This window comes from Bradyrhizobium septentrionale (assembly GCF_011516645.4).
Classification (GTDB): domain Bacteria; phylum Pseudomonadota; class Alphaproteobacteria; order Rhizobiales; family Xanthobacteraceae; genus Bradyrhizobium; species Bradyrhizobium septentrionale.
This window is the reverse complement of the sequence record NZ_CP088285.1, coordinates 4,087,239-4,142,494: the sequence shown is the minus strand read 5'-3', so window position 1 is coordinate 4,142,494 and position 55,256 is coordinate 4,087,239. Positions and strand designations below refer to the sequence as shown.

The 55,256-nt window shown below is 64.5% G+C and carries 57 protein-coding genes, 1 tRNA gene, 1 pseudogene and 1 riboswitch (1 of these 60 only partly in view); of the genes and pseudogenes, 28 read left to right on the top strand and 31 right to left on the bottom strand.

Annotated elements, in window-relative coordinates; genetic code table 11:
• Positions 1-476, bottom strand: the 5' portion of a protein-coding gene (locus tag HAP48_RS21445; RefSeq protein ID WP_166210281.1) for a PspA/IM30 family protein. It extends 220 nt beyond the left edge of the window; 476 of the gene's 696 nt are visible here — the first part of the coding sequence; the start codon lies at positions 474-476; its stop codon lies beyond the left edge, outside the window.
• A gap of 112 nt (positions 477-588) precedes the next feature.
• Between HAP48_RS21445 and HAP48_RS21440 the strand changes: the two genes are divergently transcribed.
• From HAP48_RS21440 to HAP48_RS21420, 5 genes are all read left to right on the top strand, one after another.
• Positions 589-1,197 carry a TetR/AcrR family transcriptional regulator gene (locus tag HAP48_RS21440; protein WP_166210284.1) on the top strand — a complete coding sequence of 203 codons (609 nt, stop codon included), beginning with the start codon at positions 589-591 and terminating at the stop codon, positions 1,195-1,197.
• A gap of 299 nt (positions 1,198-1,496) precedes the next feature.
• Entirely contained in the window at positions 1,497-1,706 is a 210-nt protein-coding gene (locus tag HAP48_RS21435) for a cold-shock protein (protein ID WP_166210287.1), read from the top strand.
• A gap of 236 nt (positions 1,707-1,942) precedes the next feature.
• A complete protein-coding gene (locus tag HAP48_RS21430; RefSeq protein ID WP_166216148.1) occupies positions 1,943-3,061 on the top strand; it encodes an acyl-CoA desaturase in 1,119 nt (372 codons plus the stop codon).
• 43 nt (positions 3,062-3,104) lie between these two features.
• Positions 3,105-3,269, top strand: coding sequence for a hypothetical protein (locus HAP48_RS21425; protein WP_166210290.1), 165 nt, complete (start codon positions 3,105-3,107; stop codon positions 3,267-3,269).
• Positions 3,270-3,357: 88 nt separating this feature from the next.
• The gene (locus HAP48_RS21420) at positions 3,358-3,594 is read left to right on the top strand and encodes a hypothetical protein (RefSeq protein WP_166210293.1); all 237 of its coding nucleotides are present in this window, start codon (positions 3,358-3,360) and stop codon (positions 3,592-3,594) included.
• 25 nt (positions 3,595-3,619) lie between these two features.
• Here HAP48_RS21420 and HAP48_RS21415 read toward each other — a convergent pair whose 3' ends face one another.
• Positions 3,620-3,991: a cupin domain-containing protein gene (locus HAP48_RS21415; RefSeq protein WP_166210296.1), complete on the bottom strand. Its 372-nt coding sequence runs from the start codon at positions 3,989-3,991 to the stop codon at positions 3,620-3,622.
• Positions 3,992-4,215: 224 nt separating this feature from the next.
• On the opposite strand from HAP48_RS21415, the gene HAP48_RS21410 reads away from it, so the two are divergent.
• Positions 4,216-4,599, top strand: coding sequence for a hypothetical protein (locus HAP48_RS21410; protein WP_224496531.1), 384 nt, complete (start codon positions 4,216-4,218; stop codon positions 4,597-4,599).
• Positions 4,600-4,748: 149 nt separating this feature from the next.
• Here the strand turns inward: HAP48_RS21410 and HAP48_RS21405 are convergent, their stop codons facing one another.
• The 4 genes from HAP48_RS21405 to HAP48_RS21390 form a co-directional block, all read right to left on the bottom strand.
• Positions 4,749-5,573, bottom strand: a complete 825-nt coding sequence (locus HAP48_RS21405; protein ID WP_166210299.1) for an amino acid kinase family protein — start codon at positions 5,571-5,573, stop codon at positions 4,749-4,751.
• A 13-nt stretch (positions 5,574-5,586) separates the two neighbouring features.
• Complete coding sequence (locus tag HAP48_RS21400; protein ID WP_166210302.1) at positions 5,587-6,399, bottom strand: amino acid kinase family protein; 813 nt, start codon at positions 6,397-6,399, stop codon at positions 5,587-5,589.
• Between the two features lie 72 nt (positions 6,400-6,471).
• On the bottom strand, positions 6,472-6,777 hold the full coding sequence (locus tag HAP48_RS21395) for a hypothetical protein (RefSeq protein ID WP_166210305.1): 306 nt from the start codon (positions 6,775-6,777) through the stop codon (positions 6,472-6,474).
• 83 nt (positions 6,778-6,860) lie between these two features.
• The gene (locus HAP48_RS21390; protein WP_166210308.1) at positions 6,861-7,835 is read right to left on the bottom strand and encodes a zinc-dependent alcohol dehydrogenase family protein; all 975 of its coding nucleotides are present in this window, start codon (positions 7,833-7,835) and stop codon (positions 6,861-6,863) included.
• Positions 7,836-7,959: 124 nt separating this feature from the next.
• Here HAP48_RS21390 and HAP48_RS21385 point away from each other — a divergent pair, with 124 nt between their 5' ends.
• Positions 7,960-8,535 (top strand): TetR/AcrR family transcriptional regulator, encoded by a 576-nt coding sequence (locus HAP48_RS21385; RefSeq protein WP_166210311.1) that lies wholly within the window; start codon positions 7,960-7,962, stop codon positions 8,533-8,535.
• Positions 8,536-8,678: 143 nt separating this feature from the next.
• A complete protein-coding gene (locus HAP48_RS21380; protein ID WP_224496530.1) occupies positions 8,679-9,035 on the top strand; it encodes a hypothetical protein in 357 nt (118 codons plus the stop codon).
• A 49-nt stretch (positions 9,036-9,084) separates the two neighbouring features.
• Here HAP48_RS21380 and HAP48_RS21375 read toward each other — a convergent pair whose 3' ends face one another.
• The 5 genes from HAP48_RS21375 to HAP48_RS21355 all read right to left on the bottom strand — a co-directional run bounded on the left by HAP48_RS21375 (position 9,085) and on the right by HAP48_RS21355 (position 14,655).
• A complete protein-coding gene (locus HAP48_RS21375) occupies positions 9,085-11,163 on the bottom strand; it encodes a 2Fe-2S iron-sulfur cluster-binding protein (protein WP_166210314.1) in 2,079 nt (692 codons plus the stop codon).
• A gap of 61 nt (positions 11,164-11,224) precedes the next feature.
• Entirely contained in the window at positions 11,225-11,842 is a 618-nt protein-coding gene (locus HAP48_RS21370; RefSeq protein ID WP_166216154.1) for a glutathione S-transferase family protein, read from the bottom strand.
• A gap of 143 nt (positions 11,843-11,985) precedes the next feature.
• Positions 11,986-12,399, bottom strand: a complete 414-nt coding sequence (locus HAP48_RS21365) for a Rieske (2Fe-2S) protein (RefSeq protein WP_166210317.1) — start codon at positions 12,397-12,399, stop codon at positions 11,986-11,988.
• A 4-nt stretch (positions 12,400-12,403) separates the two neighbouring features.
• Positions 12,404-13,516: an amidohydrolase family protein gene (locus tag HAP48_RS21360; protein ID WP_166210320.1), complete on the bottom strand. Its 1,113-nt coding sequence runs from the start codon at positions 13,514-13,516 to the stop codon at positions 12,404-12,406.
• A 74-nt stretch (positions 13,517-13,590) separates the two neighbouring features.
• Complete coding sequence (locus tag HAP48_RS21355) at positions 13,591-14,655, bottom strand: amidohydrolase family protein (protein ID WP_166210323.1); 1,065 nt, start codon at positions 14,653-14,655, stop codon at positions 13,591-13,593.
• Between the two features lie 245 nt (positions 14,656-14,900).
• Here HAP48_RS21355 and HAP48_RS21350 point away from each other — a divergent pair, with 245 nt between their 5' ends.
• Positions 14,901-15,392 carry a hypothetical protein gene (locus HAP48_RS21350; protein WP_420869885.1) on the top strand — a complete coding sequence of 164 codons (492 nt, stop codon included), beginning with the start codon at positions 14,901-14,903 and terminating at the stop codon, positions 15,390-15,392.
• Here HAP48_RS21350 and HAP48_RS21345 read toward each other — a convergent pair.
• The gene (locus HAP48_RS21345) at positions 15,389-16,102 is read right to left on the bottom strand and encodes a DJ-1/PfpI family protein (protein WP_166210326.1); all 714 of its coding nucleotides are present in this window, start codon (positions 16,100-16,102) and stop codon (positions 15,389-15,391) included. The two genes, HAP48_RS21350 and HAP48_RS21345, sit on opposite strands and share 4 nt — an antisense overlap.
• Before the next feature lie 64 nt (positions 16,103-16,166).
• Between HAP48_RS21345 and HAP48_RS21340 the strand changes: the two genes are divergently transcribed.
• Complete coding sequence (locus HAP48_RS21340) at positions 16,167-17,162, top strand: GlxA family transcriptional regulator (RefSeq protein WP_224496529.1); 996 nt, start codon at positions 16,167-16,169, stop codon at positions 17,160-17,162.
• Positions 17,163-17,511: 349 nt separating this feature from the next.
• Here HAP48_RS21340 and HAP48_RS21335 read toward each other — a convergent pair whose 3' ends face one another.
• Both HAP48_RS21335 and HAP48_RS21330 read right to left on the bottom strand, forming a co-directional pair.
• Positions 17,512-17,961, bottom strand: a complete 450-nt coding sequence (locus HAP48_RS21335) for a carboxymuconolactone decarboxylase family protein (RefSeq protein ID WP_224496528.1) — start codon at positions 17,959-17,961, stop codon at positions 17,512-17,514.
• A 205-nt stretch (positions 17,962-18,166) separates the two neighbouring features.
• Positions 18,167-19,081, bottom strand: coding sequence for a LysR family transcriptional regulator (locus tag HAP48_RS21330; RefSeq protein WP_420869905.1), 915 nt, complete (start codon positions 19,079-19,081; stop codon positions 18,167-18,169).
• Positions 19,082-19,198: 117 nt separating this feature from the next.
• On the opposite strand from HAP48_RS21330, the gene HAP48_RS21325 reads away from it, so the two are divergent.
• The 3 genes from HAP48_RS21325 (at position 19,199) to rnk (ending at position 21,029) form a co-directional block, all read left to right on the top strand.
• A complete protein-coding gene (locus HAP48_RS21325; RefSeq protein WP_166210332.1) occupies positions 19,199-19,765 on the top strand; it encodes a chromate transporter in 567 nt (188 codons plus the stop codon).
• Entirely contained in the window at positions 19,762-20,292 is a 531-nt protein-coding gene (locus HAP48_RS21320) for a chromate transporter (protein ID WP_166210335.1), read from the top strand. The genes HAP48_RS21325 and HAP48_RS21320 overlap by 4 nt, the downstream gene beginning before the upstream one ends.
• 317 nt (positions 20,293-20,609) lie before the next feature.
• Positions 20,610-21,029, top strand: coding sequence for a nucleoside diphosphate kinase regulator (gene rnk / locus HAP48_RS21315; RefSeq protein ID WP_166210339.1), 420 nt, complete (start codon positions 20,610-20,612; stop codon positions 21,027-21,029).
• A gap of 284 nt (positions 21,030-21,313) precedes the next feature.
• Here the strand turns inward: rnk and HAP48_RS21310 are convergent, their stop codons facing one another.
• Together HAP48_RS21310 and HAP48_RS21305 are read right to left on the bottom strand one after the other, a co-directional pair.
• Complete coding sequence (locus HAP48_RS21310) at positions 21,314-21,508, bottom strand: hypothetical protein (protein ID WP_166210342.1); 195 nt, start codon at positions 21,506-21,508, stop codon at positions 21,314-21,316.
• Positions 21,509-21,644: 136 nt separating this feature from the next.
• Complete coding sequence (locus HAP48_RS21305) at positions 21,645-22,709, bottom strand: ketopantoate reductase family protein (protein ID WP_166210345.1); 1,065 nt, start codon at positions 22,707-22,709, stop codon at positions 21,645-21,647.
• A gap of 539 nt (positions 22,710-23,248) precedes the next feature.
• On the opposite strand from HAP48_RS21305, the gene HAP48_RS21300 reads away from it, so the two are divergent.
• The 5 genes from HAP48_RS21300 to HAP48_RS21280 all read left to right on the top strand — a co-directional run bounded on the left by HAP48_RS21300 (position 23,249) and on the right by HAP48_RS21280 (position 28,348).
• Positions 23,249-24,487 carry a branched-chain amino acid ABC transporter substrate-binding protein gene (locus HAP48_RS21300; protein WP_166210348.1) on the top strand — a complete coding sequence of 413 codons (1,239 nt, stop codon included), beginning with the start codon at positions 23,249-23,251 and terminating at the stop codon, positions 24,485-24,487.
• Positions 24,488-24,670: 183 nt separating this feature from the next.
• Entirely contained in the window at positions 24,671-25,618 is a 948-nt protein-coding gene (locus HAP48_RS21295; RefSeq protein ID WP_166210351.1) for a branched-chain amino acid ABC transporter permease, read from the top strand.
• A complete protein-coding gene (locus HAP48_RS21290) occupies positions 25,615-26,907 on the top strand; it encodes a branched-chain amino acid ABC transporter permease (protein ID WP_166210354.1) in 1,293 nt (430 codons plus the stop codon). Before HAP48_RS21295 ends, HAP48_RS21290 begins: the two co-directional genes overlap by 4 nt.
• Positions 26,904-27,653 (top strand): ABC transporter ATP-binding protein, encoded by a 750-nt coding sequence (locus tag HAP48_RS21285; protein WP_166210357.1) that lies wholly within the window; start codon positions 26,904-26,906, stop codon positions 27,651-27,653. Before HAP48_RS21290 ends, HAP48_RS21285 begins: the two co-directional genes overlap by 4 nt.
• A complete protein-coding gene (locus tag HAP48_RS21280; protein WP_166210360.1) occupies positions 27,653-28,348 on the top strand; it encodes an ABC transporter ATP-binding protein in 696 nt (231 codons plus the stop codon). Before HAP48_RS21285 ends, HAP48_RS21280 begins: the two co-directional genes overlap by 1 nt.
• 12 nt (positions 28,349-28,360) lie before the next feature.
• On the opposite strand, the gene HAP48_RS21275 is transcribed toward HAP48_RS21280, so the two are convergent.
• The 7 genes from HAP48_RS21275 to HAP48_RS21245 all read right to left on the bottom strand — a co-directional run bounded on the left by HAP48_RS21275 (position 28,361) and on the right by HAP48_RS21245 (position 36,667).
• Positions 28,361-28,795 (bottom strand): hypothetical protein, encoded by a 435-nt coding sequence (locus HAP48_RS21275; RefSeq protein WP_166210363.1) that lies wholly within the window; start codon positions 28,793-28,795, stop codon positions 28,361-28,363.
• A gap of 68 nt (positions 28,796-28,863) precedes the next feature.
• Positions 28,864-32,406, bottom strand: coding sequence for an urea carboxylase (gene uca / locus HAP48_RS21270; protein ID WP_166210366.1), 3,543 nt, complete (start codon positions 32,404-32,406; stop codon positions 28,864-28,866).
• A gap of 3 nt (positions 32,407-32,409) precedes the next feature.
• On the bottom strand, positions 32,410-33,063 hold the full coding sequence (locus HAP48_RS21265; protein WP_166210369.1) for an urea amidolyase associated protein UAAP2: 654 nt from the start codon (positions 33,061-33,063) through the stop codon (positions 32,410-32,412).
• Positions 33,060-33,905, bottom strand: a complete 846-nt coding sequence (locus HAP48_RS21260) for an urea amidolyase associated protein UAAP1 (RefSeq protein WP_166210372.1) — start codon at positions 33,903-33,905, stop codon at positions 33,060-33,062. The genes HAP48_RS21265 and HAP48_RS21260 overlap by 4 nt, the downstream gene beginning before the upstream one ends.
• The gene (locus HAP48_RS21255; protein ID WP_166210375.1) at positions 33,902-34,735 is read right to left on the bottom strand and encodes an ABC transporter ATP-binding protein; all 834 of its coding nucleotides are present in this window, start codon (positions 34,733-34,735) and stop codon (positions 33,902-33,904) included. The genes HAP48_RS21260 and HAP48_RS21255 overlap by 4 nt, the downstream gene beginning before the upstream one ends.
• A complete protein-coding gene (locus HAP48_RS21250) occupies positions 34,732-35,550 on the bottom strand; it encodes an ABC transporter permease (RefSeq protein WP_166210378.1) in 819 nt (272 codons plus the stop codon). Before HAP48_RS21250 ends, HAP48_RS21255 begins: the two co-directional genes overlap by 4 nt.
• A gap of 43 nt (positions 35,551-35,593) precedes the next feature.
• Positions 35,594-36,667, bottom strand: coding sequence for a putative urea ABC transporter substrate-binding protein (locus tag HAP48_RS21245; RefSeq protein ID WP_166210381.1), 1,074 nt, complete (start codon positions 36,665-36,667; stop codon positions 35,594-35,596).
• Between the two features lie 78 nt (positions 36,668-36,745).
• Positions 36,746-36,856: riboswitch (guanidine-I (ykkC/yxkD leader) on the bottom strand.
• 752 nt (positions 36,857-37,608) lie between these two features.
• Between HAP48_RS21245 and HAP48_RS21240 the strand changes: the two genes are divergently transcribed.
• The 6 genes from HAP48_RS21240 (at position 37,609) to HAP48_RS21215 (ending at position 44,783) form a co-directional block, all read left to right on the top strand.
• Complete coding sequence (locus HAP48_RS21240) at positions 37,609-39,579, top strand: AMP-dependent synthetase/ligase (protein WP_166210384.1); 1,971 nt, start codon at positions 37,609-37,611, stop codon at positions 39,577-39,579.
• Positions 39,576-40,361, top strand: coding sequence for an ABC transporter ATP-binding protein (locus tag HAP48_RS21235; RefSeq protein WP_166210387.1), 786 nt, complete (start codon positions 39,576-39,578; stop codon positions 40,359-40,361). The genes HAP48_RS21240 and HAP48_RS21235 overlap by 4 nt, the downstream gene beginning before the upstream one ends.
• Before the next feature lie 9 nt (positions 40,362-40,370).
• On the top strand, positions 40,371-41,300 hold the full coding sequence (locus HAP48_RS21230; protein WP_210292668.1) for a branched-chain amino acid ABC transporter permease: 930 nt from the start codon (positions 40,371-40,373) through the stop codon (positions 41,298-41,300).
• Positions 41,301-41,315: 15 nt separating this feature from the next.
• Complete coding sequence (locus HAP48_RS21225) at positions 41,316-42,443, top strand: branched-chain amino acid ABC transporter permease (RefSeq protein ID WP_166210390.1); 1,128 nt, start codon at positions 41,316-41,318, stop codon at positions 42,441-42,443.
• Positions 42,444-42,548: 105 nt separating this feature from the next.
• A complete protein-coding gene (locus HAP48_RS21220; protein WP_166210393.1) occupies positions 42,549-43,874 on the top strand; it encodes an ABC transporter substrate-binding protein in 1,326 nt (441 codons plus the stop codon).
• Between the two features lie 69 nt (positions 43,875-43,943).
• Positions 43,944-44,783 (top strand): ABC transporter ATP-binding protein, encoded by an 840-nt coding sequence (locus tag HAP48_RS21215; RefSeq protein ID WP_166210396.1) that lies wholly within the window; start codon positions 43,944-43,946, stop codon positions 44,781-44,783.
• 55 nt (positions 44,784-44,838) lie between these two features.
• On the opposite strand, the gene HAP48_RS21210 is transcribed toward HAP48_RS21215, so the two are convergent.
• From HAP48_RS21210 to cpdR, 7 genes are all read right to left on the bottom strand, one after another.
• Positions 44,839-45,483 (bottom strand): glutathione S-transferase family protein, encoded by a 645-nt coding sequence (locus HAP48_RS21210; RefSeq protein WP_029079390.1) that lies wholly within the window; start codon positions 45,481-45,483, stop codon positions 44,839-44,841.
• A 4-nt stretch (positions 45,484-45,487) separates the two neighbouring features.
• Positions 45,488-46,231, bottom strand: a complete 744-nt coding sequence (locus HAP48_RS21205) for an SDR family NAD(P)-dependent oxidoreductase (RefSeq protein ID WP_166210400.1) — start codon at positions 46,229-46,231, stop codon at positions 45,488-45,490.
• 64 nt (positions 46,232-46,295) lie between these two features.
• Positions 46,296-47,492, bottom strand: coding sequence for a CaiB/BaiF CoA transferase family protein (locus tag HAP48_RS21200; protein ID WP_166210403.1), 1,197 nt, complete (start codon positions 47,490-47,492; stop codon positions 46,296-46,298).
• Between the two features lie 99 nt (positions 47,493-47,591).
• Positions 47,592-48,464, bottom strand: coding sequence for an AraC family transcriptional regulator (locus HAP48_RS21195; RefSeq protein ID WP_166210406.1), 873 nt, complete (start codon positions 48,462-48,464; stop codon positions 47,592-47,594).
• A 340-nt stretch (positions 48,465-48,804) separates the two neighbouring features.
• Positions 48,805-49,239, bottom strand: coding sequence for a hypothetical protein (locus HAP48_RS21190; RefSeq protein ID WP_166210409.1), 435 nt, complete (start codon positions 49,237-49,239; stop codon positions 48,805-48,807).
• A gap of 617 nt (positions 49,240-49,856) precedes the next feature.
• A tRNA-Val gene (locus tag HAP48_RS21185) sits at positions 49,857-49,931 on the bottom strand.
• A 79-nt stretch (positions 49,932-50,010) separates the two neighbouring features.
• Positions 50,011-50,370 carry a cell cycle two-component system response regulator CpdR gene (gene cpdR / locus HAP48_RS21180; RefSeq protein WP_016843340.1) on the bottom strand — a complete coding sequence of 120 codons (360 nt, stop codon included), beginning with the start codon at positions 50,368-50,370 and terminating at the stop codon, positions 50,011-50,013.
• Positions 50,371-50,675: 305 nt separating this feature from the next.
• On the opposite strand from cpdR, the gene HAP48_RS21175 reads away from it, so the two are divergent.
• The 3 genes and pseudogenes from HAP48_RS21175 to HAP48_RS21165 form a co-directional block, all read left to right on the top strand.
• The gene (locus HAP48_RS21175) at positions 50,676-51,563 is read left to right on the top strand and encodes an N-formylglutamate amidohydrolase (protein WP_166210412.1); all 888 of its coding nucleotides are present in this window, start codon (positions 50,676-50,678) and stop codon (positions 51,561-51,563) included.
• Positions 51,564-52,133: 570 nt separating this feature from the next.
• Positions 52,134-52,913: a histidinol-phosphatase gene (hisN, locus tag HAP48_RS21170; RefSeq protein WP_166210415.1), complete on the top strand. Its 780-nt coding sequence runs from the start codon at positions 52,134-52,136 to the stop codon at positions 52,911-52,913.
• 101 nt (positions 52,914-53,014) lie between these two features.
• Positions 53,015-53,386: pseudogene (locus HAP48_RS21165) on the top strand (Bug family tripartite tricarboxylate transporter substrate binding protein); the annotation flags it as partial.
• An 89-nt stretch (positions 53,387-53,475) separates the two neighbouring features.
• On the opposite strand, the gene HAP48_RS21160 reads toward HAP48_RS21165, so the two are convergent.
• Positions 53,476-54,369 carry a LysR family transcriptional regulator gene (locus HAP48_RS21160; protein ID WP_166210418.1) on the bottom strand — a complete coding sequence of 298 codons (894 nt, stop codon included), beginning with the start codon at positions 54,367-54,369 and terminating at the stop codon, positions 53,476-53,478.
• Between the two features lie 92 nt (positions 54,370-54,461).
• Between HAP48_RS21160 and HAP48_RS21155 the strand changes: the two genes are divergently transcribed.
• Entirely contained in the window at positions 54,462-55,214 is a 753-nt protein-coding gene (locus HAP48_RS21155) for a sulfite exporter TauE/SafE family protein (protein ID WP_166210421.1), read from the top strand.
• The last annotated feature ends 42 nt before the right edge of the window (positions 55,215-55,256 follow it).

The following is a 55,256-nucleotide window of genomic DNA, read 5'->3' as shown; positions in this document are numbered from 1 at the left end:
TAGGGGCGCGCCGCCTCGATGCCGCTCCGGCGCAGCGAGCGCACCGCCTCCGAGGCGCGGGCAAGGCGCCGGCCGCGATCGAGCTCGGCGATCCGCGCCTCGGCGTTGCCGACGTGACGCTTCAGCCGTGTGATCTCGGTGGCGAACAGGGTGCGCGCGGTCATCGCGGCATCGCGTTCGGCTTCGAGGTTGGCGATCGCCTGCGCGGCTTCGCGGGCGAGGTCTTCCCGGCCGCCCTCGAGCGCCGCTGACGCGCGGACCTCGAGATCGGCGATCCGGGCGTTGGTGGCGTCAAGCCGCCGGCCCTCCTGCTGGTCGCCGGCGATTGCCAGTGCCAAGGTCCGCTTCGAGCGGTCGACGGCGGCGGCCGCATCGCGCATCTGCTGGTCGAGGATGACCAGCGCGGTCCGGTCTTGCAGTTCCTCTTCGGCGACCGCAACGGTGCCGCGGAAAAGAGTCAAAACAGTTTTGAACATTTGGTCACTCCCTGTTATGAGCATCGCTCATGAATCTCTTGTACCACATACTGAGCAATGCTCAAGAATTATTTGAGCGCCGCTCAAGCGTATGGTTAACGGCGGGTAAAACATGTCCAAAGCATTGGAACGACGTGCGAAACTGCGGGAAGCGCTGATCGAGGCGGCGGAACGGGCGATTGCGGCAAAGGGTCTCGGCGGCCTGAAAACGCGCGAACTGGCCCAGGAAATCGGTGTTGCCAATGGCGGCGTCTACAATCTGGTCGAGGATGTCGACGAGTTGATCCTGCGCGTCGGCTCGCGCACGCTGGCCCGGCTCGACGCCTCGCTGTCTCTGGCCGAGATCGGCGGGTCGGCGGCGCCGCGCGAGATGCTGGTGCGCATCGCGGTCGCCTATTGCGACTTCGCCGCCGACAATCTCGAACTGTGGCGCGCGCTGTTCGAGCACCGCATGCAGCCGGGCAAGCCGGTACCGGAATGGGCCATCTCGGAGCAGATGGAATTGTTCCGCCACATCTACAAGCCGCTCGCCGCACTGTTCCCGCAGCGCTCGCCGGCGCAGCTCGGCGTCACCGCGCGCAGCCTGTTCTCCGCCGTGCACGGCATGGTCGCGCTCGGGCTGGAGCACAAGCTGATTGCAGTGCCGATCGGCGCGCTGCGCAGCGAGATCGGCACCCTGACACGCGCGATGGTCGACGGGCTGACGGCGAAGAAGGAGTAGCGCACGCGCCCGCGCGATGTTCCCGCTGCGGTCAAGCAGACGACTTGCCGCAGGGAGACGTGGATTTCTGCTGTTGCCCCAAAGGCAAGGGGGACGTAGCGATTGAGGTCAGGAAGGGGGAAGCCACTTGCGGAATGATCGAATAGTAGTCATGTACCGTTATTCGAGTTTCGGCCGAACGACTTGGCCTCGCCGCTGGTAGCGCGCCTGACTGACGACCCTCCCCCCAAAACTTCGAATGAGCCTGCTGCGCTCTCGAGTGCGGCTCCAAACACGCATCTATTGAAGGACGATCTCCCATGAATACGGGAACTGTGAAGTGGTTTAACAGCCAAAAGGGTTTCGGCTTCATTCAGCCGGACCAGGGAGGCCAGGATGTTTTCGTTCATATCAGCGCCGTTGAACGCGCCGGCATGAGCACCCTCAACGAGGGACAGAAGGTTTCCTTTGAAATCGTTGCAGACCGCCGGACCGGCAAATCTGCTGCGGACAATCTGCGCGCCGCGTAAGCTGCCGCCGCAATCGGCGCCATGCTGCTTTGACCACGGATGTACTGGCAGAGCCTCTGGTTTCGCGTCCCCGCGACTGGTCACCCGGCCGCGGGCTTCTTTTTATCACACCGCGCGCAATGCCCGCCAAGGCCAGGACTTGAGCCGTCTGCCGGCGGGGCGGCCCGCGCATTGAAGCAACCGAGGTCGCGAGCGTGTCCACCAATATCGATCCAGAGCCGCACCACGACGACATCATGTACCCGCAGGTCCTCCCGTTCCTGCTGGTCCACGCAGGGTGTCTGGCGGCGATCTGGTCGGGCGTCTCATGGCAAGCCATTACCATCTGCGTCGTTCTCTATTGGCTGCGCATGTTTGCGATCACCGGCGGATATCACCGGTACTTCTCGCATCGCGCTTACTCAACGAGCCGGGCCTTTCAATTCATCCTTGCCTTCCTCGCCCAAAGCAGCGCCCAGAAAAGCGTGCTTTGGTGGGCCGCGAAACATCGGCATCACCATCTCCATTCGGACACCGAGCAGGATGTGCATTCCCCTCTGCACACGGGCCTCGTGTACAGTCATCTCGGCTGGATTTTCTATCGACAGCACGACGCAACCGATCTGACGAAAGTCTCGGACTTTGCCGCGTATCCAGAGTTGATGTGGCTGCACAGGCTAGAGGTTTTGCCGGCGGTCGTGGTCGCAGTCCTGTGCTTCCTCATTGCCGGATGGCCGGGGCTCGTGGTCGGTTTCCTCTGGAGCACCGTGCTGGTGTATCACGCCACGTTCTGCATCAACTCCCTCGCACATGTTCACGGACGCAAGCGGTATGTGACGGGCGACGACTCCCGCAACAATTGGCTGCTGGCTCTGTTCACGATGGGCGAAGGTTGGCACAACAATCATCACGCCTACCAGAGCAGTGCGCGGCAAGGCTTCCGCTGGTGGGAGATTGACGCGACCTATTATGTTCTGGTGGCCCTGTCCTGGCTCGGTGTTGTCTGGGATCTGAAGGCGCCGCCCGCGCTGGTTCTCCGCAACGAGCAGCGCTTGGGATCACGCGTGATCAAGCGAACGGCCGAGCAGCTCGCGGGTCGCTTCAATCCCGAATACATCGCGCTGGCGATCAAATCGTCGGTCCATGAGACCGGAATGTCGGTGCGGGACGCGCTTTTCCTGTTGCAGCATCGTGCCGACCTGCATCTGCCCAGCATGCCAACGCGTGACCAGTTGCTGGCTGAAGCCCAGGCCATGTTCGCGAAGACGCCATCGCTGGACGATATCGTCGACCGTGCACATGAACTCCTGGTGGAATCGGTTTGCTTTCTTCTGGCCGTTCCGCCTCCGGTGGCCGCCGTAAGCCCGAAACCTTGAGCGGACGGTAGCATTTTGCCTCGGGCATCCCCATATTGGGTCAATGACCAACTGGCAAAAGCCGAGCAAGCGAGAACCACCCAAGACCAAGGCTGAATTGCGCGAGATGCTGACCGAGGCTGTGCGCAACACGCCGAGCCCCGACCAGGTGTCGCAGCGGCGGCCGGCAAAAGCCAAAAAGATCGCGGCCCGGACGGCTGACGACTAAGCCTCGCCCGCCACCGTCCGGATCTCCGACCCGGGATACGACCGAATTCCATAGGCGACGAGCGCGAAGATTTTCGCGAAGGAACAGCATGCGCAAATTTCCCAAGCCGACCGAACAAGAGATCAATGAGGGACCCCAAGCGGTGTCTTTTCAGATCGCGAACGGAAACGCGCGGCAGGACTGCATCTTGCAAACCACATTCCCAACCAAGATGCAGGCGCACAAGTATCTGCTCTCGAATTGGCCGACCATCGAAAAGATGGCTCGCGATGCCCTTGCGGCGGGAACCATCGAAGGCGGCCAGATCAAGCTCATGATGAGCTGAACAGCCCGCGGGAAACGCCCGAGCCTCACGGCTCCATCGTGTAGGCGCGCCCGGGTTCGAGCGCGTAGATCGTCAGAAAGCGCAGCGGCCGTTCCGGGTCGCAATTGCGAAACAGCGTGTGCGGAAGGTCGGGGCGATCCTGCAAGGTCTCGCCTGCCCGATACCGGCGCGGCACTTCGCTGCCATAGGCGGACTCGGCGACACCTTCGACGATGAAGATAATTCCCCCAACCGGATGGCGGTGCAGCGGCGCGACCCCGCCGGGCGGATAGGTCACCTCGGCAACGACCAGCTCGCGATCATCGCCGGGCAATGCAAGACGCTCGAGGGTCCTGCGCGTCACCCCGGCAAACCCGGTCTGTTGCGCGTTTGCCTGACCGTCCTTGCCATCAGCCATTGGAATCCCTTTTCGCGTCACGTGAGCCATCCCCCGATCAAGTCGCGGTGCGATGACCATGAGGGCGCCTCACCACGGCAACAAGATGTCGGAGCGACGGTTCAGCACGTCGGCTCCCGGAGCAACACAGAATGGCCGAAGGCCTTGCCACCCTCGCTCCGACGTTGCAGGATTCTTGCACCGAAGAAACCTTCAGCAGTGGGCCTTGCATGGGAATGAGCATCGTGACGACGCGGTTGCCGGGGATCGCCGCCCTGGCGCTCGGCATTGCAGCATCAAGTGTCATGCCGGCGTTTGCAGCGCAGGCCGTATCCGAATGCTCGATGTCGGTCACATTGGCGGATTGGGGCGAGAACTCGACCGGCGATATCGACGTCGCGTCAGGCCAAAGCTGCCTGATCCCGATCGGGATCCGCGGCACGGTGACCGACTCCGCGATCTCGCAAAAGCCGACCTACGGCAAGTTGAAGAAGATCAACACATTGACCTTCGAATACAGGGCGAAGGCCAAGTACAAGGGCAGCGACACCTTCGCCATCAAGGCAACGGGTCAGGGCCCGAAGGCGTCAGGCACCTCGATCATCACGCTGCGCGCGACGATCAAGTAATCGCCCGTCGCACGCTGGACCAAAGCGTTTTCGAGCGAAGTGGGCACCGGTTCGCGTGAAGAAAACGCGTCAAAAAAGAATCGAGAGCTCCGTTCCGATACAATCGGAACGGGGCTCGCACGGCGCGCGACCGCTTCGCCCGAAACGCGTCAGCCCGGCCGCACGCCGGTGCGGATGATCGACCCGACATGCTGGCCGCGCAGCGCCGCGGTGAGCCGGCCGGGAACGAGGCCGTTCACGACCTGCACGCGCTCGATATGGCGGGCGTTCTTCATCACCTCGAGCAGCGCGGGATCGAACGGCAGCGTGCCCTTCAGCTTGGCGAGATCGGCGACGCTGGTCTCGCGCAGCAGCTGCGCCTTCTTGCCGTCGGAACCGTTGGGATCATCGGTGTACACGCCGTCGACGTCCTCGACGATGGTGAGGCCGGCCGCGCCGAGCGCATCGGCGAGCAGGAATGCGCCGGTGTCGGCACGATGCAGCGGGATGCGCGAGTCCGGAAACTCGTGATGGTGATAGGGCGGAAAGCCGCTGCCCACCACCGCGCGGGCCGCGGAGAGATGGATCGCAAGCTGGCTCGCGATGGTCGGGTGCTCGATATAGGAGACGCCTTCCGGCGCGAGCAGGCAGGCCAGGATATGACCGTTCTGGCCGGCCTCGCTCGCCGCGAGCGGCGCGAGCGAGCCGACCGGCAGCCCGAGGTCGAGGCCGACGCTGTAGAGGTGGCGGGCGCGGATGCCGGCGCCGGTCAGGATCAAGAGGCGGTGCTCCGGCAACAGCGAGCGCAGCTCGTCGACGATCGGCAGGATCGCTTCATGGCCGCGATCCATGATCGAGCGGCCGCCGATCTTCACCACCTGCACCCAGGGCAGCAGGGGTATAGGGCGCCCGCCGGCAACGGGACGAGTGAGATCGCTGTCGAGCAGGGTCTGGCGCGCGAGCGGCGAGGCGACGTGCTTGGTGGTGTCATCCATGGTCGTGTCTCTCTCAGCTCGCAGTGATGATGGTGCCGACATGCTCGCCCGCGAGCGCGCGGGTGAGATTGCCGGGGACAAGGCCATTGACGACCTGCACCTGGCGGACATGGCGCGCGGCGGCGAGCAGATCGAGCACCGGGAATTCGAGGATCGAATCCTGCAATCCCTTCGCCTTCATCTCGGCCACCGAGATTTTCGGAATGAAGGTGGCGCCCTTCGAGGTCTTGGGGTTCGCGTTATAGAGGCCGTTCTCGTCCTTCACATAGATCATCGCCTTGCAGCCGAACTGCTCGGCAACCAGGAAGCATCCGGCGTCGGTGCGGTAGGGCGGGATCATGCCTTCGGGTGCGGGGCGCATCCACAAGCCATAAGGCGGCATGCCGCTGAAGATCACCGCGTTCACCTCGGCGAGATAGAGCGGCACGGCCGAAAGCCCGGCGCCGCTGACCGCGGAGATGCCGTGCTTGGCCAGCAGCTGCCCCAGCATTACGGCGTTCTGATCGGCGACCGAGGCGCCGAGTTGCGACAGCACGCCGGCCGGCAGCCGAAGCCCGGCCGCGATCGAATAGAGATGCCGGGCGCGGGTGCCCGCCCCGGTCCCGATCAGAAGCTTGTGCGCCTTGCGCGCCGCGACGATCTCGTCGACCAGCGGATAGACCGCGGCGCGGCCGCGGTCGATGACGCTCTGGCCGCCGATCTTGATCACGGTGGCATCCGGCAGGATCCGGAAGTCCGACGCCGCTTCCGCCGCGGCCAAAAGCTGCGGATCGGTCAGCGACCGCTGCATCAGGAGCCCTTCAAGCTCCGCCGTCGTGTTTGCCATGAGAAACGTTCCTTTTCCGATGCGCCTGGCACCGCTTCCGAATTGCACTGGTAGCGGTAAGCCGGCCGGGTCTCAAGATGCAATGGCAATGATGGCGCACCCCGGCGGTCGTGGCGCTGACGTGCTAAACTTAGATAATCGCATGACTATCCCCGCCTGGCGCGACGCGAGGTCAAGCAAACCGAACGGTGATGTCTTCGAGGAAATGCCGGCGGCTTTCGTGGTCCAGCGCTCGCCCGGCTTGATCGGCATCGGGAGGGTCAAGGTGCCCGTGGAAATCACCTCGCCGGCACTGAGGGGCGGGTTGTGCGGATCCTTTGCCAGCAATTCGACCTTCAGCGGACGGTCGAGCACGAACGCGCCGCCGCCGCGTTGCACCGACTTGCCATCACACTGGAGCTCAACGTCAAAGATGGCCAGTTCACGCTGCCACTCCGCCTTGCGCGGCGCGATCGCGTGCCCTAGTTGGGCGTGAAGATCACCTTGCCCTTGAACGCCGCCGCCTTGGCAATCGCTTCCGAGAATCCCTCGAGGCCGTAGGTCCCGACGACCGGCGCGCTGATCGCGCCCGATGCGACCATCGGCACCAGATGATCGTACATCGTGGCCAATGCCTTGTCCGTTGCGGTCTTGCCCCAATGTCCCAGCCAGAAGCCGCGCACCGACACTTCATTGAAGATCACGCTCAGGGCCGAACCTGAGAACGGCTGTCCGCTCATCGCGCTGTAGATGACCAGCACGCCCTTCGATGCCAGGCAGTTCATCAGGTTCAAGGCCGACGTGCCGCCGACGACGTCGAGTGCCAGCTGGATCGGCGCCCCACCAGTCTCCCTGGCGACGCACTTGGCGAGGTCGGGTCCGTCGACCAGCACGATATCGCCGCCGATTGCTTTGACCTCATCCACGACCTCCTCGCGCCGCACGACGTTGACCGTCTTGAGGCCGAGCGATTTGGCGATGCCGATCACCGCGCGCGCGGTCGCCGAGTTGGCGCCGTTCTGGATCACCCAGCCGCGCGCGACTTTGACGAAATCGGTCAGCAGCAGATAGGCGGTCGCCGGATTGACCCCGATCATGGAGAGCTGCTGAACGTCGGCGCTTTCGGGCAGCGGACGCTGCCACGACGCCGCGAATTTGACGCGTTCGGTCCAGGTCGGGACCGTGAACGGAATCAGCGTACGGTCGCCCTCCCTGAGGTTCTTCACCTGCGATCCCGCGGCGATCACCCGCCCGACGCCCTCGATGCCGAGCGTGGCCGGCGGCGACGGCAGATAGCCGTAGCGCCCCGCCATGATCATGAAATCCGAGTTGTTGATCGGCGCCGCCTCGACGGCGACCACCACCTCGCTGGGGCCGGGGCTGCCCACATCAGCCACCTCGTTGAGCTTGACCACATCAGCAGGACGTCCGAACGCAACAACCTGAACCGCTTTCATGGCACCATCTCCCGATTTCGTTATGTACTTGTAAGTACAGAATATGGGTGCGTCAATGGCCCTGATAGCCTCCACAGCAAGGTGAAGGCTTCACATCCGACGCGGGAGTACATAAAACAGCGGTATGGCAAGGCCGCGCAGCTTCGATCCGGACGACGTCCTGGAAATCGCCCGTCAGGTATTCTGGCAGAAGGGGTTTCAGGCAGCCTCGCTCGACGAGATCACGGCGGCGAGCGGCATCGCCAAGCCCAGCCTCTACGCGGCGTTCGGCGACAAGAGTGCGCTGTTCCTCAAGGTGCTCGATCGCTACCACGACGGCATTCTGGGTTGGGCCGAGCGCACGCTGGCGCAGCCGGGGCCTGCGCGCGAGGCCATCAGGCAGTGGCTCACCGGATTCATCCCCTATTGCTCAGGCGAGAAGGGACAGCGCGGCTGCCTGTCGATCAATTCCGCGACCGACGGCTCGCTCGATCAGGCCGAGGTCCGCAAGAGCATCGAGCGCTACAACAGGCGGCTCGAAGAGCTGTTGCGCACGCGGCTGCGCGCCGATCGCGCCCAGTTCAGGAAGGGCTTTGACCCTGACATCACTGCGCACACGATCATGGTGGTGCATGCCGGACTGCTGGCGCTCGCGCACCAGAGGCCGGATTCGAGGCAGGTGAAGGCCGTGATCGACCAGGTGATGGGCCTGCTCGCCTGACTTTGCCGGCCCCCGGCCTGACCTGGCTCACTCCGCGCCCTCGCATGAATGTGAATATATGACGCTCATCATCTTATTGATGTAGCGCGCCCGATGACCATGTCCGGATTGGCTACCATGGGCTTTCCGGATCTGGGGATCAGATGCACAAACCGTTTTCGCGTGCGACGCTCGTTTTGTTCACCGCTCTGCTGGCGATGCCAAGGATTGGTCCGGCTCAAGCCCATGATCACCAGCATGCCGAGCTGAACGCCTGGTATGAGAGCCTGCAAAGCGGCAAGGGACCCTGCTGCGACGGCAGTGACGCCAGGCGCGTCGACGACGCCGATTGGGACACCAAGGACGGCCACTATCGGGTGCGCCTCGAGGGCGAGTGGGTCGACGTTCCCGACGACGCCGTCGTCGCCGGGCCGAACCGTGCCGGCCGTACCATGGTCTGGCCGTATTACCTGGATGGCCACCCGCGGCCGCGCTGCTTCATGCCGGGCAGCATGGGCTGAGCATCTGCGACGGCGCTGCGCGGGCCGAGTGGTCGGCGAACGCGGCCGGTCAGAGATCGAGCTGGATCCGGTCCTCGCCCTCGGCCTCCGGCTTCGCCGGCACGGCGCAGCAGATCAGCACCTCGTCATCGGCCACCTCAGCGGTGGGCTCCTTCACATAAGTCACCGCGCCTGCCAGCAATCTGGTTCGGCAGGTTCCGCAATTGCCTTCGCGGCAACTGAACACGGGACTGAGACCGCGCTCTTCCGCCAGCTCAAGCAGCGTTCCCGATTCCGGCGTCCAGCGCGCCTCCTTCAGCGACGCAGTGAAGGCCACCGGGACCGACGTGGTCGCGGGCGGCCGGCGCGGAGGCGGCGCGGCAGTGACCACGTCGGGCTTCCGCACCAGCGACGACGGGCCGAAGGCCTCAGCATGAATCCTGGCGTCGGCAATGTTGTAGCCGCGCAGGGCGTCATAGAGTGACTGCGTGAACTGCGGCGGCCCGCACAGATAGAAGTCGTAATCGTTGAACGGCAGGACGCGCGACAGCAGCGCCATGTCGATCCGCCCCGCGGCGTCGTAGTCTCTGCCCTGCTCGGCGCCATCGACGTCACCGAGCACGCGGACGATCCGCACGGCGCCGCCGGCGGCCTCGGCCAGTTGCCGCAATTCGTCGTCGAACGCGCGATCTTGAGTCGTATGCGCGGCCTGGAACAGGAAGGTCGGCCGGACGCCGCGGGTACGCAGGCCTTCGTAGATCACGTGGCGCAGCATCGCGAGCATCGGCGTGATGCCGACGCCACCGGCGAGCAGCACCGCGGGCCGCTTCTCGCGCGCATCGATCGTGAAGCCGCCGCTCGGCGCGCGCGCCTCGATGATGTCGCCGACATGGACCTGGTCGTGGAGATGCTGCGACACCAGGCCGTCGCGCTTCACGCTGATGCGATACATGCCGTCTGACGGCGCAACCGAGAGCGTGTAGGTGCGGATGACAGGCTTGTCCGTCCCCGGGATCGAGAGGCGGATCGGCAGATGCTGTCCCGCCTGGTGCGGAAGCAACCCTGCCCCGTCGTCCGGCTGCAAGTGAAACGAGCGGATCGAGCGGCTCTCGTCGACGATGTCGGTCACCTTGAACGGACGCCATTGCCTCGCAAGCTCGGCCGCGCGGATGCGGTCGGCGACCTGCGTCCAGTCGCCGGTCATCAACGCATTCGGCGACCCGCCGTCGGCCCGGAACGCCCAGCGCAGCGGCCGCGCGCCGCGCCGGCGCACCACGCGGCGGGCGCGGAAGCTCCACAGCCGTTCGGCGCCCTGGAACGCCGCGATCTCCGGCGAGTCCAGGATCACCTCGGCGTCACCGCTCAGTTGCAGCAGGTCGCCGGTTTCGAAATCGGCAAACACCAGCCCGGCCTTGCCGTTGAGGTGGATGTTGCCGAGCGTGTTGAAGAACAGATTGCCGGCGAAATCGGGGATCGTCAGCGTGCCGTCGTCGCCAACCCGAACGAAGCCCGCTCTGCCGCCGCGATGCGAGACGTCGACCTGGCGACGGTCCTCGCGCTCGGCATAGGACGCCACGAAGAACGTGTCGGCCGCCTTGATCATGTCGCGCGCGGCCTGATCAAGCGTCGAGCTCCGCTCGATCTCTCCGGTGAACGGCTGATCCGGCTCGCGCACGAAGCGGAAATCGCGCAGCTGGATGTACTGCGGGCAATTGCCGAAGCTCTGATCGAGTTCGAAGTTGAGCACCTTGCCCGACGATGCACCAAGCAACCCGTTCGCACGGTTGCGGCGCCGCGTGTGCAGCTCGATCCCCAGCAATCCAATCGCATCGCCGTCGCGCATGCCCTCGCTGACGGGATCGCTGGGGTCGGGCCGCGCATCGATCTCGAGGCTGTGCGGCGTCGGCGAGGCGATGAAGCCGGGCCGGCCGGCGAGCAGCGAGGCCCATGCGTCGCCGCTGCGGTCCACGCTGCCGACGACGATGAAGGGAATTTGCGCGAAGAACTCGCGGTGCTGGTCGGGCATGAAGTCGCGCACCGCGCGCCGGCCGACGGCCTCCATCTTCTCGGCCACGCCGACCTTCTGCTGGATCGCCTTTTCGCCCGCGTGCCAGGCCGCGAGCTTGCTCTTGGTTCGCCTGTCGCTCATCTCACAGCCCTCCCCTTCGGGGGTTGGACGGGCGCGCCCGAAGGCACGCCCGGTCAGCACGTTACGCTGCCGTAGCCAGACCGACGCGGGTCTTGGCGAAAGGTACGAAGCCCGGCAGCGCCTCGATCCGGCGCAGGAAGGCATTGACGCGGGAATAGCCGGAGAGATCGACATTGCCCTCGGGCGCGCTCGACAGATAGCTGTAGAGCGCAACATCGGCGATCGTCGGTCCCGTGCCGACCAGCCAGTCGCGACCTGCAAGATGCACCTCGAGCCGCTTCAGCAGGACATGGGCGCGAGCGATCACGTCGTCCGGATTGTGCTTGGCGCCGAACACGGTGATGAGCCGCGCAGCAGCAGGCCCGAACGCGAGATCGCCGGCGGCGACCGCCAGCCAGCGCTGCACCGCGGCGGCGCCCTTCGCATCCGCCGGCAGCCAGTCGGTGCGGCCGAGCTTGGTCGCGAGGTAGACCAGGATCGCGTTGGAATCGGCAATGACGGTGCCGTCATCGTCCAGCACCGGCACCTGGCCGAACGGATTGAGCGCGAGGAATTCCGGCGTCTTCTGCGCGGCGGACTTGAGGTCGACCTCGACCAGCTCGTGGGGAATGCCCAGCAGGGAAATGAACAGGCGGGCGCGATGCGCGTGGCCGGAAAGAGCGAAGTGATAGAGCTTCATGATGCCGTTCCTGATGTCGTGGACGGGATCCATTCCCGACCGCGTGCTCAAGATGGCTCATTGCACGTTACATTATAATCGTCGACGATGACACTTCATTATTGCATCTTTCGCAATAAATCTCTCGGAGGCGGACTGCGCCCTTACACCTCGACGATCACGTAATTGTCCTCGATGTGCACCGGGAACGTCTCGGCCACATACGGCCCCTTCTGCAACTCCGCGCCGCTCTCGACCGCAACCGGATAGGAGCGGATCCTGAAGCGTTTCGGGTCGAACCAGGACTGGCCGTTGCGCATGGCGAATTCCCAGCCGTGCCACGGACAGCGCAGCATCTCGCCGACGCGGTCGCGCTGATAGATGCCGGGCTCGGGCGAGGTCAGCCGCGCGACGCAGGCCGCCTTCTCCAGCGGCGCGCCCTCATGCGGGCAGCGATTGAGCAGCGCGAAGAACTCGCCATTGACGTGGAACACGACGATGTCGCGGCCCTCGAGGCCGAACACCTTGTTGCCGCCGGCAGGAATCTCACTGGTACGCGCGACGATGTGGCGGGCCATGATCCTAGAACTTGTAGACCGCGCGGGCGTTGGCGTTGAAGATCTTGCGCCGCTCGGCCTCCGTCAGCGGTGTCTTGAACGCGTAGCGCGCGTCGTCATAGTCCCAGTGCGGATAGTCCGACGAGAACAGCAGACGGTCGATGCCGACCCATTCGATCAGCTGACGCAGATGCCTTGCTTCATCGGGCTCGTCGATCGGCTGGGTCGTGAACCAGAAATGCTGCTTCACATATTCGCTCGGCTTGCGCTTGAGATGCGGTACCTCGCTGCGGAAGCGCTCGAAATGCTGGTCCATCCGCCACATGGTCGCGGGAATCCAGCCGAAGCCGCCCTCGATGAACACGATCTTCAGCTTCGGGAAGCGCTCGGGAACACCTTCCAGTACAAGGCTGGTGAGGTTCGAGGCCACCGTGTGCGCGTTCGACTGATGCTCCTCGCAGTAATAGGACGGCCAGCCACCGCCGGTCGGCGCATGCCCGCCATAGCCGCCGACATGGATGCCGAGCGGCAGATCGAGCTCCTGCGCGCGTTGATAGATCGGCCAGTAGCGGCGGCGGCCGAGCGGCTCGTTGGCGCGCGGCGAGACGTTGATCTGGATGTATTCGCCCGTCCTGGCGCAGCGCTCGATTTCGGCGAGGCCGAGGTCGGAGCCATCCTGCCCGACCAGGATCGAGGCCTTCAGGCGCGGATCGCGATGCGCCCAGAACGCGAGCTGCCAGTCGTTGATGGCGCGCTGGATCGCGGCGCCGAACTCCAGATTCTGCTGCGAGAAGATGAAGAGGTCGAGCACCTGCAAGATCCCGAACTCGACATCGAAGGGATCGAGATGCTGCTTGCGCATGAATTCGAGATCGGAGCCGGGCACCCCGCCGGTCGGCGGCCAGGCATCGCGCCGCGCGATCAGCGGCGAGGAGCGCGGATAGGGCGTGGTGCCGATATAGGGCGTGCGCAGATGACTGCCATATTCCTTCAGATGCTGCTGCCAGCGTTTTGGCAGGAACTCGTTGAGGTCGCTGTGCGCATGGATGCTCGGATGAATATCACAATCGATGATCTTGAGCCGTGTCGCGGCGGTGGTCTCCTGATCGAGCATCGGGCGGTCGATGACGTCACTCATGCGATCCTCCATTTTGTTTGGCGCATGATCTTATCGGAAAACCGGTTCCCACTTTTCCGGATCATGCGCGCGAACTAGGAATCGAGCTTCAGGCGCGGAAAGGTCTCCAGCGGATTATCCTCGCACATCCGCTTGACGATACTGTCAGGCAGATATCGCGGGATCGGATCGTCGCCGTCGAACTGCCAGTGCGGATAGTCGGACGCGAACAGGAACATCTTGTCGGAGCCGATCTGGTCGATCACATCGGCAACGCCGGTCGCATCCGGCGGGCCATCGAACGGCTGCATGGTGACGCGGAAATGATCGCGGATGATCGCGGCCGGCTCGCGCTCGACCCACGGCACCTCGACACGCACGCCGCGCCAGGTCTTGTTGGCGCGCCACATGAACGCCGGCAGCCAGCTGACGCCGGACTCCATCAGCACCACAGTCAATCCCGGATACTTCCCGAACACGCCCTCATAGATCAGGCTCAGCGCCTGCGCCTGGAACGCCTGCGCTTCCGCGAGATAATATTCGTAGCGATAGGACGGCCAGCCGATCGAGCTCGGCGCGCCCCGGTAAGCGCTGCCGGCGTGGATCGCGATCGGCAATCTGTACTTCTCCGCGGCCTGATAGATCGGCCAGTAATGCCGCCGCCCGAGCAGCGTCTCGCCTTGCGAGGGCACCAGCACCGAGACGAAGCGATGATCGCCGGCCCTGCGCTCGATCTCCTCGACCGCAAGGTCCGGCGCCTGGATCGGAACCACGATCGAGGCGCGCAGCCGCGTGTCCCTGGCAAGCCACTCGGCCGCGATCCAGTCGTTGATCGCCTTGCAGAAGTCCGCCGCCATGTAGGAATCGAACACCGCCTGCGCGCCATAGACGACGTTGCAGATGGCGTGGCTGGCGCCGAGTTGGTCGAACGCGCCGCGCTGCACCATGGCGAGATCGCTGCCGGGCTTGCTTCCATCGGAAGGCCGCCAGTCGGCGCGGCCGGACAGCGGCATCGACGGCGGATAGGAATTGAGATCGAGCCCGTCGATGGCGCGGCTGACGACCTGTTCCTTCCAGTGATCGCTCAGATAAGGCAGCAGCGTGGTGCGCGTTCCTCCCACCGCGGGATGGATATCGCAGTCGATGCGCGTGGCCGCCATGGCGCTCCTCGGAATATCTTTGTCTTCATTGTTGGCGGCATCGCTGCCGCAGAGCGGACTGTGACGCCGATGGCGCGATCGCGCAAGCCGATCCGCGCGGGGCCGCCCTGCCCTGTGCGCGCACCGTGCCTCACGCGAAGTTGCAGGATGGCCAGTGAATGGCGTCACCCATTGAGGCCGCAACCCGTGCTAGCGATTCCGCGCCGCGGAAGGCGCACCGACAGGAGACCGGAATGAGGCTTGGAATGAGACTTGGAATGAGGCTTGGCCGATTGACGATCCTCGCATGTTCATTGTGGCTGGCCGCGTCCGCCGCAGCGGCCGCGCCCCCGACCACGTCCGGCTCGGTCGCGCTGGCGCTCGCGGGCGTGGTGGCGCCCTATTCGCCGCTGCCGGCCACCGAGAAGGCGGCGGTTGCAGCGTTCTTCAACGGCGACAGCAATGTCCCCGCCACGAGGAAGATCACCGTCACCGCAGACAAGGTGGTCTGCCGCGCCAGCAATGTCGACATCACCTCGCGCTCCTGCGAACTGACCTTCGGCGGCAAGACCCACACCGTGAAGGGAAGCGCAGCCTACGCGATCTTCGCGACCGTAGCGCTCGCCGGGGTGCCGGCCGACGGCGCCGCCGGTACGATCTACGAGGCGCTGTCAAAGCTGTCGTGCACGCTCGATCCCGCTGTGATCAAGGACAAGGCCGGCGGCGGCGCCGACTGCAGCTTCGAGCCGGGGAATTAGTCTGCTGCAACGACCACACCTAACCGGGCAGCCACACGGCGTGCGGTTTCTTCCCGCTGCGCCGTGATCGCGCGCGTCGCCTGGCGCGACTGCTGCAGGATCTCGGGCGGCGCGGTCTCCGGCGTGCCGCTATCGAACGGCGGCTCCGGCGCATAGGCCATATAGAGCTGGATCGCCTGCGCGGCATCGTCGCCGCGCAATTCGGCCGCCAGCCGCAACGCGCCATCGATGCCCGCGGTGACGCCGGCGGCAAAGACATAGCTTCCGTCCACCACCACGCGCTCGTTCACGGGCACGGCGCCGAAGAACGGCAGCAGATGAAACGACGCCCAATGCGTCGTCGCCCTGCGTCCCCTGAGGAGCCCGGCCGCGCCGCAGATCAGGGCCCCCGTGCAGACCGAAAAGATGCGGCATGCCCCAGCCGCCTGCGCGCGGATCCAGTCAAGAACCTCGGCGTCTTCCATCAGCGCCTCCTGACCGAATCCGCCAGGCACATGCAGCACATCGAGCGGCGGCGCGTCGGCCAGCGTGGCGTCCGGCGTCAGCCGCAATCCCTTGATGTCGCGCACCGGCTCCAAAGTCTTGCCGTAGATGCGGTAGGTCGAATTCGGAATCCGCGACAGCACCTCGAACGGGCCGGTCAAATCGATTTGATCGACGCCTTCGAACAGCAGCGATCCGATCCGGAGATGGACATCGTGAGCAATCATCGAACTTCCCTCGAACTTCCTTTGCGCTATGGACAAAGCGAATCTAGCGCGGCACGTTCCGGCGATGACGCCAAAGCCCCCACGTTTTCCGCCAAAAGGCCGCCGCCGGATCGAAGTGCTGGCTTATCCGGCGGTGCAATTGCTTGATGTCACCGGGCCGCTGCAGGTGTTCGCGTCCGTCAACGCCCTGATGGCCAAGGCAGGCAACGCCGAGCCCTATGAGGTCCGCGTTGTCGGCAAGGACGGTCCCACCATCGAAGCATCGGCCGGGGTCGGCGTTGCGGTGCATCCGCTTTCCACGATCGATACCGCCGTCGACACGCTGGTGATTCCGGGCGGCGACGGCGTCGACGCCGCAACGGCGGATGCCGTGCTGGTCGACTGGGTGCGCAGGCGCACCACGCAAGCGCGCCGCACCGCATCGGTCTGTACCGGCGCGTTCCTGCTCGCCGCAACAGGCGCCCTCGACGGGCGACGCGCCGCGACCCATTGGCAATTTTGCGCAGAACTCGCCGAGCGCTTTCCCGCTGTCCGCGTCGAGCCCGACCCGATCTTCGTACGCGATGGATCGTTCTGGACCTCGGCGGGCGTGACGTCAGGGATCGACCTCGCGCTGGCGCTGGTGGAAGAGGATCTCGGCCGTGCTGCGGCGCTGGCCGTCGCCCGCTACCTCGTCGTCTTTCTCAAACGACCGGGCGGGCAGGCGCAATTCAGCGAGATGCTGTCCCTGCAAACGACCGACGACAGGTTCAGCGCATTGCACGACTGGATCGGCAATCATCTGTCCGACGACCTCTCGCTTGCAACGCTCGCCAAACAGGCCGGCATGAGCGAACGCAGCTTCAGCCGGCATTACGCCGATGCGACCGGGTTGACGCCGGCACGCGCGATCGAACGGTTGCGGGCCGAGGGCGCCCGGCATCTGCTCTCGGAGACGCATCTGCCGATCAAGCGGATCTCACAGCGCTGCGGTTTCGGATCGGAGGAGACGATGCGCCGCAGCTTCATGCGACTGCTGGCCACCACACCGCAGGACTACCGCGCCAGATTTGCGCGCTAAGGCATGATGACGCGATTTCGAATCGAACCGCGGACTCCGCTTCACCTCGCCCCGCGTGCGGGAAGAGGTCGGAACGCATCGTCAGATGTGTTCCGGGTGAGGGGGAGCCTCCGCGACCGCAGCTATCACCGCACACGCGGAGACGGCCCCTCACCCCAGCCCTCTCCCCGTAAGAACGGGGAGAGGGAGGGCGGCGACGCACGCCGATCTCACAGCCGGCGTGCAGTGTTTGACACCCAGGCGAGACCAGCTCAGCCATTCCAGGCATGCGCCTGCAGCGCCGCCTCCAGCGGCGGATTGGTCACGCTGCCGGTGTAGTTGGTGATGGTCGATGCCGCCACGATGGTGATCACTTCAAGCACGAGGTCCTTGTAGACCCGGCCGCCAGGAATCGTTCGATCTCCTCATCGTCGAGCCGCCCGCGCTTTTCGATCAGCGACCTCGCCAGCGTCGAGAGCGCACCGAGTGTCTTGTCGGCAGGCGAGCGGCCGGCACGCATCGCCTCGACATCGGCCGGAGCAAGGCCGGCCTGCAAGCCGAGCGCGGAATGCAGCGCGACCGCCCAGGCGCAGCCATTGGTCACCGCGTCGGTGAGCAGCACGGTCTGGATCTGCTGCTCGGTGAAGCTGCCGCTGTGAACCTTGTCGAAGATGCCGATGAAGCTCTGGATCAGCACTGGCGACGTCGCCATCGCCGCCGCAAGGTTCGGGATCATGCCAAACCGCGCCTCGACGTCACCCAGCGCGGGCTTCGAGGCTTCAGGGGCGGAGTCGCGCGTATGGACCGGAAAACGTGCCATCGGAATTGCCTTTCGCAGTGTTGATTGAACCCGAAGCCTCGGCGTGCAACTGAGCTGTTGCGACCGGCGTGCGGGCAACCGGGTTCGATGCAGGTGATCTAGCGGTGCCCGGATGCGAGCGTTCGCCAAACACCCCACATTCCGCGCCATACCGGCGACATTGCTGGGCCCGCGCTAACGTTCGGCGCCATCACGCAAGCCTGCGTCAAACCCCGGCGCGGTCCTTCACCCGGCGCGTGACAATGCCAAGCAGGCGGCCGAGCGTGCCGCCGGCGGGCCCCTTCTTGCGGGCCAGCGCCAGAGGCGCGACCAGGCCCGCGGAGCGATCGAGGCGGAGATAGGACACGCCCGCGGTCTCCAGCCGCGCCATCGATTCCGGCACGATCGAAATCCCGAGCCCCGCCGCGACGAGGCTGAGCGTCGACACCATCCGCGTCGCCTCCTGCGCCACCTTGGGGCTGAAGCCCGCCGCGCGGCAGGCGGCGATAATGCTGTCGTAGAGACCCGGCCCGGTCGGGCGGCGGTAGAGGATCAACGGCTCGTCGGCGAGCGAGGCCAGCGCAATCCGGCGGCGCGTGTCCTTGCGGGCGCGCGGATGATGGTCGGGCAACGCGACCAGCATCTCCTCGTCAAGCAGATGGGTGATCGTCAAATTCTCCAGCCGCTCGCTCGGCGAGCGGACGAATGCGGCATCGAGCCGGTCGGCCTCGACGGCCTCGATCAGCTCGCCGGTCGAAGCCTCCTCGAGCGAGAGGGTGATCGCCGGCGCACGCTCGCGCATTTCGCGCATCACGCCGGTGACGAAGGGATGGAAGGCGGCCGAGGAGGTGAAGCCGATCGCAAGCTGGCCTTCCTGGCCGCGGCTCGCCCGCCGCGCGGCCTCCACGGCGAGGTCGGCGTCGCGCAGGACCGCGCGCGCCTTGTCGACGAAGGCGCGGCCGGCGGCGGTCAGTTCGACCCCGCGCGGCTGCCTGCGAAACAGCGGCGCGCCGATCGCGGTCTCCAGCGCGCGGATCTGCTGGCTCAGCGGCGGCTGCTGGATGCCGAGCCGCGCGGCGGCGCGGGTGATGTGACCTTCCTCGGCCACCGCGACGGCATAGCGGAGATGGCGCAGTTCGATCATCGGACGCATCCATATTTTTGGTGTATGACAATTACCTGCTCCATATATTTGATATTTGGAGCATCGCAAACTAGGTTCGGATCGAACACGACAAGAAACGGAGCCGACGCGCCGATGGATGCAGCACCCGCCACCCTCTCCTCCAAGCACGAGGCGCCCGATATCGGCGAGCTGTTCACGGGCTTCTTCATCCTCGGACTGACCGGCTTCGGCGGCGTGCTGCCGTTGGCGCGCCACATGATGGTGGAGAAGCGCGGCTGGCTCTCCAGCGCCGAGTTCACCGACCTGCTCGGGCTCTGCCAATTCCTGCCCGGCGGCAACATCATCAACATGTCGGTTGCGGTGGGCTTGAAGTTTCGCGGCATTCCCGGCGCGCTCGCGTCGATCCTTGGCCTGATCGCGGTGCCGACCGCGGTCGTGATCGGCCTTGGCGTGATCTATGGCCGCTTCGCCAACGATCCCGTGGTCCGCCATCTGTTCGGCGGCCTGGCTGCCGCCGCGGCCGGGCTGCTGATCTCCACCGCGATCAAGATCGCCTGGCCGTTGCGCAAGGATGTCCTCGGTCTCTTCATCGGCGCGCTCTGCGTGCTCGCGATCGCGGTGCTGAGGCTACCGCTGCTGCCGACCCTGCTGACGCTCGCACCGCTCAGCATCTTTCTTCGATCGAGGCAGGCGTCATGACCGGAACCCTTGTCACGCTCGCACTGATCTTCGCCCAGCTCTCGCTGCTCGCCTTTGGCGGCGGCAACACCATCCTGCCGGAGATGCAGCGTCAGGTGGTCGATATCCATCACTGGCTGACGGCGCAGGAATTCGGCGCGCTGTTCGCGCTGGCGCAGGCCGCACCCGGGCCGAACATGATGGTGGTCCCGCTGGTGGGCTGGCATGTCGCGGGCTTCTCCGGCGTGCTGGTGACCTCGCTCGCCAAGTTCGGGCCGTCGTCGCTGGTCACCGGCATCGCGCTCCGGCTCTGGGAGCGCTTCAAGGACCGGCCATGGCGACGCACCGTGCAGGCCGGGCTCGTGCCTGTCACCGCCGGCCTCGTGACCGCGAGCGCCATCGTCATCACCCACACCTCGGTCTCGGGCTGGGGCACGGTGCTGATCGCGGCTCTGGTCGCCATCGCCACCACGGCGACCCGCATCCATCCGCTGCTCGCGCTCGCCGCTGGTGCTGTGCTCGGCCTTACCGGCATCGGCCAGCCCTGACGCCTGGCGCGTTGCGGCCATGGAGCATTCCTCACAGCACGTGCGCGCTTTCGCCGCAATGGATGCGGCGTGGCCAGCGGCTATGTTGGTGATGCCATGATCGACATGCTGAGCATCGACACCCGCATTGCGCGCCTCGGATTGCGCGCCGGACGTCTGCACGCAGGCAATTAGCCGGCCGGCGATTGCGCGCCGTCCGGATTCTCAGCGTCACCCAAAAATCATAACGTCATCAAATCATTTGGTCCGTCGCGTCGCGCGAGACATCCGCGCGCGGCATCAGCGCCGCCTCCGATTAACCACAAGGTCAAGCCAACATGACCCGAACCATTCACACTAGCTTTACCGCCCCTGCATTGCCGCCGATCGTGATCACCGCGAGCGAGGCGCATCGCCTCAGCGTGCTGGCCGATTCCAGCATGGCGGTGTTTCCCAGCGTGGCCGAGTTCCTCGCGCGCGAGACCGACCGGGCGCAGCTCGTCGCCGATGATGCCGAGCTGCCGGACGTGGTCCGCATGGGCTCGCTTGTGCGCTATCGCGACGACGAGACCGGCGACGTCAGGGAGGTCGTGCTGGTGTACCCGCACGAAGCCGACATCGCGCTCCGGCGCATCTCGGTGCTGACGCCGGTCGGCGCCGCGCTGATCGGGCTCTCGGTCGGACAAACCATCGATTTTCAGACACCGAGCCACCAGACGCGTTCGGTGACGATTTTGGCCGTGAAGCATCAGGGCTAGCGGCGCGGCCTCGCCGCATTTCCGGTAAGGGAGCCACCAGCGGTAGGGTTCCCTCTCCCCTTGTGGGAGAGGGTTAGGGAGAGGGGTCCCACACGACGCGCTCTCTCGGCTCAATCTTGAACAGCACGCGACCGGCGTTGCGAAAGCGACGGCCACGTCAATCGTCGCGCCCGGGGCCACCCCTCTCCCCACCCTCCCCCGCAAGGTCCCCGCAAGGGGGGAGGGAGCCTGAGAAGTGCGCTCACCTCACAAGATCGAGTCGGATACTGAGCATCGCGCGCAACTCACGCCGCGAGATGGCACTGTCCCATCTCGAGGCCGTGCCTACGGCCGCGTGCGATGCCTTCGGCGATCGCTTTCACGACGATCTCGGCCGTGTCAGGCGAAAGCTGGTCGAGCGGCTGCCAGGCGCGCATGATGTCGCGCGCGCGGTCGAGGTCGCCGTAGATTGCAAGGAGAGGAAGCGATTTGATCGGCATGTTCGTGGCTCCCAACCGCAACTGCGCGAGCCTACCTCAGCTGGATCGGCCGAGCCATGCGTTTGGGAACCGCGGTTTACGTTTTGCTGAACGCCGGTGCATGGCGAGGGCGCCATCGCCCCCGCCACGGTGCGCGTCACTCCGCGCCGGAGCCGCCCTGCACGATCTTCTCGTTCAGCTTCTGATCGACGGTCTCGACCGTGCGGTCGATCTCGGCGCTGGGCTTGCCGAGCTGGTGCGAGATCAGCTTCACCAAGAGGTCGACGCGCTCGATGAACGGCGCGCCGGCGGCGACCGCACGGGCCGCCGAGGACGGCTTGAGCAGGCTTTCCGCCGCCTTGGCGTATTTCGCGAACGGCACCTGGTCGGCAGGATCGGCGCCGAGCTGGCGCGCGATCGAATCGACATGGTCGTAGATCGCCTGCGAGCGCGTCAGGTCGCCGTGCACGGCGTCGCGGATCGATTGCGGCTCCTTCGGCGTGATGCAGCGATAATTGCCGGTCAGCAGCATCGACCATTTCGCCAGCGGCACGAACAGCGAGTCAAACACCTTCAGCTTCACCGGCACGTCCTGGCCGTCGAGCGTCACCGCGTCGATATCGGCTTCGAGCTCGCGCAGCACCTTGTTGTGCTTGTCGTCGGCGAAGGCGGAGGCCTTGAAGTTGGTCGGCAGGCCGACATGCAGCACGTTGGCCTTCTCTTCCGGCGGACGGAAGGCCTGCGGATCCGGCGAGCACAGCGTCACCAGTCCCGGTTCGAAGCGCTCCCACACCTGCGCATTGGTGTAGGCCTCCTCGAGGTCCATACCGGCGAGCGCGGGAATCCGCTTCAGATACGGCAGCGGCGGCATGTTCATGATCGACAGGCAGGGCAGCTTCGCCGCCGCGATCTTGATCATCAGCACGCGAACCGTGTGGTTGGTGTATTGCGGCTCCTGCATCGCCAGCCCAACCATGTCGTAGCGCGACACGTCGACATCGGCGGGTGTCACGGCGTCGAGCTTGCCCGGCAAATCGCGCGAGAAGATAGAGCGGTGCTCCTTTTCGTCGCGCAGCTTGATGCGGACCTCGGTGCCGTCGCGGTTGATCAGGTCGGCCGTGTTCTTCCGGCACACCAAGGTCACATTGTGACCCGCCATCAGAAGCTTGGTCCCCAGCAGGGAGCCGTAGGAAGCTCCCAAAATCAGAATGTTGCGCGCCATGCTCTCTCTTTCAAAGCCAATGCTGGAAGTCTCTCAACGCCCGAGCCAGACCCGTCCGGGTGACTGCCGCCGGTCCGCACTTGGCGGACAACGGAGAATGCCAGGCCGTGGTATACCACGGAAGCAACCCCTTACCGCAAGCCGCGCCGGTGTCCAGCACAAACTGCAAGGGCGTGACAATAAGGGGTGCGACAATCGCGCCGTTCAAGACGCGCCTTCACGACGGCGATCGGCCGGCGCAACCATCCTGATCGGAGACATTGATCACCCGATTGGTGAAATCGGTCGGGAACAGCGACTTAGGTCTAACGCCTGATCGCGACCGCGCGAGAGCTTATCCCGCAGCACGGGATGAAGCACGTGCGTTGCAATGTTTACCGAGCGCTTGCTCACTTTTCCGGATGGTCGGGCACGAGCCATGCCCGAACCAGACTTGTCAATGCGTGGGCATTCGCGCAGTATCGCGACGCTGTTGCGCAGCAACGGCCAGCAAAACAATCTTCAAACAAAGTCAATCTTCAACGAGGAAACGACAGGATATGCGTCATCTTCCCTTTGCCGTGGCTGCGGCCTTCCTGATGCTTGGTAGCGCGGCGTCCGCGCAGGAAACCATCAAGATCGGCTATATCGATCCGCTCTCCGGCGGCGGTGCGAGCGTTGGTGAGGGCGGCCTGAAGACGTTTCAGTACCTCGCCGACGAATTGAACGCCAAGGGCGGCATCCTTGGCCACAAGGTCGAGATCGTCCCGCTCGACAACAAGACCAATCCGCAGGAAAGCCTGGTGCAGGCGCAGAAGGCGGTCGACGCCGGCATCCGCTACATCACCCAGGGCAACGGCTCGTCGGTCGGCGCCGCGCTCGAGGATTTCGTCACCAAGAACAATTCGCGCAACCCCGGCAAGGAAGTGCTCTACTTCAACTATGCCGCGGTCGATCCGGCCATGACCAACGAGAAGTGCAGCTACTGGCACTTCCGCTGGGATGCGAACTCGGAGATCAAGATGGCAGCGCTGACCAACTACATGAAGGATCAGCCGTCCATCAAGAAAGTCTACCTGATCAACCAGGACTATTCGTTCGGCCAGTCGGTGCGCACGGATGCGCGCAAGATGCTGGCGGCCAAGCGCTCCGACATCCAGATCGTCGGCGACGAATTGCATCCGCTGCTCAAGATCACCGACTTCTCGCCCTACGTCGCCAAGATCAAGGCGTCCGGCGCCGACAGCGTCGTGACCGGCAACTGGGGACAGGACTTCGCGCTGCTCTTGAAGGCGGCGGCCGACGCCGGCCTCAAGGTCAACTGGTACACCTACTATGCCGGCGGCGCCGGCGGACCGACCGCGATCAAGCAGACCGGCCTCGAGAACCAGGTGTTCCAGATCAGCGAAGGCGTCCCGAACTCCGGCAACAAGGCGGCGATGGATTTCGAGAAGGACTTCCGCGCCAAGACCGGCATTTCCGTGTGGTATCCGCGCGCGGTCAACGAGATGCGGATGTTCAAGGCGGCCGCCGAGAAGGCCAACTCGATCGATCCGGTGAAGGTCGCGGCCGCGCTCGAGGGCATGAAGTTCGACGTGTTCGACGGCGGCGAGGGCTTCATGCGCAAGGACGACCACCAGTTCTTCCAGCCGATCTACATCTCCTCGTTCGGCTCGCTGACCGACAAGGCCAAGGAGCCGTATGACGAGGAAAACACCGGCTGGGGCTGGCGCATCGTCTCCAAGAGCGACACCGCGCAGACGATACTTCCGACCACCTGCAACATGAAGCGGCCCTGATCGGCCGCCTCAGTCATTCCGGGGCGGTCCGCAGGACCGAACCACAGGTGCGCAATTGCGCACCGGGGAATCTCGAGATTCCGGGTTCGCTCGCTGACGCGAGCGCCCCGGATTGACAGGCAGTTCATTTCGTTCGACAGGTCTTTTCCCTCGTGAACCGTTCGAGTTTTCAGCGGGTGCGCCATGGCTGAGCTGATCGTCATCTCGACGCTCAACGGCGTCTTGTTCGGCATGTTGCTGTTTCTGTTGTCCAGCGGGCTCACCGTCATCTTCAGCATGATGGGCGTGCTCAATTTCGCGCATGCGAGCTTCTACATGCTGGGCGCGTTTTTCGGCTATCAGCTGACGCGCTGGATCGGATTCTGGCCGGCCTTCGTGCTGGCGCCGCTGCTGGTCGGCGTGGTCGGCATGGGCGTCGAGCGCTACGGCCTGCGCAACACCCACAAGCACGGCCATGTCGCCGAGCTGCTTTTGACCTTCGGCCTGGCGTTCGCGATCGAGGAAATCGTCTCGATGATCTGGGGCAAGAGCCCGGTCGACTACCGGGTCCCGGCGATGCTCGACTTCCCGGCCTTCACCGTGTTCTCCACCAATTATCCCGCCTACAAGATCTTCATGCTGGTGGTGTCGGTCGTGATCTTCATCGCGCTGCTGGTCACGCTGAAGAAGACCCGGGTCGGTCTCATCGTGCAGGCCGCGCTGACCCATCCGAGCATGGTCGGCCATCTCGGCCACAATGTCGGGCGCATCTTCATGCTGGTGTTCGGCGTCGGCAGTGCGCTGGCGGGCCTCGCCGGCGTCATCGCCGGTCCCTCGCTGGTGACGCAATCCGACATGGCCGCGCTGCTCGGCCCGATCCTGTTCGTCGTCATCGTGTTCGGCGGCCTCGGCTCGTTGCCCGGCGCCTTCATCGCTTCGCTATTGATTGGTTTGATCCAGACCTTTGCGGTCGCGCTGAACGGTTCGCTCGCCAGCGTGTTCGGCCCGCTCGACCCGAGCCTCGGCGCCTCGCCGCTCACCGACATCTGGAACGTCACGATCGCGCAGATCGCGCCGATCCTGCCCTATGTGCTGCTGGTGCTGGTCCTGATCTTCCGCCCCATGGGCCTGCTGGGGACGCGCGAGTCATGACGAACGCTGCGACCCCCGCTCCCGCCGTTGCCAAGGAAGAGTCCAGCGGCGCCCTGACCTTCTATGGCGTCTGGCTGCTCGCCGCCATCGCCCTCGTCGTGCTGCCGCTGATCTTCTCCTCCGGCGGCTCGCTGACCTCGTTCAGCCTGATCGGCATCGCGATCATCTTCGCGCTGTCCTACAACATCCTGCTCGGCCAGACCGGGCTGTTGTCGTTCGGACACGCGGTGCAGTACGGCCTTGGCGGCTTCCTGGCGGTCCACGCCATGAACGCCGTCGCCAGCCACAACTGGCCGATCCCGCTGCCGGTGATCCCGCTGATCGGCGGCATCGGCGGCATGGCCTTCGCGTTGGTGGTCGGCTGGGTGATGACCAAGCGCGCTGGCACCGTGTTTGCGATGATCTCACTCGGCATCGGTGAACTGGTCGCCTCGTCCTCGCTGATCCTGCGCAGCGTGTTCGGCGGCGAGTCGGGCATCACCACCGACCGCACGGCGCTAGCGCCGATGTTCGGCTGGACCTTCGGGCCGCAGATTCAGGTCTACTATCTGATCGCGTTCTGGGTGCTGATCTCGGCGATCGCGATGTACGCGCTGACCCGCACGCCGCTCGGGCGGATCTGCAACGCGGTGCGCGACAATCCGGAGCGCGTCCAGTTCATCGGCTACGATCCGCATGTGGTGCGCTATCTCGCCTACATGTTCGCCGGCTTCTTCGCCGGCATCGCCGGCGGGCTCGCCGCGATCAATTTCGAGATCGCCAACTCCGCCTATCTCGGCGCGACGCAATCGGGCCTGGTGCTGTTTGCCGCGTTCATCGGCGGCACCGCCTATTTCTTCGGTCCGATCCTCGGCGCCATCCTGGTAACCTATCTGCAACTCGGACTGACCAACGTCACCTCGGTCTGGCAGCTCTATTTCGGCATCATCTTCATCGTCATCGTGATGTTCGCGCCGGGCGGCATCGCCGGCATTTTGATGAAGCACCGTCCGCTGATCCGCGCCGGCACCCTTGGCACCGTGATCCCGTCCTACCTGGTCGCGGCAATCCCGACGCTGGCGCTGGTGCTCGGCATCATCCTGAGCATCGAGACGGTCGCCCGCTTCGCGAGCGGCGACGCGATCAACCTTCTGGGCATTGCCTTCGTCCCGACCGCGCCGACCACCTGGGCGGCCGCCGCGGTTCTCGTCGTCGGCGGCTTCCTGGTCGCGCGCATCACCTGGCGGCGCGTCGCCGAGGCCTGGGATCGCGCCGCGACGGTGGCCCGTGATCGGGGGTATCTGGCATGACCGCGGCCATTCAAGTCAACGCCGTCGAGAAGAGCTTCGGCAATGTCGCCATCATCCGCGATCTCAATCTGAGCGTCGCCAAGGGCGAGCGTCACGCCATCATCGGCCCGAACGGCGCCGGCAAGTCGACCACCTTCAACCTGATCAGCGGCCACATCAAGCCGACCTCGGGCGAGATCCGCCTCAACGGCGAGGTGACCTCGGGCTTGCGGCCGTTCGAGATCAACCGGCGCGGGCTGTCGCGCTCGTTCCAGGTCACCAACGTGTTCGCCCGCATGACGGTGTGGGAGAACGTCCGCTGCGCCGTGCTGTGGGCGACCGGCCACCGCTACGCGTTCTGGAAGAACGTCGACAATCTGCCCGAGGTGAGACAGCGCACCGCGCAGATCCTCGACGACATCCATCTCAGCCATCGCCGCGACGTGCCGGCGGGCCTGCTCACCTATGCCGAGCAGCGCGAGCTCGAGATCGGCATCACGATCGCCGGCGGCGCCAGCGTCATCATGCTGGACGAGCCGACCGCGGGCATGAGCCACGCCGAGACCGAGCGCGCCGTCGCGCTGATCCGCCGCCTCACCGAAGGACGCACGCTCGTGATCGTCGAGCACGACATGAGCGTGGTGTTCGGGCTTGCCGACCGCATTTCCGTGCTGGTCTACGGCCACATCATCGCCTCCGGCACCCCGGAGGAGATCCGCGGCAACCCGAAGGTCAAGGAAGCCTATCTCGGCGAGGAGGTCGACTGATGCTCGAGGTCAGGAATCTCCACGCCTATTACGGCAAGAGCCACATCCTGCAGGGCGTCGATCTCGACATCGCCGCCGGCGAAGTGGTCAGCCTGTTGGGGCGCAACGGCGTCGGCCGCTCCACCACCGTCAAGGCGATCATGGGCGAGGTGCCGCCGCAGGGCACCATCCGCTTCAAGGGCCAGGACATCGCGGGCCTGCCGAGCCATAAGATCGCCCGCCTCGGCCTCGGCTATGTGCCGGAGCATCGCGACATCTTTCCGGGCCTGACGGTTCGCCAGAACCTGATCCTCGGCATCAAGGACCCGCGCCGCCCCGGCAAGTGGCGGCTGCAGGAGATGCTCGACATGTTCCCGAACCTCGCCGCGCGCGCCGACACGCCGGCGGGCGTGCTGTCGGGCGGCGAGAAGCAGATGCTGACCACCTGCCGCACGCTGCTCGGCGATCCCGAGTTGATGATGATCGACGAGCCGACCGAAGGCCTCGCGCCATTGATCGTGCAGCAGGTCGGCGAGCTGATCGCACGGATCGCGAAAGCCGGCGTCGCCATCCTCCTGGTCGAGCAGAAGCTCTCGATCGCGATGAAGATCTCGAACCGGGTCTACATCATGGGCCACGGCCGCGTCGTGTTCGAAGGCACCCCAGAGCAGCTCAAATCCAACGCCGCCGTTCGCGAGGAATGGCTGGAAGTGTGAGGCGCGGCGGCCTCATCTCGTTCGGGGCAGCCAGTCGCGTCCAATGGCGCGACTATTCAGCGTGTAGCTGCTCCAGCTATCACGCGCATCGATCTGCGCGACATACAGCTTCTTGCGCTCGGCCGAATAGTCGGAGCCACCTTGAAGGTACATCACCGAACGGCCATCCGGCGACACCATCGCTATCTGTCTAAAATTGACCTCGACGTGTTGGTAATAGAACTTAGCAAGCTTGAGCGGACCCGCATCGGCCGGCGCAAGGTCCAGCGTGCGGTCCCGAGGATCACTTGAGCTGATCCCTTCGACTGCGCAGGCCGCTTGTGGCCGTCCGAGCCAAGCGATCACACACAGCATGAGGGAGACGAGTAATTGGCGTCGCATGTTTCGATCTAGCGCCCAAAGCGTTAAATGTCCTCGACCAAACTCATTCAAAATCCATTGTAGCATGTCTCTGCTGGCTACACTCAGAACCCATGCGACGTCCGCCTCCGCGCCGCAGTCGAGGGCAAGACATCCTACTCCGGCCGGATCAACGCCACGACATCTCCGGCGCGCAGCGTTTGCCCGGGCTTCACCGGCACCGATGCAATGCGGCCCGCTGCTGGCGAGAGCACGCTGATCTCCATCTTCATCGACTCGATGATCGCCAGCACGTCGCCGGCGGCAACCTCGGCGCCGTCCTCGACCAGGATCTTCCAGATGTTGCCGGGCACTTCCGAGAAGGCGCCGATCTGGCCGTCGGGAATACCCGTCGCGACAGCACCCGCATCAACCGACTCCGCCGGCGCCTCGTCGAGCTTCATCTCGCGCCAGCGCTGGCGCTCGGCATCGAACGCTGCCTGCTGGGTTGCCTTGAACGCCGCGATCGATGGGCGCGCCTCGGCCAGGGATTTCGCATAGTCGGCGTAGGAGAACTCGCCTTCTTCGATCCTGATGTCGTACTGGCCGTGCGGGAATGCGGCGCGCGCGTCGAGCAACTCGTCGGCATCGACCGGGAAGAAGCGGATCTTGTCGAAAAACCGCAGCAACCATGGATGGCCCGGCTCGAACACCCGCGTCGTGCGCCAGCTGTTCCAGACCTGGATGGTGCGACCGAACAGCTGATAGCCGCCCGGCCCTTCCATGCCGTAGATGCACATATAGGCGCCGCCGATTCCAACCGCGTTCTCCGGCGTCCAGGTCCGCGCTGGATTGTACTTGGTGGTCACCAGCCGGTGCCGCGGGTCGAGCGGCGTCGCCACCGGCGCGCCGAGATAGACGTCGCCGAGGCCGAGCACGAAATAATCCGCATCGAACACGATGCGGCGGACATCGTCCTCGCTGCCGAGCCCGTTGATGCGGCGGATGAACTCGACATTCGAGGGACACCATGGCGCGTCCGCACGCACCAGCTCCTGATACTTGCGCATCGCAAGCTCGGCCTCTGGATCGCGCCACGACAGCGGCAGATGCACGGTGCGGCTCGGCACCCGCATCGCGTCGACCGGCGGCAATTCGCGTTCGATCCGCCTGAGCATGCCGAGCAGCTTTTGCCGCGGCAGCGCCGTGCCGTCATAATGGATCTGCAGCGAGCGGATGCCGGGCGTGAGATCGATCAGGCCGCCGAGCTTCGCCGCCTCCAGCGCCTGCGCCAGCACATGCACGCGCAGCCGCAGCGCGATGTCGAGCTCCATCGGGCCATATTCGACCAGCAGATTGTCGTCGCCGGCGCGCCGGTAGACCACCGGGATCGGGCCGTCATCATGACGTCCAACCACCGCCGAACCGAGCTCGGGCGCCCGCAGCACCGTGGGTCCGGCGACCGGATCGTCGCGTTTCACCGGCACGAAGCGGACGGCATCGCCGGGCCTGAGCTGGCCGATCTTCCAGAGCTCCTCGCGCGCGACGACCGCCGGACAGACAAAGCCGCCGAGGCTCGGTCCGTCGCGCCCGAGAATGATCGGCATGTCGCCGGTGAAGTCGATCGAGCCGACCGCATAGGCGTTGTCGTGGATGTTCGACGGATGCAGCCCGGCCTCGCCGCCATCGGCCCGCGCCCAGCGCGGCTTCGGGCCGATCAGCCGCACGCCGGTGCGGGCGCTGTTGAAGTGCACCTCGTAGCTCGCCGCAAACAGCGTCTCGATGTCCTCGTCGAGGAAGAAGTCCGGCGCGCCGTGCGGGCCGTAGAGCACGCCGATCTGCCATGCGGACGCGAGCTCTGGCCGCTCACTTTCCTCTGCGCGTCGCGGGGCTGCAAGGCTCGACGTCTCGGCACCAATATGCAGCACGTCGCCGGCCTTCAGCGACCCCGTCGCATGGCCGCCGAACGCGCCGAGCGCAAACACCGCGCGCGATCCGAGAATCTCCGGCACGTCGATGCCGCCACGCACGGCAAGATAGCTGCGCTGGCCCGCCCCCTGAATGCTGCCGATGACGAGCGTCTGGCCGGCGCGCACCGCGACCGGCTCGTGATAGGCAACCTCGGCGCCGTCGAGCGATGCCTTCATCCGCGCGCCCGACAGCGCGACGATCGCATCGGTGTTGAAGCGCAAGGTTGGCCCGTTGACCATCAGCTCCAGCGCGGTCGTCGTCTCCGGGTTGCCGGCCACGCGGTTGGCGAGGCGGAACGACCGCTCGTCCATCGGGCCGCTTGGCGGCACGCCGACATGCCAGAGATGCAGCCGGCCGGGCAATTCCTGCACCCCACTTTGGGCGCCGGGGGCGACGACGTCGATGGTGCGCGGACGATAGGCGAACGCGCCGAGCACGCTGGTCGCGACCTGCCCGCTGCGGAACACGTCCGATGCCGCGATCGCGCGCAGATAGGCGAGATTGGTCTCGATGCCGGCCACGACTGTGTCATCGAGCGCCTGCGTCAGCTTCGCGATCGCGGCCTCGCGGGTCTTGGCCGACACGATGATCTTGGCCAGCATCGGATCGTAGAACGGCGACACTTCGGTGCCGGTCTCGATCCATCCGTCGATCCGCGCAGCCGGCGAAAAGCTGACCTGCGTCAGCCGGCCCGCGCTCGGGCGGAAGCCGGCGCCCGGGTTCTCGGCGTAGAGCCGCACCTCGATCGCCGCGCCCCTTGGCATGAGCGCGCCGGCGGTGCCCAGCACATCCTCGCCGGCCGCCTGCCGGATCATCCATTCGACCAGATCGACGCCGTAGACCTGTTCGGTGACGGGATGCTCGACCTGCAGACGGGTGTTCACCTCGAGGAAGTAGAAGTCCTCGCGCTCGACGTCGTAGATGAACTCCACCGTGCCGGCGGATTCGTAAGCGACCGCCTTGCCGAGCGAGACCGCCGCGGCATGCAGCCGCCGCCGGATGTCGGCGGAGAGCCCGGGCGCGGGGGTCTCCTCAAAGACCTTCTGGTTGCGCCGCTGCAGCGAGCAGTCGCGTTCGCCCAGCGCCACCACGTCGCCCTTGCCGTTGCCGAAGATCTGCACCTCGATGTGGCGCGCCTGCGCAACGAACCGCTCGAGATAGACCCGCGCATCGCCAAAGCTCGCCCGCGCGGTGCGCTGCACCGAGGCGAACCGTTCGCGCAGCGTCGCCATGTCGTGGCAGAGCTGCATGCCGATGCCGCCACCGCCCGCCGTGCTTTTGAGCATCACCGGAAAGCCGATCACCTCGGCCTGCTGCACCGCTTCGTCGATGGTCTCGAGCAGACCGGAGCCCGGCAGCAGCGGCACGCCGCTGTTTTCGGCGATCTCGCGTGCCTTGTGCTTGAGGCCGAAGGCGTCGAGATGCTCAGGCCGGGGCCCGATGAACTTGATGCCGTGCTCGGCGAGCCGCTCGGCAAAGCGGCGGTTCTCCGACAGGAAGCCGTAGCCGGGATGCACCGCCTGCGCGCCGGTCGCAAGACAGGCCGCCATGATCGCATCGACATTGAGATAGCTCTCGGCCGCCGGCGCCGGGCCGATCCGGACCGCCTCGCCGGCGTCGAGCACCGGCCGGGTGAAGCGGTCGGCGTCGGAGTAGACCGCGACCGAGCCGATGCCCATGCGGTGCAATGTTTTGCCGATCCGCCCGGCGATCTCGCCGCGGTTGGCAATCAGAACCTTGCTGAACATGCCTCACGCCTCCGGCTCGAAGATCGTGGCGTCGAAGATCGTGACTTGCACCGGCGTCGGGAAAAAGCCGTTGCAGGGATTGTTGATCTGCGGACAGTTCGAGATCAGGCACAGCACATCCATCTCGGCCACCAGCTCGATGGCGTCGCCAGGCTTGGAGACGCCGTCGACCACGGTGAAATTGCCGGCAGGGTCGATCGGCACGTTCATGAAGAAGTTCAGGTTCGGCACGATGTCGCGCTTCGACATGCCGTATTTCGCGGCCTCCAGCACGAAGTTCTCACGGCAGGCGTGCTGGTAGCGGGTCTGGTGCCCGAACCGCACCGTGTTGCTTTCGCAGGAGCAGGCACCCGCCGACGTGTCGTGCAGGCCGCAGCTGTCGGCCACCACGCGCAGCATCACGCTGCCTTCATTGGACATGATCCGCGTGCCGAGCCCGACATAGGCCGAGCCCTGCGCACGCAGCGTATCCTGCCCGCTGTAGCGCTCCCCGAAGTCGTCGGCACGATAGAACAGCGTGTCGACCGCCTGCTGGCCATGAGTATCTGTGATCCGCAGCGTCTGTCCCTTGCGGATAACGGCCGACCACGGCTTGCGCGCGGGAATTTCGGCGTCGAGAACGATGCGGCCGGCGGTCCGAGCGGATTGCGTGGTCATCGCAAGGCTCCTTCCGAGGTCTCGCCGAAATACAACGCATTGTTCTCAAAGGCACGGATCGCCTCCGCGGTCGCGGTGCGGCACAAATCGTCGGCCGCGGGCGCATCGGCGCGATGGCGCACGACCTCCGCGCTCGCCTGCGGATAGGTTTTCGCGGGATCGAGCGGATGCGGACAGTTCGACAGCGCAATCAACAGATCCATCTCCGCGCGCAGATCGACGAAATCGCCCTTTTGCCGGCGCGCGCCGGACCAGACAAATCTGCCGTCGGCGTCGATTGCGACCGGTGCAAAGAAGCTGACGCAGGGGTGGACGTCGCGGCGATCGAGCCCGAGCTTGGCGGCGGCCAGGATGAAATTGTCGCGGGTGTTGCGGAAATTGCCGTCGCCGTATTTCGCCTGGTTGGTCGCCGCGGTCGAGCCGCCGACCACGGCATCATGCGCAGCGCTGGTGTCCTCGGTGATGCCGAGCAGCGCGCGCCCCATGTCCGACAGCAGCACGCGTCCCTTCTGCAGCCGTGCCGCCCACTGCACCTTGATGGTGTCGGCGTGGTTGAGCCGCTCGGTGATGTCGGCGCTGTTCCAGGCGAGCAGGCTGACGGTGGATGTCCCTGACGTGTTGACGATGCGCAGCGCCTCGCCGCGGTTCAGCCGCGTGGTCCAGTACCAGCCGGCCGGAATCGTTTCCCGATGAATTACCGTGTCGGCGGCGATCGGCGCGGCGTCGCGCGAAGTCGGCTGTGGCAGCGCGCGCGGCGCGTGCTCCTGCCCCGCCGCCTTCAACTCGTTGTAGCGTCGGGTATGCGCCGCGACCTCGGCCTTCTGTTCCTCTGTGAGGATCATGGTTGCTCCTTCAAGACGAGAGCGCCGGGCCGTCCCGGCTGATGCTCCTTGCCTGACCGGGTCGTCCCGATCGGAGCTGGTTGAACTGATGACCGCAGCTCGGCGCTGCGGCGCGGGAAGATCTCGAGGTCGCGCGACACCGTGGCGCCGTAGAGCTCGCGCTCCTCGGGCCGGTTGCGCTGGCGCTCCAGCGCGATCACGCGGGTTGCGAGCCCGAACGCTTCACTGAGGTCGTGCGTCACCATCACGACGGTCAGATGGGTCTCGTTCCACAGGCGCTTCATCAAAACATGGATGTCGGCGCGGATTCCCGGATCGAGCGCGCCGAACGGCTCGTCGAGCAGCAGGATTTTTGGCCCGCGCATGATCGCCTGCGCCAGCGCGAGGCGCTGCTGCATGCCGCCCGACAGCGCGGACGGATATTTGTTCTCCTGACCGGCGAGCCCGACTTCGGCCAGCAGCTTCATGGCGTCGTCAGCGGCGGCGCGGCGCGCGGCGCCGAACAGCCGGGCGGTGAATTTGGCGTCGCGCAATTCGCGGCCAAGCATGACGTTCTGCAAAACGGTCAGATGCGGGAACACCGAGTAGCGCTGAAACACCACGCCGCGGTCGGCATCCGGCTCGCCGGGCAGCGGCTTGCCGTCGACCAGGATCTGGCCGCGGCTCGGCTGCTCCTCGCCGAGCAGCATGCGGAGCAGCGTGGTCTTGCCGCAGCCGGACGGGCCGACCAGCGCAATGAAGGCGCGCGGCTCGACCTCCATCGTGATGCGCTCCAGCACGATGTGGTCGCCGTATTCCTTCCAGACGTCGTCGAAACGGATCGCGCTCATTCCGCCCTCACCGAGGCAAACCAGGGAAACAGCCTGCGTTGCATGACGCGCAGTCCGACATCGATCAGGAACGCCAGCAGCGTGATCCAGGCGACGTAGGGAATGATGACATCCATCGCGAGATAGCGGCGCACCAGGAAGATCCGGTAGCCGAGCCCGGAATCGGAGGCGATCGCCTCGGCGGCGATCAGGAACAGCCAGGCGGGCCCGAGCTGCAGCCGCAGCACATCGATCAGCCGCGGCAGCGTTTGCGGCACCGCGACGCGCAGCGCGATCTGCCAGGTCGAGGCGCCGAGCGTCTGCGCCTTGACGATCTGCTCGCGCGGCAGCTCCTGCACTTTCATCGCGAGATCGCGGATCATGCAGGGCAGCGTCCCGATCACGATCAACGCGATCTTCGAGTTCTCTCCCAGCCCCATCACGATGAACAGGATCGGCAACAATGCCAGCGGCGGCACCATGGAGGTGACGGACACGAACGGCCCGAGCAGGGCGTTGGCGCCCGGCAACAGCCCGATCACGATGCCGAGGACCAGCGCGGCCACCGTCGAGATCGCAAGCGCCGACCCCAGCCGCCCCAGGCTGGCGACGGTGTCGGTGGCCATCAGATAGCTGCCGGTGCGCGGGTCGACCTCGAACGCCATCTGCTTGACGGCCTGCACCATGTTGGGCAGGGCTGGCAGCAGCTTGTCGTTCGGGTTTTGCGTGAGCCGCGCGCTGGAGCCGGCGAAGTAGGCGATTGCGACCAACAGGAACGGCAGCGCGAGGAGATAGAATCGCGTCTGCCGTCCCGGCCGTATGTTCACAAGTCGCATGGTCGGCTCCTGCCTGAGGCGGGCGATACGTCAGAGCTTGGCGTCAGAGCTTGCCCTTGGCGGCTTCGTCCATGTAGGTCGAGTCGAAGCGCAGCTTGACGTTCGACTTGTCGCCCAGCACCGACTTGTCGGCGAGCTCGATGCCGACGGCGTCGGCCGATTTCGCGCCCTTGCCGAGCAGATCCTTCTCGAACAGGAACTTGCGGACGCGATCCATCGTCACGCCGACCGTCTGGCTGCGCGTAAAAGCTTCGGCATCGGTGGCCTTGTCGAACAGTTTGGTGGTCGAGAGCTGGCTGTCGAAACCGGCGAGATCGGTGCCGGAGGCCTTGGCCATCGCCTCCTTGGCGACCTTCGCGGCGGAATCGTTCGCCGTCATTTTGGAGATCGTCTCGTACCAGATGCCGACCAGCGCCTTGGCGAAGTCGGGATTGTCCTTGGCAACCGCCGTGTTCACCACCATCAGGTCCATGATCTCGCCGGGGATCTGCGAGGAATCGAACACCTTCTTGGCGTCGGGCGAGCCGAGGATTTCCGTCACGATCGGATTCCAGGTCACGACCGCGCTGACGTCGGGCGTCTTGTAGGCCGCCGCGATATCAGCGTCGGAGGTGTTGATGACCTTGACGTCCTTCTCGCTCAACTTGCTGGTCTCGAGCGCGCGCGCCAGCAGATAATGCGACACCGAGAACTCGACCAGATTGACGGTCTGCCCCTTGATCGCGGCGAGATCGGCCTTGTTCTTGAGGATCACGGCGTCATTGCCGTTGGAGAAGTCGCCCATCACGACCGCAGTGGTGTCGACGCCGCCGGCGGCAGGAATCGACAGCGCGTCCATGTTGGTGATGGTGACGGCGTCATAGCCGCCGGCGGTGTACTGGTTGATCGATTCGACGTAGTCGTTGAACTGCTTGACCTCGATCGCGATGCCGTATTTGTCGGCCCACTTCTTGACGATGCCGGTGTCGGCCGCATAGCCCCACGGCATCCACCCGACATAGATCGACCAGGCGACCTTGAAGCTTTTCTTCGGCGCGGCGTCGGCGCTGGAAGCGGCCGCGAGCGCAACTGCGCAGCCGATGACAACAGAGCGAAGGAAGAAACTGAATTTGTGCATTGCCGATCCCTCTTGCGAAACTTCACAAAAAGGGACTGGCGAAAAGACCATCGCTCCGCCAATCCCTTGGCTAACGAGGTCTCCCGGGCTTTTATCCCGCCGTGCACCTGCGGGGATGTCTCCCCCGCAAGCGGCTGCTCTCGGACCAGCACCCTGTCTCTCAAGGTCGGAACCCTAGCGGCCAACTCGACGCCTTCGATGCACGAGGCGTGCCACAGCGCCGGAATTTGAATCTCATAAGATTTTTTGGCGCGGGTCGCTCGGCTGCCACGACCGCCTGCTTAAAAACCACGCAGACCTGCCTAGAAAAGCTTCTGTCCTTTCGCCCGCGACGTCAGCAGGATGCCGCCATTGCTGATGTCGAGGGGGAAGTTCGATGCGCAAGCTTTTGAGTGCCTTGTGCGACGGCCTCTGGCGTGGCCTGCATGGCCGCTACGGCCTGGCGCCGCGATGCGACGCTGGCGATCCGAAGCGGACCACGACGCGGACTCGCTAATGCGCAGCCATAGCCTGATCGATGCGAGTTGGACGAGCGCAAGGTAGATGGCAGCAAGCCTGTCCTATCGCGTCGCGCCCCGACGACGTTGCTTGATTCTATTCACCTGGGGCTCGCAGATCGAACGACGAAGAATCCGCTCCTGCGCTCGGCCCGCCAAGCGCAAGGCTTTGCCGGGCATTGGGGTTACCCCTTCTGAGTCGATCAGCCTGCCAGCAGAAACCTTCTTGATCGGTTGGCCGCAGGATTCGCTTCGGGAATTGGTGGCAAGTCCGCCCTCCCGGAGGACTGCCCCGGGGAAGATCTATCAATCTGGGACTTGTAGGACTCCCGATCCGCTGTCATCTTGAAACATGCGGAACTCGCATGGCTGTTGCCCAAAACGGGCCGGCATCACCATAAGCAGGGGCGAACCAACGCGCCGGTTTTTGGGATCGAGACCGACATGGCCGGTGGCGGATCGTTTGACACGTTCCCCAAATTGCTGCTGCGGAATGCAGCGCAGTTAGGCACGCGTCCGGCGTTTCGGCACAAGGATCTTGGCATCTGGCAGAGCTGGACCTGGGCTCAAGTTGCCGGGATCGTGCGTGCCTATGCCGCGGGTCTGCATCGCCTTGGCTTGCGGCCGGGCGAGACAATCGCCGTTGTCGGCTCCAATCGGCCGAAGCTTTACTGGACCATGATGGCAGCGCAGGTGCTCCGCGCAATTCCCGTTCCGGTTTACGCGGATGCGGTGGCCGACGAACTTGCCTTTGTTCTCGCCCACGCCGAGGCGAAGCTGGTCGCGGCGCAAGACCAGGAGCAGGTCGACAAGGTCCTCTCGGTGTCCGATCGACTGCCGCAACTCGACAAGATCGTCTATGACGAGCCGCGCGGCCTTGAGGGCTATGATCACAGTCGATCGATTGCAATCGACGATGTCATCGACGACGGCCGCGCGGCACTTGCCGCTGATGCGGCACTGAGCGAACGAATTGATGAATTGGTTCAGACAGGCAACGGTTCTGATATCGCGGTCATCCTCTACACCTCGGGAACGACCGGCGCGCCGAAGGGCGTCATGCTGTCCTCGCGAGGCTGCATCGATGCCGCAATCGATACCACGCGATTCGATGGACTGACCGACCAGGACGTGGTGCTCGCCTATCTGCCGCTTGCCTGGGCGGGCGATCACTACGTCAGCTATGTGCAGGGCCTCGTGGCTGGATACTGCATGGCGTGTCCCGAAAACAGCGACACGATCGAGCAGGATCGGCATGAGCTCGGACCAACCTTCTACCTGGCTCCGCCGCGAATTTTCGAGGCCATGTTGACGCGGCTGATGGTCCGCATGGAGGACGCTGCGCCGATCAAGCGGCGGATGTTCAACTACTTTCTCGACGTCGGGCGCCGGTATGGCGAGCAGGTCCTGACTGGAAGGCCGGTGCCGCCGTCAGGCCGCTTGCTCTACGCGCTCGGGCGCTGGCTGGTCTACGAGCCCCTCAAGAACGTTCTTGGCATGTCTCGGCTGCGCGTCGCATACACCGGAGGTGAGGCCATCGGTCCGGATCTGTTCGCGTTCTACCGCTCGATCGGTCTGAACCTGAAGCAGCTGTACGGCCAGACCGAAGCGTTCCTCTATGTCACGTGCCAGCCCGATGGCGAGATCCACTCGGATACGGTTGGTCCGCCGGCGCCCAACGTCGACATCCGCATTGCGGAATCGGGCGAAGTGCAGTTTCGCTCGCCCGGCATGTTCCTCGGATATTTCAAGGATCAGGCAAAGACGGCGGAGGCCATGACATCAGACGGATACGTCAGGACCGGCGATGCGGGCTTTTTCGACGAGAAGACCGGGCATCTGAAGATCATCGATCGTGCGAAGGACGTCGGTCGATTGGCTGACGGCACGATGTTTGCCCCGAAGTACCTTGAGAACAAGCTGAAGTTCTATCCCAACATCAAGGAAGCGATCACGTTCGGCGACTCCCGGGATTTCGTCTGCGCCATGCTCAACATCGACCCGGTCGCGGTCGCGAATTGGGCGGAACGCAACAACGTCTCCTACGGATCCTATCTGGAGCTTGCCGGGCATCCGATGGTCTACGACATGGTCGCGAAAGACGTCGCCGAGGTGAACCGCTCGCTTGCCAAGGAGAAGCTGTTTGCGGGCGCCCAGATTCGCCGCTTCCTCATTCTGCACAAGGAACTCGACGCGGATGACGGCGAACTGACCCGCACGCAGAAGGTGCGCCGCCGCTTCATCGCCGAACGCTATGCGCCGTTGGTCACGGCACTCTACAACGGAGCGCATGACGCCGACATTTCCACGGACGTGACTTTTGAGGATGGCCGGAAGGGCACGATCGCGGCACGGGTCAAGGTTCGCGACATGCAAGTCATCGCTCCGGCAGAATCGCTGGGAAAAGCAGCATGAGAGCGCCGGACACCAACGAAATCCTGCTGCAGGTCGAGGGCGTGGCACTGGCCTTTGGCGGCGTCAAGGCGCTGCGGGACGTTTCGTTCAACGTCAGAAAAGGCGAGATTCGCGCCATCATCGGCCCAAACGGCGCCGGCAAAACCTCGATGCTGAACGTCGTCAACGGCTTCTATCATCCCAATCATGGCGCCATCACCTTCAAGGGGCGCACCCGGGCCAAAATGCAGCCTTTCGAGGCGGCGCGCGGCGGCATCGCGCGCACCTTTCAGAATGTCGCCCTGTTCAAGGGCATGAGCGCGCTCGACAACATCATGGCAGGCCGCACCTTGAAGGTGCGCCGGGGGCTGTTGTGGCAGGTGCTGCGTTATGGCCCTGCTCTCGCAGAGGAGATCGAGCACCGGCGCAAGGTCGAGGAGATCATCGACTTTCTGGAGATCGAGACAATCCGCAAGGTACCTGTCGGGCGTTTGCCATACGGCTTGCAGAAGCGTGTCGAACTCGGCCGCGCTCTGGCGATGGAGCCCGACCTTCTTCTCCTCGACGAGCCGATGGCAGGCATGAACCTCGAGGAGAAGGCGGACATGTCGCGCTTCATCATCGATGTGAACAATCATTACGGCACGACCATCGCCCTGATCGAGCACGACATGGCCGTGGTCATGGATCTGTCGGATCGCGTAGCGGTGCTTGATCACGGCGTAAAGATCGCAGACGGCACGCCTGATGAAGTGAAGAGAAGTCAAGCCGTGATCGACGCATATCTTGGCGTCGCGCATTGAGGTGCGTCCATGATCGCACTGGGTCAGTTTCTCGAGGTCCTGATCGGCGGATTGATGTCCGGCGTGCTCTATTCGCTGGTCGCGCTCGGCTTCGTGCTGATCTTCAAGGCATCCGGCGTATTCAATTATGCGCAGGGAGCAATGGTATTGCTCGCGGGGTTGGCGCTGGTTCGGTCCCTCGACCTCCTGGTCGGCAATGGCTTTCCGCTTTGGGTCGCGGTCGTCCTCGCTGTCGGGTTTGCCGCCGTGATCATGGCGGCAACGGCCTGGCTCATCGAGCGGTTCGTGATCGGACCTCTGGTCAACCAGGACGGCCTGACGCTGTTCATGTCGACGATCGGCGTGACATTCGTCATCGAGGGCGCCGCGGAGATGATCTTCGGATCGGATGTCTACCCGTTGCGGCTGTTCCCGACCGACGCCTGGTTTTTGTTTGAAGGCTTGTTCCCGGGTGGGATTCTGGTCAACAAGCTGGATGTCTGGGGCGCACTGATCGCAGGCATCCTGGTCGCCGGCCTCGCGATTTTCTTTCAGCGTACCAAGACCGGTCGTGCACTCAGGGCCGTGGCCGACGACCATTTGGCCGCGCATTCAGTCGGTATCCCGATCAGTTGGATCTGGTTCGTCGTCTGGCTTGCCGCCGGCCTCGTTGCGCTGGTCGCGGCGACCGTGTGGGGGACCAAGCTCGGCGTGCAGTTCTCCATCACTTTTCTCGCGCTGAAGGCGCTACCGGTTCTGATCATCGGAGGCCTCACCTCGATTCCGGGAGCCATCGTCGGCGGGCTCATCGTGGGGGCGGGCGAGAAGCTTGCCGAGGCGTATCTAGGGCCATCCATCGGTGGCGGTATCGAATATTGGTTTGCGTTTGTGTTGGCGTTGGCGGTGCTGCTCGTGCGGCCGCAGGGGCTGTTCGGCGAGCGGATCATCGAACGTATCTGAGACAAGGAGTTCGTCGTGCTTTATCGCGAGGCCGGCCAGTTCAAGACGAGTTATGCGGAGGACATGGCGATCTTTCCGATCCGTCAGGACCGTATTGCGCTCGCCGTCCTGCTCGCGATTGCTTTCGTTGGCGTGCCGTTGTTGGCCACCTTCCGTATCTGGCCGTTCCGCACCGACTATCTGTTGTGGGCGATCTTACTGCCCTTCCTTATCCTGGCGCTCGCCGCCATCGGCACGAACATACTTGTCGGCTATTGCGGCCAGATTTCGCTCGGCAGCGGCGCGTTCATGGCCATCGGCGCCTATTCCGCCTACAAGCTGGCGACAGGCGTTCATATCCCGCTTGCCTGGCTTGGCTTCGCGATCTCGATGCCGCCGTTGCCCGTGCTGGCATCCATTCTGCTTGGCGGGTTCACGGCGGCGGGTGCCGGAATCCTGTTCGGCATTCCCAGTCTGCGGATCAAGGGTCTCTACCTGGCGGTCGCAACGCTCGCCGCGCAGTTCTTCTTCGATTGGGCGTTCCTGCGAATTCCGTGGTTCACCAACTACGCCCCGTCGGGATCGGTCAATGCACCGGCGCTGGACTTCTTCGGCATGGTCGTTAGCACGCCGGTCGAGCGCTACCTGCTGTGTCTGCTCTTCGTGACCGTGATGGCGGTGTTGGCGAAGAATCTCGTTCGCGGCAATCTCGGCAGGCAGTGGATGGCGATCCGCGACATGGATATCGCCGCCGAACTGATCGGCATCCGGCCGCTCTATGCAAAACTCACGGCTTTCGCGGTCTCTTCGTTCATCATCGGGGTGGCGGGTGCGCTCTGGGCGTTCGTCTACCTCGGTTCATGGGAGCCGCTTGCGTTCTCGATCGACCGCTCGCTGGAGCTTTTGTTCATGGTCATCATCGGCGGGCTCGGATCGATCATGGGTTCGTTCATCGGGGCGGCTTTCATCCTCATCGTGCCGATCATGCTGAATGTGATTCCAACCGAACTCGGCCTGCCACTGTCGACGCAAACGATCACGCACCTCCAGTTCATCATCTTCGGATCTTTGATCTGTTATCTGCTCATCAAGGAACCCCATGGCTTCGCCCGGCTGATATCGATCGGCAAGGAGAAGCTCAGACTTTGGCCGTTTCCATATTGAAGGAGCGATCGCACCTCGATCGCAACGCGGATGGCGGCCGCTGACAACCGAGAGGAAAGAAGCATCGCAGACGGAAAGAGGGGCTTTAAGGAGGAGGATATCAATATGGCAAGTATTGCACGCAGTGTCTTGATACTGGCGACCGCCTTGGCCGGCGCGGCGTTCAGCGCACCGGCCGCAGCGCAAAACGAGCAGTTCATTCCAATTCTGTCCTACCGGACCGGACCGTACGCCGTGAATGGCGCGCCCTACGCAAACGGCGTTGCCGACTACTACAACCTGATCAACGAGCGCGACGGCGGCATCAACGGCGTCAAGCTTCTGGTCGAGGAGTGCGAGACCGCCTACGCGACCGACAAAGGCGTCGAGTGCTATGAGCGTCTCAAGAGCAAGGGTCCAACCGGCGCGGCCTTCATCAATCCGCTGTCGACCGGCATCACCTTCGCGCTCACCGAAAAGACCGCGACCGACAAGATCCCGATCATCACGATGGGGTACGGCCGTGCCGATTCCAAGAACGGCGCGGTGTTCGCGTATAATTTTCCGTTGCTCGGCACTTATTGGTCCGCGGCGGATATCGCGATCCAGCACGCCGCCAAGGAGCTCGGCGGGTTCGACAAGCTGAAAGGCAAGAAGATTTCGCTGCTGTATCATGACAGCCCGTATGGCAAGGAGCCGATCCCGATGCTGCAGGTGTTGGCCCAGAAATACAGCTTTGAGTTCACGCCGATCCCGGTCACGCATCCCGGCGTCGAGCAGAAGTCGCAATGGCTGGCGATCCGCCAGAATCGGCCGGACTATGTGCTGGTCTGGGGCTGGGGCGTCATGAACAGCACGGCGATCAAGGAAGCGGCGGCCGTCGCCTATTCGCGCGACAAGATGATCGGTGTTTGGTGGTCGGGCGCCGAGCCGGATGTGACGCCGGCAGGTGATCAAGCCGCCGGCTACAAGTCGCTGATGCTTCAGCATGGTGCAGGAAAATATCCCGCTCACACTGACATAGAGAAGCACGTCTACACCAAGGGCAAGGGTTCGACAGAACCTGGCAAGATCGGCGAAGTTCTCTACAACCGCGGCATGACGAACGCCATGCTCGGCGTGGAGGCGATCCGCAAGGCGCACGAAAAGTTCGGCAAGAAACCGCTGACGGGCGAGCAGGTCCGTTGGGGGCTTGAGAACCTCATCCTCACCGCTGATCGGATCAAGGAACTCGGCTTTGAGGGGATGTTGAAGCCGGTCAGCATTTCCTGCTCCGACCACGAGGGCGCGCGCTACGGGCGCGTCCAGCAATGGGACGGCAAGGGTTGGAAAGTGATCTCCGACTGGTACACGGCCGACGAATCGCTCATCGAACCGCTCGTCGCTGATGTGTCCGCGAAGTATGCCGCGGAGAAGAAGATCACGCCGCGCGACTGCGCGAAAGAAACCTGAGCCCGTGCAAGTGATCCGGGAGGCAGGTTTGCCTGCTCCCGGATCCTGCCACAGTTTGGAGGTCTGCGCGTGTCAATCGCCAAGGTCGTCGCTGCGACGGAAGCGGAAGCTCTAATTCTATCGGTCAACAACATCGAGGTTGTCTACGATCACGTCATCCTCGTGTTGAAGGGCGTCTCGCTGGAGGTCCCGCGAGGCGGCATTGTCGCGCTTCTCGGCGCCAACGGCGCCGGCAAGACGACGACGCTGAAGGCGATCTCCAATCTGCTGCACGCAGAGCGCGGCGAGGTCACCAAGGGCTCGATCCTGTTCAACGGCGTCGAGGTGAAGTCCCTGTCGCCAAACGACGTGGTGCGACGCGGCTGCATTCAGGTGATGGAGGGGCGGCGCGCCTTCCCTCATCTTACGGTCGAAGAGAATCTCCTGACCGGCGCCTTCACGCGCAGGGATGGCAAGTTCGCGATCACGCAGGATCTGGAACGGGTCTATGCCTATTTCCCCCGCCTCAAGGAGCGACGCGGTTCCACCGCCGGCTATACCTCGGGCGGCGAACAGCAGATGTGTGTGATCGGGCGCGCGCTGATGTCGCGCCCGAAGATGATCCTGCTCGACGAACCTTCGATGGGCCTCGCGCCGCAGATCGTCGAAGAGATCTTTGACATCGTGAAGGACCTCAACGTCAAGGAGGGTGTATCGTTTCTTCTGGCCGAGCAGAACACCAATATGGCGCTCAGATATGCGAGCCACGGCTACATCCTCGAGAACGGCCGCGTGGTGATGGACGGCGAAGCGCGTGCGCTCGCCGCAAACGAGGACGTCAAGGAGTTCTATCTTGGCATCGCCGGCGACAAGCGAAAATCATATCGCGATGTGAAGCACTACAAGCGGCGCAAGCGTTGGCTCGCTTAGCCGATGGCAACGTTTGCCTTTGAGCGGCCAGGGAGGCCCTGACACGTGTCACCGCTCAGATCTTCACAGTGTTGACCGCGACGCTCTCCTTGTAGGCCGGCCTTGCTGTGACGCGATCGAGATACGGCGTCGCGACGTCGCAGACCCCGACGCCGTAATCGATCGCCCACACCAGGCAGGTCGTCAGCAGGATATCCGCGCTGGTGAATTGATCGCCCATCAGATATTGGCGGCCGTCCGACAACGCGACCTCGACGTGCCGCAGTTGCTGACGGAAATACTCCGCAGCCTTTCCGACCACGTCGGGAGCGTGGCCGTAGATATGGGCGAGGCCCTTGAGGCCATGGCGGCGCATCACGTAGAGGCTGGTCGAGTCCAGTTCGGCCACGATGAAGAAGCACCATTCCAGCCATCGCGCGAAATCGTGCTCCTCGACCGGGACAAGCGAGATATTCGGGTTGGAATAATGGCGCGCCAGATAGGCGACGATGGCGGCACTCTCCCCGATCGTGAAGTCGCCGTCCTGCAGCAGCGGGATTTTCTGACGCGGATTGAGCAAGGTGTATTCCGGCGTCTTGGTCTCGCCGGAGCGCGGCAGGATCGGCTTGCAGTGATAATCCAGTCCCAATTCGTGCAGCGCCCAATGGGCCCGGATCGTCCGCGATGTCCCTACCCCCCACAGCGTCAGCGTTTCCGGCATGGCGTCACCATTTCTCGACGGAGGGACGCAGATCCAGCTCGTGGCTCCAGCCGTCGCGGCTCTGCTGGTGCAGGAACCAGTAGGCCTCCGCGATCGAAGACGTGCGGGTCAGGGTATCAGGCGGGATCGCCGACGCCTCGATGCCCGTGGCGGCCTTCATGCGCTGGTGGATGGCCGGGCTGTCGACGCCGGCATCGATCAGGAGATGGGCGACATGGATGTTCTTCGGCCCGAGCTCGCGCGCCATCGCCTGGGCGACCGCGCGCAGACCGAACTTGGCGGATGCGAATGCCGCAAAGCCGCTGCTGCCGCGCACGCTGGCGGTAGCTCCCGTGAACAGCATGGTGCCGCGGCCATGCCGCAGCATGTGCCTTGTCGCCTCGCGCCCGACCAGGAAGCCGGCGAAGCAGGCGAGCTCCCAGGCCTTGAAGAACAGTTTTTCGCTGGTCTCGTGCAGCTCCTTCCTGACGTTCGAGCCCGCATTGAACAGGCAGACCTCGATCGGCCCGAACTCGCGCTCGACCCGCTCGCAGAGCTCCTGCACCTCGGTCTCGCGCCGCGCATCAACGCTGAGCGCATGCACCTGGCCTCCGGCGCCGGTCAGCTCCTCTACCAGCGCGCTCGATTTCGCGGCATCGCGCCGCGCGATGCAGACGGTGTAACCGCCGGTCGCGAAGCGTCGCGCCACCGCGGCGCCGATCGCATCGCCCGCGCCAACCAGCAAGGCAGTCTTGTTTGTCTCGGCCATAGGACATCTCCCACCGACGGCGGTTGTTCTGTTCAAGGATAGTGACGTTGCGTGGCGCGGCCGCTCAGACCGCGCGCACGGCCCTCTCGGCGATCATCTGCTCGATGGCCGCATCGCCGTAGCCGAGGTCGCGCAGCACCTCGCGACTGTGCTGGCCGATGCGCGGCGCCGGGCCGCCGATCGCGGCAGCATCGACGTCGAAGCGCGCCGCGGGTTTTGGCTGCCGCACGGTGCCGACCCCGGGCTGCTCCAGTTCGGCGATCAGCCCGCGGGCGACCACCTGCTCGTTGGCGATGATCTCGCCGCGCCGCAGGATCGGCGCGCACGGCACGTCGGCCGCATCGAGCCGCGCCAGCCATTCGGCGGTAGTGTGCCGGCCGATATAGTCCTGCATCCTGTTGATGCGCGCCGTTGCGTTGACCGAGCGCGAAGCCGGCGTGGCGAAACGCGGATCATTGGCCAGTTCCGGATCGCCGGTGGCCCTGCAGAAGCCCTGCCATTCGGAATCGGAGATGGTCCCGCAGGTTAGGTAACCGTCCGAGGTCTGGAACACGAGATCGGGACGGTCGTTCGGATCCGACGTGGTCTGCTCGCGGCCGACCACCGTGTATTGCATCATGCCTTCCGGCCAGAGATAGGCGATCATCGCGTCCAGCATCGCGACCTGGATATGCTGGCCGCGGCCGGATTTCTCGCGGGCGTACAGCGCCGCGGTGATCGCCTGCGCGGCATAGACCGCCGTCGTCTTGTCGGCCACGATGGTCCGGATCATCTGCGGACGGTTGGTCACCGGCTGCGCCTGGATATCGCAGAAGCCCGAGAGGCCCTGCACGATGGGATCGTAGACCCGCTTCTTGGCGTAAGGCCCGTCTTCGCCGACGCCGCTGATCGAGACATAGATCAGCCGCGGGTTTTTGCTGCGCACCTCGTCCGGACCGAGCCCGAGACGTTCCATCGTGCCGGGCCGGAAATTCTGCACCAGCACGTCGGCCTCGAGCACCAACTTGCCCAGCACGTCCCGCCCGGCATCGGTTTTCATGTCGATCGAGAGCGAGCGCTTGCCGCGGTTCGACGAGATGAACAGCGCCGAGAATTCACCTGTCTTGTCGACATTGGCCCGGCTGCGTCGGGTGATGTCGCCGCCGATCGGTTCGACCTTGAGCACATCGGCGCCCTGATCGGCGAGAAACATCGTCGCGAACGGGCCCGAGACGACACCGGTCAGATCAAGTACGCGAATTCCCGCCAATGGCCCTGACATGCGCTGCTTCCTTCTCCCAATTACGCTACGCCGGCGTACGATGGAGGGTGGGCCTGCGCTTCCGGGAAACCGCCGCGACGTGCAGAAAAGCGCCGAAACTCAGGCCCGGCACTGCTGCCGGAACAGCGACGGGCTCATGCCGGTGGCCTGCCTGAACGTCGACGAGAAATGCTGCGCATGGCTGAAGCCCGACGCCAGCGCGATGCTGGTCACGCTGTCGTCGGTCTCGCCGAGGCGGCGCTTGGCCTGGTCGATGCGCAGATCGAGCACATAGCGATGCGGGCTGGTGCCGGTGCTCTCCTGGAAGGCGCGCAGGAAATGCCGCTTGCTCAGGCCGGCGACATCCGACAGCACCGAAAGCGAGATCGCCTCGCCAAGATTTGCCCGGACGAACTCCTCGATCCTGCGCAGCTTGAGCGCCGGCAATCCGCCGCGGCTCAAGGGCTTCGGCTGCTCCGCGCCGCGCGACAGCCGCGCGATATGGGCCAGCGCCTGGCTGGCCCAGCCCTCGGCAAACAGATCGAACAGATTGTCGGGTGTGGCGGCCTCCTGGCTGAGCTCGGCGAGGCCGCGGCAGAGCTGGTCATGGCCGAACGCAAGCGCCGGCCGTTCGATCACGCCGTTGAGCCGGCTCTGCACGAACTTTGGATCGAGGAACACGACCACATAATCGAACGCCGGCCCGACCGACCATTCGCCCTCGATCTCGGTGCCGGCGGGAAACAGCGCGAGATTGGCCGCCTCGGAGAATTCGGATTCGACCGGCCGGCCATTGATCGTGGCGCGCAATTGCGAGCAGCCGTTGCGGAACCAGAACAGGGTCAGTTCAGGCTGGCGGAAATGCCAGTTCATGCGGGGCCGCGAGGTCCGGCTGAGCAGCTCGACCCGGATCGGCTTCGACCGCGCGATGACGGAGGATACAAGTTCACCGCCGACCTGGCGGACATACCGCTCGGTGCGCGCTTCCTCCATGGGATATCTCCTCCGCGTGTGGCACGGATGGGTGAGTTCTGAATCAGAATTGACTATCCCTGAGGAAAAATCCAGCCCCCTTGTCGCTGGACCGTCGCGGCGCACGGAACCGTGATGCTGCTGATTGCGGCGTCCGCGATCGTCGCACTGAGCGAAGCGGCGCGACCGGGCGAGCGAGACTTAGCGCCGATCAACCGCGCGTATTGCGCCGACGCGCTGGTCATGCCGGCCCGTCACATTGCGCGGCGAACCCGCGCGTTGCGCCAGCGGCGCGAGATCACCGGCAACCAGCCTCACCATCGACGGAGAACACGTTCTCAGATCGCGCGTCGCCCCCGGGCTATGCCTTGGCTTGCCCGATCTGGTCGAGCCACGCCGCAAAGCGCGGATGTTTCACGAACCTCACTTTCACCACCGCCAATTCCTGCTGGAAGACAGGCAGGGAGAGCACCCTTTCGATATCGGGCTCCCTGATCTTCCAGATCCCCGGCGGAATGAAGCCATGGACCTTGAGTTCAAAGAGCTCGAAGATCGAGAAGATGACTTCATGCACAATCCGGCGCTCGTCCGGCGTCATCTCAATGGTGCCGTCAGCGCCCTCGTCATGGAACGCCGCCGTTGGCAGGCGGCGTCGCAGGTCGGAAATGCGGTCGGAATATCTGAGGAAGATATCGGCGCCGAGCCGCCGGTTGTTGGTGTGGAGCGCAGTGTAGATCGCCGTGATGCCGACGATGATAGTCCCGAGCGTCATGAATTTCAGGATGTGATCGAGCACCGCGATTTCTCCTCCGACCTTCCATGATCACGCGAGAGGCCTTGTGCGACCTCTGGTTCCCGTCCCTTTATTACCGCAGCCGCAGCGATCGTCGAGATGCGGATCACCGAGTTGCCCGACGGCGCAAGCCCCCGCGGCAAAACTGTTTCGGTTTATCGGAATGACAACTCGGTGGTGTGGTTTGCCCGTCTCACCCGATCGAGGGGCGCTTCGCGGTCGTCACGAACGCGGCGTGGCTTTCCCTGCGCCCTCTGCGAGAGAGGGCGGAACGAAGAGCAAAGCTCGGACGATTCATGTCGCGAGAATGCGAAGCTGTATCCCCACCCACACTGTCATCGCCCGGCTCGACCGGGCGATCCAGTACGCCGCGGCATCTCGGCTCAAGCACTGGCGTCTCTGGAATACTGGATCACCCGCCTGCGCGGGTGATGACACCGAGCTAGCTGTTTGACAGGTTGAAGCGGAAGATCGTCGCCGTTGCGAAAGCGTGGCTTGCCGGCTGAAGCTCGCGGCGCCAGTCCGTCTTCGCTTTCACTGTGTTCAAGCTACGCCGGACACGCTTCGCTCTGACGGTCTCCGGCGTGGCTGCGCCACGCGAAGCCCGTCAGGGCGAAGCGTGGTGGGTGCGACAGGGATCGAACCTGTGACCCCTACCATGTCAAGGTAGTGCTCTCCCGCTGAGCTACGCACCCAAAGCGCTGTTTGGATCGGGACCCTATAACGGACCGCGGCGGGGCAGGCAAGGACGCAAAGTGAAGCTTTTTTGGCGAATCAGGCCGCCAGCAACTTGTTCACTTCGCTGACCAATTCCCTGAGGTGCACGGGCTTGGCCAGCACCTTGGCGTTTTTCGGCGCCTCCGAATCGGAATTGAGGGCGACCGCGGCAAAGCCGGTGATGAACATGATCTTGATGTCGGGATCGAGTTCCGAGGCGCGGCGCGCCAGCTCGATGCCGTCCATCTCGGGCATCACGATGTCGGTGAGGAGCATTTCGAACGGCTCCTCGCGCAGCCGCTGGTAGGCCGACATGCCGTTGTCGTGCGGCGAGACCTTGAAACCCGCGTTTTCGAGCGCCTTGACCAGGAAGCGGCGCATATCGGTGTCGTCTTCGGCGAGGAGAATTTTCGGCATGACTGGAATCGTCGAATCCGGCTTGGAGGATCTGTCCGAACAGTAGGCACGACAGACGGTAAATTTCGGGTGAAATTTGCGGCAGGCCTGAGGCGGCGAACACCACCTATTTGTGGACCGAACCCCGCAGCGAATCAACCTTGGTTGGCATTTCCTGCTTTTAAGACCCGTTCCAGCGGAAACCACACTCTTTTCACTTGGCAGAATGATCGCGATTACCGACAATGCCCGCCCATAAATCTCCGCTTTTCCGGCAGAATCAATTCTTGCGGGGCGAGGCGGACGCAAGGGACGGCGCCAAGGGAATGAGCGAATTTGCTGGCGAGTTGTCGCCCCCGTTCGAGATCGTTGAGCCGCAGGCCTGGCGCGCCCCGATCATCTTCAATTCCCCGCATTCGGGTTCGGTCTACCCGGCCGAATTCCTCGAAGCCTCGCGCATCGATCTGACGTCGCTGCGTCGCTCCGAAGATTCCTTCATGGACGAGTTGATCGCGGGCGTGAGCGATCGCGGCTTTCCGATCGTCCGGGTCAACTTCCCGCGCTCCTATGTCGACGTGAACCGCGAGCCCTATGAACTCGACCCGCGGATGTTCACCGGACGGCTGCCGAGCTTTGCCAACACGCGCTCGATGCGGGTGGCCGGCGGCCTCGGCACCATCCCGCGGGTGGTCGGCGACGGCCAGGAGATCTACCGCGAGCGGCTCGACGTCGACGAGGCGCTGCGGCGGATCGAGGTGCTCTACAAGCCCTATCACCGCGCGCTGCGCCGGCTGATCAACAAGGCGCACCAGGCATTCGGCGCCGTGATCGTGGTCGACTGCCATTCGATGCCGTCGGTCGGGGTGTCGCGCGACGAGCCGCGCCGGCCCGACGTCGTGATCGGCGACCGCTACGGCACGAGCTGCGCGCCGCTGCTGCCCGACCTGGTCGAGGAGATGATGAGTTCGCTCGGCTATTCGATCGGCCGCAACAAGCCCTATGCCGGCGGCTTCATCACCGAGCATTACGGCAACCCGGCGAGCGGCCTGCACACCGTGCAGATCGAGCTCAACCGCGCGGTCTATATGGATGAGCGCCACCGCGAGCGCGGGCCGCGCTTCGCCCAGGTCGCGGCCGACTTCGCGACCTTGGCGGATGCACTCGCGAAAATTCCGTTCGGGGATCTCGGCCCGTTCCAGGCGGCGGCGGAGTAGACAAGTCTCGGACGGGCACTGCGGTGCCCGACGAAGTCATGAACACAGAATCCGTTTCACGACGCGAGCCGAGCGCCGAACTGGATTCCAGGTTCACGCTTGGAGATGTCGGCCCAAGAAAAAAGGGCCGCTTGAATGAACAAGCGGCCCAAGTCTAGGGAGGAAACGCCCAAGGAGGGCAGCGATAGCGCGAGGCGCTACCGCACCGCAACAATATGCGGCCGCGCTGCACAAAACGCAAGAACTTTCGAAACATTTCCTCTGCAATATTGGTAAATCTGGCGAAACTGCAACAGGCCACATGCTCTGATTTTTTCCATTTATCTTCAATGGCTTATGGAAAAAATCTGGAACGTCCAGCGCTCTGCGCATAGCTTGTATACCAGGACTCGCAACTTCGTGATCCGCCGCCAAGCCCAGGAGACTTTCGAATCCGAAGCCAAACGAAAGTGGGGAACCCCGTCATCAGGCCGGGATAACACTCCGTTAATCGTGCGCGCCGCGCCGGATTGAGCTAGGCAGATCGCAACCGATTTCTACCGCGTCGTTTGCGCATTTCAGGGACATGCCGTGACGGTCATCGACTTCACCGCCTTCATCGGCCGCCTCGCGACCGCATCCGGCGAAACCATCCTTCCGTTCTTCCGGACCTCGCTCTCAGTCGACAACAAGAGCTCGAACGATTTCGATCCGGTCACCGAGGCGGACCGGGCCGCGGAAGCCGTGATGCGGCGGCTGATCAAAGCGAACTTCCCCCAGCATGGCATCATCGGCGAGGAATTCGGCAATGAGCGCGAGGACGCCGACTATGTCTGGGTGCTCGATCCGATCGACGGCACCAAATCCTTCATCGCCGGCTTTCCGATCTGGGGCACGCTGATCGCCCTGCTGCACAAAGGTACGCCGGTATTCGGGATGATGCACCAGCCCTATATCGGCGAGCGCTTCTCCGGCGACAGCGGCTCGGCGCAATACTCCGGCCCGTCGGGCCAGCGGCGGCTGTCGGTGCGGCGCTGCACCTCGCTGAAGGAGGCGACCGTCTTCACTACGAGCCCGCTGCTGATGAATCCGGATGACCGTGCCCGCTTCGGCCGCGTCGAGAATGCAGCGCGCCTGTCGCGCTATGGCGGCGACTGCTACTCCTATTGCATGCTCGCAGCCGGCCATCTCGACCTCGTGGTCGAGACCGAGCTGAAGCCCTACGACATTGCTGGCCTGATCCCGATCGTCACCGGGGCCGGCGGCATCGTCACCACCTGGGACGGCAAGCCGGCGCAAAGCGGCGGCCGCATCATCGCCGCCGGCGATCCGCGCGTGCACGAAGCGGCGATGAAGCTGCTCAACGCCTGATTCCTTGGCCTGATCTCTTGGCCTGATTTCTTGAGTTGCCGCGCGATTGATCTGCGCCCATCCTGACGGCAACGAGAAAAGTCAGGGATGGATGGGCGCACATGACGATTTGCGGCAGGTTGCTGGCGACCCTTCTCCTGCTTCTCGCACCCTGCGCAGCCTCGGCCCAGGATTTTCCGACCAAGCCGATCCGGCTGATCGTGCCGTTCCCGCCCGGCGGGCCGAACGACATCATCGCGCGGGTGATCGGGCAGAAGATGTCGGAACTGGTGAGGCAGCCGATCATCGTCGACAATCGCGCCGGCCAGGGCGGCGTGCTCGGCACCGACGCGGTCGCGAAGGCTGCGCCCGATGGCTACACCGTCGCGATCGCGAGCGCCGGCGCGCTCGCCATCAGCCCGAGCATGGAGAAGGTCGCCTATGACACGCCGAAGGACCTCGCGCCGGTGACGCTGGTCGGCGACACGCCGGACCATTTCCGCGACTTCGTCGCCGCCGACATCAAGAAGTGGGCCAAGGTGATCCAGGATGCCGGCGTCGTGACGGCGAAATGAGCGTGCCGTCAGCGCTGCGCTTCGGCCCGGAGATACTCCACGAGCTGCTTGGCCGCCCGCGGCAGCGCCTTGAAGCTGCGGGCGCAGATCGTCAGCCGGCGGTTGGCCCAGGCGTCGCGGATCCGGATCGTTGTGATCGGCATCGACGCCGCGCAGCGCCTGGCCGCAGTTTCCGGGATCACGGCGATGCCGACGTCGGCGGCGACCATCTGGCAGATGGCGTCGAAGCCGCGCAGCCGGGCGCGAAAGCGCAGCCGCGCGCCGAGCTTGGCCGCGTGCCGGGAGATATGGACCTGCAGCGCCGACGTCGCCGTAAGCCCGACGAAATCGCGGCCGACCACTTCCTGGAAGTCGATCTGGCGGCGGCCGCCGAGATCGCTGCGCCGCGACGCCACCAGCATCAGGCGGTCCTCGCTGAACAGGAAACGCTCGACGCTGTCGGGTAGCGCGTGTTCCGCGGCGAAGCCGAGATCGGCGGCGCCGCTGGCGATCGCGGTCGCGATATCGGTGCTCTCGCGCTCCTCGACATCGACGCTGATGTCGGGATATTCGTGCAGGAAGGCCGCCAGCGCCCGCGGCAGATGCTCCGACAGGCCCGAGGTGTTGGCGAGCAGCAGCACGTTGGCGCGGACGCCGCTGGCATAGGCGGCGAGATCGCTCTGCAACGCCTCGACATTGTGGATCACGATGCGGGCGTGGCCGAGCAGACTCTCGCCCGCCGCCGTCAGTTCGACGCCGCGGCGGCCGCGCTTGAGCAGCGCGACGCCGAGCGCCTCCTCGAGGCCCTTGATTCGCTCGCTGGCCGAAGCCAGCGCCAGGTTTGCGCGCGCAGCGCCTTGCGTGATGCTGCGCGCATCCGCCACCGCGATGAACAATTGCAAGTCGATCAGGTCGAACCGCATGATTTTTCCCGCCCCATACCTTCGTTCTGTCCGAAGGCTAACTCCGTAACCTCCAGATTGTGCCGATCGGATCAATCGGTCAATGTGCAGGCATGGTCGACCATCTCCTGATCTTCATCGCCTTCGCCTTCCTGCTCGCCGGTTTCGTCAAGGGTACGCTCGGGCTCGGTCTGCCGACCGTCGCGATGGGGCTGCTCGCAACCACGATGCCGCCGGGCCAGGCGATTGCGATCGTGATCGTGCCGGCGATCGTCACCAATATCTGGCAGACCTTCGTCGGCCCCTATCTGCGCGACATCATCAAGCGGCTGTGGCCGCTGATGCTCGGCACCGTGGTGGGGATCTGGATCAATGCCGGGCTGTTGACCGGGCCTTACGCGGCCTACGGCACCGTCGTGCTGGGCGTGCTGCTGGTGATCTACGCGATCGTCGGCCTGAGCCGATTCAACTTCAAGGTCGCGCGCCGCAACGAAAAATGGATCGGCGGCATCGTCGGGGTCATTACCGGGCTGATCTCGGCCGCCACCGGGGTTCAGGTCATCCCCTCGATGCCGTTCATGCAGGCGATCGGCATGGAGAAGGACGAGCTGGTGCAGGCGCTTGGCGTCTTCTTCACCACCGCAACCATCGCGCTCGCCTTCAACCTCACGGCATCAGGCCTGCTGACGGCGGCCACCGCACTGCCGGGCGCGGTCGCCATGGTCGCATCATTCACCGGCATGTTCATCGGCCAGGCCGTCCGCACACGGATGCAGCCGGACGTCTTCCGCCGCTGGTTCCTGATCGCGATGATCCTGCTCGGCATCTATCTCGCCGGCAGCGCGCTGCTCAAGATCCACGGCTAGGCATGATCCCGAAAAGTGCGAAGCGGTTTTCCCTCGCGACAA

Coding starts and splice junctions, on each gene's coding strand:
- HAP48_RS21440 (WP_166210284.1), top strand. CDS start 589: ATGTCCAAAGCATTGGAACGACGTGCGAAACTGCGGGAAGCGCTGATC.
- HAP48_RS21435 (WP_166210287.1), top strand. CDS start 1,497: ATGAATACGGGAACTGTGAAGTGGTTTAACAGCCAAAAGGGTTTCGGC.
- HAP48_RS21430 (WP_166216148.1), top strand. CDS start 1,943: ATGTACCCGCAGGTCCTCCCGTTCCTGCTGGTCCACGCAGGGTGTCTG.
- HAP48_RS21425 (WP_166210290.1), top strand. CDS start 3,105: ATGACCAACTGGCAAAAGCCGAGCAAGCGAGAACCACCCAAGACCAAG.
- HAP48_RS21420 (WP_166210293.1), top strand. CDS start 3,358: ATGCGCAAATTTCCCAAGCCGACCGAACAAGAGATCAATGAGGGACCC.
- HAP48_RS21415 (WP_166210296.1), bottom strand. CDS start 3,991: ATGGCTGATGGCAAGGACGGTCAGGCAAACGCGCAACAGACCGGGTTT.
- HAP48_RS21405 (WP_166210299.1), bottom strand. CDS start 5,573: ATGGATGACACCACCAAGCACGTCGCCTCGCCGCTCGCGCGCCAGACC.
- HAP48_RS21400 (WP_166210302.1), bottom strand. CDS start 6,399: ATGGCAAACACGACGGCGGAGCTTGAAGGGCTCCTGATGCAGCGGTCG.
- HAP48_RS21390 (WP_166210308.1), bottom strand. CDS start 7,835: ATGAAAGCGGTTCAGGTTGTTGCGTTCGGACGTCCTGCTGATGTGGTC.
- HAP48_RS21385 (WP_166210311.1), top strand. CDS start 7,960: ATGGCAAGGCCGCGCAGCTTCGATCCGGACGACGTCCTGGAAATCGCC.
- HAP48_RS21380 (WP_224496530.1), top strand. CDS start 8,679: ATGCACAAACCGTTTTCGCGTGCGACGCTCGTTTTGTTCACCGCTCTG.
- HAP48_RS21375 (WP_166210314.1), bottom strand. CDS start 11,163: ATGAGCGACAGGCGAACCAAGAGCAAGCTCGCGGCCTGGCACGCGGGC.
- HAP48_RS21370 (WP_166216154.1), bottom strand. CDS start 11,842: ATGAAGCTCTATCACTTCGCTCTTTCCGGCCACGCGCATCGCGCCCGC.
- HAP48_RS21365 (WP_166210317.1), bottom strand. CDS start 12,399: ATGGCCCGCCACATCGTCGCGCGTACCAGTGAGATTCCTGCCGGCGGC.
- HAP48_RS21360 (WP_166210320.1), bottom strand. CDS start 13,516: ATGAGTGACGTCATCGACCGCCCGATGCTCGATCAGGAGACCACCGCC.
- HAP48_RS21355 (WP_166210323.1), bottom strand. CDS start 14,655: ATGGCGGCCACGCGCATCGACTGCGATATCCATCCCGCGGTGGGAGGA.
- HAP48_RS21350 (WP_420869885.1), top strand. CDS start 14,901: ATGAGACTTGGAATGAGGCTTGGCCGATTGACGATCCTCGCATGTTCA.
- HAP48_RS21345 (WP_166210326.1), bottom strand. CDS start 16,102: ATGATTGCTCACGATGTCCATCTCCGGATCGGATCGCTGCTGTTCGAA.
- HAP48_RS21340 (WP_224496529.1), top strand. CDS start 16,167: ATGACGCCAAAGCCCCCACGTTTTCCGCCAAAAGGCCGCCGCCGGATC.
- HAP48_RS21335 (WP_224496528.1), bottom strand. CDS start 17,961: ATGGCACGTTTTCCGGTCCATACGCGCGACTCCGCCCCTGAAGCCTCG.
- HAP48_RS21325 (WP_166210332.1), top strand. CDS start 19,199: ATGGATGCAGCACCCGCCACCCTCTCCTCCAAGCACGAGGCGCCCGAT.
- HAP48_RS21320 (WP_166210335.1), top strand. CDS start 19,762: ATGACCGGAACCCTTGTCACGCTCGCACTGATCTTCGCCCAGCTCTCG.
- rnk (WP_166210339.1), top strand. CDS start 20,610: ATGACCCGAACCATTCACACTAGCTTTACCGCCCCTGCATTGCCGCCG.
- HAP48_RS21310 (WP_166210342.1), bottom strand. CDS start 21,508: ATGCCGATCAAATCGCTTCCTCTCCTTGCAATCTACGGCGACCTCGAC.
- HAP48_RS21305 (WP_166210345.1), bottom strand. CDS start 22,709: ATGGCGCGCAACATTCTGATTTTGGGAGCTTCCTACGGCTCCCTGCTG.
- HAP48_RS21300 (WP_166210348.1), top strand. CDS start 23,249: ATGCGTCATCTTCCCTTTGCCGTGGCTGCGGCCTTCCTGATGCTTGGT.
- HAP48_RS21295 (WP_166210351.1), top strand. CDS start 24,671: ATGGCTGAGCTGATCGTCATCTCGACGCTCAACGGCGTCTTGTTCGGC.
- HAP48_RS21290 (WP_166210354.1), top strand. CDS start 25,615: ATGACGAACGCTGCGACCCCCGCTCCCGCCGTTGCCAAGGAAGAGTCC.
- HAP48_RS21285 (WP_166210357.1), top strand. CDS start 26,904: ATGACCGCGGCCATTCAAGTCAACGCCGTCGAGAAGAGCTTCGGCAAT.
- HAP48_RS21280 (WP_166210360.1), top strand. CDS start 27,653: ATGCTCGAGGTCAGGAATCTCCACGCCTATTACGGCAAGAGCCACATC.
- HAP48_RS21275 (WP_166210363.1), bottom strand. CDS start 28,795: ATGCTACAATGGATTTTGAATGAGTTTGGTCGAGGACATTTAACGCTT.
- uca (WP_166210366.1), bottom strand. CDS start 32,406: ATGTTCAGCAAGGTTCTGATTGCCAACCGCGGCGAGATCGCCGGGCGG.
- HAP48_RS21265 (WP_166210369.1), bottom strand. CDS start 33,063: ATGACCACGCAATCCGCTCGGACCGCCGGCCGCATCGTTCTCGACGCC.
- HAP48_RS21260 (WP_166210372.1), bottom strand. CDS start 33,905: ATGATCCTCACAGAGGAACAGAAGGCCGAGGTCGCGGCGCATACCCGA.
- HAP48_RS21255 (WP_166210375.1), bottom strand. CDS start 34,735: ATGAGCGCGATCCGTTTCGACGACGTCTGGAAGGAATACGGCGACCAC.
- HAP48_RS21250 (WP_166210378.1), bottom strand. CDS start 35,550: ATGCGACTTGTGAACATACGGCCGGGACGGCAGACGCGATTCTATCTC.
- HAP48_RS21245 (WP_166210381.1), bottom strand. CDS start 36,667: ATGCACAAATTCAGTTTCTTCCTTCGCTCTGTTGTCATCGGCTGCGCA.
- HAP48_RS21240 (WP_166210384.1), top strand. CDS start 37,609: ATGGCCGGTGGCGGATCGTTTGACACGTTCCCCAAATTGCTGCTGCGG.
- HAP48_RS21235 (WP_166210387.1), top strand. CDS start 39,576: ATGAGAGCGCCGGACACCAACGAAATCCTGCTGCAGGTCGAGGGCGTG.
- HAP48_RS21230 (WP_210292668.1), top strand. CDS start 40,371: ATGATCGCACTGGGTCAGTTTCTCGAGGTCCTGATCGGCGGATTGATG.
- HAP48_RS21220 (WP_166210393.1), top strand. CDS start 42,549: ATGGCAAGTATTGCACGCAGTGTCTTGATACTGGCGACCGCCTTGGCC.
- HAP48_RS21210 (WP_029079390.1), bottom strand. CDS start 45,483: ATGCCGGAAACGCTGACGCTGTGGGGGGTAGGGACATCGCGGACGATC.
- HAP48_RS21205 (WP_166210400.1), bottom strand. CDS start 46,231: ATGGCCGAGACAAACAAGACTGCCTTGCTGGTTGGCGCGGGCGATGCG.
- HAP48_RS21200 (WP_166210403.1), bottom strand. CDS start 47,492: ATGTCAGGGCCATTGGCGGGAATTCGCGTACTTGATCTGACCGGTGTC.
- HAP48_RS21195 (WP_166210406.1), bottom strand. CDS start 48,464: ATGGAGGAAGCGCGCACCGAGCGGTATGTCCGCCAGGTCGGCGGTGAA.
- cpdR (WP_016843340.1), bottom strand. CDS start 50,370: ATGCCGAAAATTCTCCTCGCCGAAGACGACACCGATATGCGCCGCTTC.
- HAP48_RS21175 (WP_166210412.1), top strand. CDS start 50,676: ATGAGCGAATTTGCTGGCGAGTTGTCGCCCCCGTTCGAGATCGTTGAG.
- HAP48_RS21160 (WP_166210418.1), bottom strand. CDS start 54,369: ATGCGGTTCGACCTGATCGACTTGCAATTGTTCATCGCGGTGGCGGAT.
- HAP48_RS21155 (WP_166210421.1), top strand. CDS start 54,462: ATGGTCGACCATCTCCTGATCTTCATCGCCTTCGCCTTCCTGCTCGCC.